Genomic DNA, 54,876 nt, shown 5'->3' with positions numbered 1-54,876 from the left:
GGTTGCCGTCAGCACCGGATTGCTGCAGAACATGAGCCGTGACGAAGCCGAAGCGGTTATTGCCCACGAAATCAGCCATATCGCCAACGGTGACATGGTGACCATGACCCTGATTCAGGGCGTGGTGAACACCTTCGTGATCTTCATCTCCCGTATTCTGGCGCAGATCGCGGCAGGCTTTATGGGCGGCAACCGTGACGAAGGTGAAGAGAGCAACGGCAACCCGCTGATCTACTTCGCCGTTTCGATGGTTCTGGAACTGGTATTCGGTATTCTGGCCAGCATCATCACCATGTGGTTCTCCCGCCACCGTGAATTCCACGCGGATGCCGGCTCGGCGAAGCTGGTTGGTCGTGAGAAGATGATTGCCGCGCTGCAGCGCCTGAAAACCAGCTACGAGCCGCAGGAAGCGAACAGCATGATGGCCTTCTGCATTAACGGTAAATCCAAATCGCTGAGCGAGCTGTTTATGTCTCACCCGCCGCTGGATAAACGTATCGAAGCGCTGCGCAGTGGGGAATACCTGAAGTAACGCTAAGAACCCTAATAAGCCGGGCAGGAGAACACACCGCCCGGCTTTTTTTATGCCTGAACTTTGGGCTGGGTCACCCGCAGGCCGCTGACGACCGCCGCGAGGGAAGCAAGGGCTCCCGCGGTGAGAAGCGCAACGTGGTTGCCGTTTTGTCCGACGAGGTTAAACATCAGGGCGACCAGCGCTGCGCCGCTGCTTTGTCCCAGAAGGCGCGCGGTCCCCAGCATGCCGCTGGCACCACCGCTGCGATGGCGCGGCGCGGAGGTGATAATGGTGTGATTGTTAGGGGACTGGAACAGGCCAAACCCTGCGCCGCACAGGATCATGCGCCAGATGATGTCCAGATCGGTTGGCGAGGACGGTAGCAGAGCCAGCGCGAAAAGGCCTGTCGCCATCACCGCAAGCCCCAATGCTCCCAGTAAACCGGCATGGACGCGTTCAATTAAGTAACCTGCCAGCGGAGCCATCACCATGGTCGCCAGCGGCCAGGGGGTTAACAGCAGGCCGGTCTCCACTTCTGAACGGCCGACCACGCTCTGCAGAAAGAAGGGCAGAGAAACCAGGGCCAGCATTTGGGCGCAGAACGAGCAGACTGACGTGCAAATAGAGAGGGAAAAGAGGGGAATACGCAGCAGATCGACCGGCAGCAAAGGCACGGGGAGAGTGAGCTGGCGGCGAACAAAGAAGAAGCCGATCGCCAGCAGGGCGATGAGCTCCGCGCCGGTAAGCATCAGGGACTGTCCCTGCGCAAAGCCGCTCAGCGCTGTAATCAGCAGGCCAAAGGTCAGGGCATTCATCACCGCACTCGCCACATCGAAGCGCGGCATGGTGCTTTTGGGACCGTTAGCGGGAAGAAAGCGCAGGGCAAAGAATATAGCGACAAGGCCCAGCGGCACGTTAATAGCAAACAGCCATTGCCATGACGCAACGGAAAGGATCGCCGCCGCTATGGTTGGCCCGGCGGCTGAAGAGACGGCCACGATGAACGAGTTAATCCCCATGCCGCGCCCCAGATGACGCTGAGGATAAATTAAGCGGATCAACGCCGTGTTTACGCTCATGAGCGCCGCGCCGCCAAAACCCTGCGCAATGCGGGCAAGCGTCAGGGTATGCAGTGAATCTGAAAGGGCGCATAGCAAGGACGTGAAGGTGAAAACCACCAGACCGCACTGATACACCCGACGGTAACCGAACATATCGCCCAGGAAAGAGAACGAGAGCAGGGAAACCACAATCGCAATCTGATAGGCGTTAACGATCCATATCGAACTGGCGGGAGAGGCGTGCAGGTCGCTGGCGATGGTTGGCAGGGCAACGTTCGCGATTGCGCCGTCAAGGACGGCTATTGAGATACCAATAATGATGGTCGCTATAGCGCCATACCGCTGGGGTAAAGGCAGGCCATCGGAAAGGGTCTTTTCCATTAGGATTAAAAAAGCTCAGCGTGAAATTATTCTCAGGGTAACTATTTTAGCATTGTTACAGCCGCGATATGTCGCAGATTTGTAACGAAGTAAACGCGGATTGATTGCAGGTGACATGACGGGAACTTATAATAAAAACCGGTTCTGATTTTTATAAAACACTCTCTATGAGGTGGTAAATGGCTATTGCGGATTTGGATAAACAGCCAGATTCTGTTTCTTCCGTGCTGAAGGTTTTTGGCATCTTACAGGCGCTGGGGGAAGAGCGTGAAATAGGTATTACAGAGTTGTCGCAGCGCGTGATGATGTCTAAAAGCACCGTATATCGCTTTTTGCAAACCATGAAGTCGCTGGGCTACGTAGCCCAGGAAGGTGAATCTGAAAAATACTCTCTGACGCTGAAGCTGTTTGAGCTGGGCGCCCGTGCGCTACAAAATGTTGACCTGATCCGCAGCGCTGATATCCAGATGCGTGAGATCTCTCGCCTGACCAAAGAGACCATCCATCTCGGCGCGCTGGATGAAGACAGCATTGTTTACATCCATAAAATCGACTCCATGTACAATCTGCGCATGTATTCGCGCATTGGTCGTCGCAACCCGCTCTACAGTACCGCGATTGGTAAGGTTCTGCTGGCGTGGCGCGATCGTGAAGAAGTGAAGCAGATCCTCGAAGGCGTGGAATACAAGCAAAGTACTTCCCGAACCATTACCAGCACGGACGCGCTGTTAACGGTGCTCGATCGCGTACGCGAACAGGGCTATGGCGAAGATAACGAAGAGCAGGAAGAGGGGCTTCGCTGCATCGGCGTTCCGGTATTTGACCGCTTTGGGGTTGTGATCGCGGGCTTGAGTATCTCCTTCCCGACCTTACGCTTCTCCGAAGAGCGCCTGCATGAATATGTGGCTATTCTGCACACTGCCGCACGTAAGATTTCTGAACAGATGGGTTACCACGACTACCCGTTTTAACCTCTGCTCGTATAAAAAAAACGCCGCTCTGTTGCGGCGTTTTTTTTGCCAGTCATTTCACCGGCCGATTAGCCATTATCAATCACGACGGATGTCTTACGCAGGACCGGACAGTGGGTCAAGCCAACGATCCCGCTGTCCGTATGAAGATACTGCGCAGTGCTCACGCCCTGTGCTGTTAAATATTTACATTGAATCCCTAACCCGGCTGCGTTCTCGGTGCTTCCCACGAGCACACCGTAACCTGTGAGCAGAAGGCCAATCCAGACGATGGCCAGCGCAATAATTGTTCGAATGATGAAGCGCATCATTAACCTCTTTTGTCGTTGTTATCATAAAGCTAGCGTAAACGGTTTACACGATGAAACAAGTGCAGGATTCTGAAAAAAAGCGCGATGGCGGTACAGTTAGTCCTTGTTTAAGATAAGCGTGATAACCTCGTTACATCAGGTTTTTAGACGGAGTGTGGAGTGAAAAAAATACGCTGGGTAATTCTGATTATCGTGCTGATAGCGTGCGTGGTGTTATGGACGCAGACGATCAATGTGATGTGCGATCAGGATGTACAGTTTTTTAGCGGCGTTTGCGCAATCAATAAGTTTATTCCGTGGTAATACGCATTTTTTCTCAAGGTGATTTCCTTCCTTCGCGCCAGTGGTAAAATAGACGTTTTTATTGAGGTGGTGAAATGGGTGAGTTACTGAATTCAGGGCTGCTGAATATGGCATCCCTGTTGATTTCTTTGGTTGTTCTGCTTGTGGGCCTGGTCATCTGGTTTTTCGTGAACCGCGCCAGTTCCCGTACTAACGAGCAGATTGAACTGCTGGAAGCGCTGCTCGATCAGCAAAAACGTCAGAATGCGCTGCTGCGCCGTCTGTGTGAGGCTAACGAACCGGAAGAGAAAGACGCGCCGAAAGACGCGGTCGCTGAAGATAACAAAGACGAAGACGACTTTATCCGCCTGGTGGCTGAGCGTTAATCTTTTGTCCGGGAGGTGGCTGTGGTCTGGAAAAATCCCTGGTATGACCCCTCCCTGAAACATCACACTCCGAACGGTTTTTGTAATACCGATCCTGTCGGACATCAACCCGGCGACCTTGACCGTTGGCGCAAAGCGCGTAAAGAGGCCGGTTTACCGAAGCCACCCGCGCTGGGTTATGAAGACTTTATCCAACAGTGGTGGCAACCGGTTGAGCTTACGCAACCTCATGAAGATGGGGTGTGGTGGCTGGGACACGCGAGCGTGATGCTGCAGCTGGACGGCTATATCATCCTTACCGATCCGGTTTTTTCACGGCGCGCTTCTCCACTCCCTTTCCTGGGACCACAGCGCAAAACGCCTCCCGCGCTGTCAGTCGATCAACTCCATCAGCTTGATGCGGTCGTCATCTCCCATAATCATTACGATCATCTTGATGACGCGACCATTCGCCGTATTCTCAAACGCTTCCCCGAGGTCAGTTTTTTTGTTCCGCTGGGCCTGGCCGGCTGGTTTCGCCGCCGGGGGGCAAAACGCGTGGTTGAGCTCGACTGGTGGCAGAGCTTCACCTGGCAGGGGATGACGCTAACCGCCGTACCGGCACAGCACTGGAGTATGCGCACGCCATGGAACCGCAATCGCTCATTATGGTGCGGCTGGGTTATGGAAGGTCGACATCATCGTTTCTGGTTCAGCGGAGATACGGGGTATTCGCCAGAGCTGCTGTTGATACCTGAACGTCTGGGCCATATAGATGCTGCCGCGTTACCGATTGGAGCCTATGCCCCACGCTGGTTCATGGCTGTCCATCATATGGATCCGCAATCTGCGGTGGCATTGTGGCAGCAGCTGGGCTGCCCTCTGGCGTTTCCCATTCACTGGGGCGTGTTTGAACTGGCAGATGAATCCCTGGATGAACCTGTGCGGGAGTTAACTGACGCGCTAGATAATTTAGCACCAGTTAATCATTCTTTCAGGATACTGAAAGTTGGTGAATATTTATCCTTATAAACGAAGCGATAACGTAGTGCATATATTCTGTCTGTAAACGCGTTCAGGAATGTTTTATTTTTATCGAAACGTTTTGCTTGCCTTGTTTTGATGCAGAGTCATAAAAATTTCATTATTTTGGTGCATAACACTGTTTATTAGTTGGTGCATTTTAATACAGGTCGGCGCGGGTTATTAACAGTGTTTTTTGTCTGAAACAATTTGGTCGCGTTACAATGATTTAAGCATAAGTTTTCACAAATTGTTCTAACTCAATCAGGACGTAAGATTTCTTTTCCCGGTTGCTGGACGCTTCGTAATGATTGAGCTATGTTAAAAAAGTCTTAGATTACAGCGCTTGTGAAAGCAACGCTGGGTCTTTGTTACGCAGCAGAGCTGTCTGTAAGTGATGCGCATAATTGTGCAAAACCTGACAGGCACTGTTCGAATTTGTGCGGCGGATCGAGACATGTTTAAAAATGGCTTGCCATATTAAACATAGTGTGTGATAACACGTTTTGGGTCAAACGAGGTACAGTTCTGTTTATGTGTGGCATTTTCAGTAAAGAAGTCCTGAGTAAACACGTTGTCGTTGAATACCGCTTCTCTGCCGAACCTTATATTAGTGCCTCATGCAGTAATGTCTCAGTTTTATCTCAGTTAATGCCTGCGGGCTAAGAAAACACTCTAAGGAATTTTGCAAAATGGCAAAGATTAAAGGTCAAGTTAAGTGGTTCAACGAGTCTAAAGGTTTTGGTTTCATTACTCCTGCTGACGGCAGCAAAGACGTGTTCGTACACTTCTCTGCAATCCAGGGTAACGGCTTCAAAACTCTGGCTGAAGGCCAGAACGTTGAGTTCGAAATTCAGGATGGCCAGAAAGGCCCAGCTGCAGTTAACGTAACTGCTATCTGATCGAACCGCTGCTGACTGAAGCGCTTAGCACTTCAATCTCAGACATAAAGCCTCGCATAATGCGGGGCTTTTTTATGTTCCTTATCTTTCAAAATATTACCATTCGCGGTCTTGTTAGTAACTTGTTGCAAAGCTGCGAGGTTAGTAGCACTGTTTTGCCACCTTAACCCCATCTTTTCCCGTTAAATCAGGGCGTTGTTTAACAGTCCTGGGGTTCAGGTGAAGAAGAAAATGATAACGACCGCTGGCAATTTCACGCCGGCGCGTTTTGTGCTGCTCTGTTTAGCTATTTTTTGTAGTCTGGCTTTTTTGCTGGGCCGCGTTGCCTGGCTGCAAATCATCAAGCCTGACAATCTGGTGAAGCAGGAAGATATGCGTTCCCTCCGCCAGCTGGCGATTGATGCGCCGCGGGGCATGATAATGGATCGCGAAGGTCGCCCCCTGGCGGTGAGCGTGCCCGTCCGGGCCGTCTGGGCCGACCCTAAAACGGTGCTGACAAAAGGGGGCGTTGGCGTTGATGAACGCTGGCAGGCGTTGGCAAATGCGCTGCATCTCTCCCTGGGCACACTCTCGGCGCGAATCAACGCCAACCCGCAGGGACGTTTTATTTATCTTGCCCGTCAGGTCGATCCTGCACAGGCGAAGTGGATCGATAAGCTGAATCTGCCCGGCATCAATTTACGCGACGAGTCACGCCGTTTTTATCCTGCCGGCCATGTGGCAGCGAACCTGATTGGCTTCACCAATATTGACGGGCAGGGCATTGAAGGCGTGGAAAAAAGCTTTAACGCTCAGCTGACCGGTAAGCCGGGTGTGCGGCAGGTAAGGGAAGACCGATACGGTCGCGTGGTTGAAAACCTGACGGAAGTGGCGCCTGCACCGGCGCATAACATCCAGTTAAGTATCGACGAGCGGCTGCAAACCATCACCGAAGATGCGCTCGATAATGCCGTGGCCTGGAACAAGGCCGAGTCTGGTGCATCGGTGCTAATTAATATCCCAACCGGGGAAATACTCGCCATGGCGAGCTATCCGGATTTCAACCCCAATAATCGGGAAGGCGCGACGATAAACGATTTCCGCAATCGCGCCATCAGCGATACGTTCGAGCCCGGTTCGACGGTCAAGCCGCTGGTGCTGATGACGGCCCTGCAGCAGGGCCTGGTCCAGCCAGACAGCGTGATTGACACTCACCCGTATACCCTTGACGGGCATCGTATCCGCGACGTGGGCTATTATCCTGAACTGACGATGACCGGGATCCTGCAAAAATCGAGCGACACCGGCGTGTCACGACTGTCCCTGGCAATGCCTGTCCAGCATCTTATTGATACCTATCGCAACTTTGGATTTGGCACGAATACGGGGCTTGGCTTAACGGGCGAGAGCGCGGGGCTGTTGCCAAATCGTAAATACTGGAGCCAGCTCGATCGTGCGACCTTTGCCTTCGGCTACGGGCTGATGGTGACGCCGCTCCAGCTGGCGCACGTCTACGCCACGATCGGCGGCTTCGGGCTTGAGCGACCTCTCTCGATTACGCGTATCGATCCACCCGTTATCGGGCACCGCGTCATGCCGGAAGAGATCGCGCACGAAGTGGAGCACATGATGGAGAGCGTTGCGCTGCCCGGCGGCGGGGGCGTTAAGGCCGCCGTTCGCGATTACCGGGTGGCGGTGAAAACCGGTACGGCGAAGAAAATTGACGACAGCGGGAAGTACGTCGATAAATACGTTGCGTATACGGCCGGCGTTGCGCCCGCCAGCGATCCGCGCTTTGCCCTGGTGGTGGTGATTAACGATCCGCAAAATGGTGCCTATTACGGCGGTGCCGTTTCCGCACCTGTCTTCAGCGAGATTATGGGCAACGTGCTGCGTCTGGAGAATGTGAAACCTGACGGGTTACCGGCGGGTTCCGATCACCTTATCGTTATGCGTTAACCAGGCGTTTATAACCAGGGCGAATAGCGGTACACTTCGCCCTTTGATTATGCTCCGGAGTCACCATGTCCTTCAGCTGTCCCCTTTGCCACGCCCCCCTGACGCATTCAGATAAAAGCTATACCTGTCCGCAGGGGCATCAGTTTGATATGGCAAAAGAAGGCTACGTGAATCTTCTGCCGGTGCAGCATAAGCGCTCCCGCGACCCAGGCGACAGTGCTGAGATGATGCAGGCGCGTCGTGCGTTTCTGGATGCCGGGCACTATCTGCCGCTGCGGGAGACTGTCGCGCAGATGCTGAATGACATCCTGCCGGGTTCAGCCACCGCCATGCTCGATATCGGCTGCGGGGAAGGGTACTACACCGCACGGTTTGCCGAGATCGCCCGTGAGAAGGGCGCGTTGACATTCGGTCTGGACGTGTCGAAAGTGGCCATTCGCGCGGCGGCAAAGCGTTACGCTGACGTGACGTTCTGCGTGGCATCCAGCCACCGGCTGCCGTTTGACGATGCCAGCATGGATGCGGTTATCCGCATTTACGCGCCCTGCAAGGCGGAAGAGCTGTCTCGCGTGGTGAAACCGGGCGGATGGGTAGTCACCGTAACGCCGGGCCCGCGTCATCTGATGGAGCTGAAAGGGCTGATCTACGACGAAGTGCGTCTGCATGCACCTCATTCTGAACAGCTGTCCGGTTTTACCCTTAAGCAGGAGCAAACCGTGGCGTATGAAATGACGCTGAAAGGCGAAGAGGCCACCGCGCTGCTGCAGATGACGCCGTTCGCATGGCGGGCAAAACCAGAAGTATGGGAAGCGTTAGCTGTACAATCAATATTTAACTGCCAGACGGATTTCAGTATCCACGTCTGGCAGCGCGAAGATTAACCGGCGAAGTGTGCCCAGAGGATCTGGGCACCAATGCCAATCAGCACAATTCCACCCAGGATCTCGGCGCGTTTACCCAGCAGCGGGCCGATAAACCGTCCAACCATCATGCCCAGCGTGGACATAATCAGCGTTGCGCAGCCGATGGCCAGCGCGGTGGCGATAATATTGACCTGCAGGAATGCCAGACCGACACCGACGGCCATCGCATCAAGGCTGGTGGCAATCGCCGTGGTGACCAGCAGCCAGAACCCGTGACGGTGCTGCGGCTCTTCGTCTTCATCATCACCGCCGCGAAAACCTTCAATCACCATTCGGCCACCGAGAAACACCAGCAGTACGAAGGCAATCCAGTGGTTCCACTCCAGCACGAACTGGCTGGCGAGCATGCCAAGACCCCAGCCGATAAGCGGCGTCAGCGTTTCGATAGCGCCAAAAATGAGGCCGGTACGCAGGGCTTCTGAGAACTTAGGTTTGTGGAGCGTGGCGCCTTTTCCGATGGAAGCCGCAAAAGCGTCCATGGACATGCCAAAAGCGAGGAGGATCGTAGCGGAGAAATTCATAACAGCGTCCAGACCGGGGATATCCATATGACACATCACTGCCCCCAGTGAACAGCAGTTGATGTATCTATGGTCTCGCCTGATCGCACCGCACATAAGATGTGCTGTCAGCGATCCGTACGCGCCACGTTTTTCAACGAGTATGTTGACACGTACATTTCCTGCAAGCAGGAAATCGGCTACTCCCCAACGACGGGCGCAACCTTAACATATTTTGAGAATATAAAACAACAATGGAGAAGCATTATTTAAAATGCTTGTTGATAACGATTTTCATTTGTCTTTAAGCGTGAAATTATCGTTAAAAAATAGAGAGAAAATTAACGAAAAGGATATAGCTTAGGCTATATTTCTTGCGCAAGATAAACACAGAATATAGCCATTGCTATATATGCAAATCATTGAGTTTTAAGAAGTAAGTTGTATATTTTTTCCAGGTCGTCAATATTCTTCACCCGAATAAGCAGGCGGCGTTGTTCTAATTGCATCACCAGCACACCGTCTTCGGATAAATTCATCTCTTTAATACGGTTATATTCTATCCACACATTGGCGAAGAAAAATCCGCGGGATTTAAAAATGATTTTCGGCGTGCGGATCCAGAACAGATAAACCGCCATTAATGCCAGCGCACATAATAACCATGTGGTTAATATTGCACCATGGCTAGTGACGTTATTGTAAATAAGAATAACGATGAGACCCGCGAAGATAAACGCATCCACGCGCCCGCGTCGCAGAAGGGGAAGGGAGAGCAGCGTCTCGCCGTGGCGGCGGGGCATGATGAACTCGTCATAGATCGCGTAAGCCAGAAGGGCAGCAATAAATAAAACCAGTACGATGTCCGTGACAGTCATTCATCCTCCAGATAAAAAAACCGGGGGCAAGCCCCCGGCCTATAGCATTGAAACTTACAGACCCAGCAGGCCGACTGCGTAGCCCGCGATACCGATGACGAAGAAGCCAACGATAATCCACAGCGGGTTCACTTTCTTACGCAGCAGCCACATGCAGGCGAAGGTCAACAGCAGCGGTACCAGGCCCGGCATCAGCTGGTCCAGAATCGTCTGCACGGTGGTGACGCGCGTCTGACCATCCTGACCGGTGATGGTCGATACCACCAGCGGGATGTTCACGTGCGTCCACTTGTTAACCAGCGCCCCCATGACAAACAGGCCGAGGATTGACGCCCCCTCAGTCAGTTTCTGCAGGAAGCCGCCGCCCATGTCCTTAACGATGTCCACCCCTTTACGGTAGCCGTAGGCCACACCGTAGTAACGGGTCAGCAGGCGCACGGCGTTGAACAGGATGAAGAACAGCAGCGGGCCAAGCAGGCTGCCGCTCATCGCGATACCGGCACCCAGCGCCGCGAAGACCGGACGCACGGTACCCCAGAAGATTGGGTCACCGACACCGGCCAGCGGACCCATCAGGCCGACTTTGATACCGTTGATAGCACCATCGTCAATCTCTGCGCCGTTCGCACGCTGTTCTTCCATCGCCAGCGTTACGCCCAGAACCGGAGCCGCTACGTAAGGATGGGTGTTAAAGAATTCCAGGTGACGCTTGATCGCCTGACGGCGCGCTTCGTTGTTTTCCGGGTACAGGCGCTTGATCGCCGGCACCATGGAGAAGCAGAAGCCCAGCGCCTGCATACGTTCGAAGTTCCATGAACCCTGAAACAGGTTAGAACGGATGAACACGCCACGAATATCACCCGGAGTGAGTTTTTTCTCGGTGGTAGTTTTTGTCATATCAACCATTTCGCTCACCTGCTAGTCCAGTTCGTTATCGAGATCGTTGTTACCAGCAGCCTGCGCTGGGGCACCCGCGACGCGGTTATATTTCGGGCTGAGCTGGATGTAGAGAATCGCCATTACCGCACCAATCACACCCAGTGCAACCAGGTTGAAGTTGGTGAAGGCAGCGGTCACGAAGCCGAGGTAGAAGAACGGCATCAGATAGCCTGCGCGCATCATGTTGATGACCATCGCATAACCGACGACCACGATCATGCCGCCCGCGATGTTCAGACCGCCGGTGACCACTTCTGGAATGGCGTTCAGCATGCTCTGCACTTCACTGGTACCAACAGAGATCGCCACGATAACCGCCGGGATCGCGATACGCATCGCCTGCAGGAACAGGGATGAAACGTGGATCCACGACAGTGCCGTGAGGTTGCCGTTTTCGGCCGCCTTATCCGCCGCGTGCTGGAAGGCAACGGTGATAGTACGAACGATGATGGTCAGAACCTGGCCTGCTGCAGCCAGCGGGATCGCCAGGGCGATACCGGCACCAATACTCTGGTGACCAGCAATAACCAGAACGGTCGAAATGATAGAGGCCAGCGCCGCATCGGGCGCAACCGCTGCGCCGATGTTCATCCAGCCCAGGGCGATCATTTCCAGGGTACCACCGATGATGATACCGGTTTTCATGTCACCCAGAACGGCCCCAATCAGCGTACAGGCCACCAGAGGGCGGTGGAACTGAAATTCATCAAGTACGGATTCCATACCCGCAATACATGCGACGACGAACACCAGCACAATCTGAAGAGTGGTAATCTCCATTGCACTTCTCCTATTACATAAACTTTATATGAGAACCGGCGCGGGCTTATTTCCCAACTTTGCCGATCAAATCCATCATTTTCAGTTTTTGATCCGTAGAAACCTTACGGGCTTCCAGTTCAATACCGCGCGCATTCAGCTTGTTGAATGCCTCGATATCTTTCGCATCGACTGAAATGGCGTTGTTGACCTGCGTTTTGCCCTGACGGAATGCCATACCACCGATATTCACGGAGGTGATTTTCACGCCGCCTTCAACAATGCGCTCAACGTCTGTCGGGTTAGTGAACAGGAGCATTACGCGTTCACCCGCGTATTTCGGGTTGTTGTAAACGCGGATCATCTTGGCGACATCCACGACGTGCGCGGTAACGCCAGGAGGAGCAACCTGAGTCAGAAGGGTTTTACGTACGGTATCGGCGGCCACTTCGTCGCTGACCACGATAATGCGTCGAACGTTGGTCTCTTTGGTCCAGCGCGTGGCGACCTGGCCGTGGATTAAGCGGTCATCAATACGCGCAAGGCCGATGACCATGTAATCGTTCGGGCCCATCGGTTTTGCCGGTGCTGCCGCTTTAGGTGCCGCTGCAGATGCAGGGGCAGGTTTTTCAACCGGCTGCGCTTTCAGGGCTTTTACCCCTTCGCGACCGGTTTCAACGGCCAGCGCCACCAGCTCATCGAACGCCGGATTGTCGTCGCGCGCCATGAAGGTTTCCACCAGCATGGGAATATTAACCCCGGCGACAACTTCATAGTGCTCTTTATCGACGACAATGCGGCTGGCGGCATTGAACGGGCTGCCGCCCCATGTATCAACGAGAAACAGCACGCCTTTGCTGGTATCCAGCTTCGCGAGTTGAGCGTTGTACTTCTCTATCAGCGTCTCGGCGTTTTCACCGGGAACGAAATCGATCCAGCCGACGTTTTCCTGCTCGCCCAACAGCATCTCTGCCGTTTTGAGTAGCTGCTCAGCAGCCCAACCATGTGTGCCTATGACAATAGCAATGGTCACTTGCTACCTCCTTTTATTATCATTAATACGCCTGCCAGGCAGCCGTACTGAGAATCGTATTGGCGAACCGAATCGATTCAGATAAGGGTTAGAGTTCAAAAAAACTAAGACTTCCGCGAATTATTTTAGATAGTGAAAAAATAATTTATGTGATGAAGATCCGTAATTTAGCCACGCGTTACAGATTTATCTGTAGCGTAAAGCCGCTGTGTTACAGAACTTTGCAAAGGAACGTAAATCTTTGCTAAAAACACAGTGTCTCTGATATGTTTAGCCTCCGTTTAATCGTTCAGGAGTATAGGGTTACAGCCCACTATATGGACCGTCACCGACGTCAGTCATCAACCAGGCCATTTCGCGCCTTATTCACCGGCGATCCTCGCCACGTATCAACTCTGTTTACCTCTGTTTTGCCCACGTTGAGTGGGGCACCGTTTCGTCATTCCTTTAGCAGGAGCTTGTCATGGAATTCTTAATGGACCCGTCAATCTGGGTGGGATTGCTCACGCTGGTGGTGCTGGAGATTGTTCTCGGCATTGATAACCTGGTGTTTATCGCCATCCTTGCGGACAAACTGCCGCCAAAACAGCGTGATAAAGCGCGTCTGATTGGTCTCTCACTGGCGCTGGTTATGCGACTGGGGCTGCTCTCCGTCATCTCCTGGATGGTCACGTTGACCAAACCGCTGTTCTCCGTCATGGATTACACCTTCTCCGGGCGTGATTTAATCATGCTGATCGGGGGGATATTCCTGCTTTTCAAAGCGACGACGGAGCTACACGAGCGGCTGGAAAACCGTCAACACGATGATGGGCACGGTAAAGGCTATGCCAGCTTCTGGGTGGTGGTGCTGCAGATTGTGGTGCTTGATGCGGTCTTCTCGCTGGATGCGGTGATCACGGCGGTCGGCATGGTGAATCATCTGCCGGTAATGATGGCGGCTGTCGTTATTGCGATGGCGGTCATGCTGCTGGCCTCGAAGCCGCTGACGCGCTTCGTCAACCAGCATCCGACGGTGGTCGTGCTGTGTCTGAGCTTCCTGCTGATGATTGGTCTGAGCCTGGTGGCGGAAGGTTTTGGCTTCCATATTCCGAAAGGCTACCTGTACGCCGCGATTGGCTTCTCGATTCTGATCGAGCTGTTCAACCAGATTGCGCGCCGTAACTTTATTAAGCAGCAGTCGAATCAGCCGCTGCGCGCCCGTACCGCAGACGCGATTCTGCGCCTGATGGGCGGTCGTCGTCAGGTGAACGTCCAGTCTGATTCCGAAAACCATAACCCGGTTCCGGTCCCGGAAGGGGCGTTTGTGGAACAAGAGCGCTACATGATTAACGGCGTGCTCTCCCTGGCCTCCCGTTCGCTGCGCGGCATCATGACGCCGCGCGGGGAGATCAGCTGGGTTGATGCAAACCTGAGCGTCGATGAAATTCGCCAGCAGCTGCTCTCTTCTCCGCACAGCCTGTTCCCGGTGTGTCGCGGAGAGCTGGATGAGATCATCGGCGTCGTGCGGGCAAAAGAGATGCTGGTGGCCCTGGAAGAGGGCGTGAACGTGGAAGCCGTTGCTGCCGCGTCGCCTGCGATTGTCGTGCCGGAAACGCTGGATCCTATCAACCTGCTCGGGGTGCTGCGCCGCGCTCGCGGTAGCTTTGTTATCGTCACCAACGAGTTTGGCGTGGTGCAGGGGCTGGTCACGCCGCTGGACGTGCTTGAAGCGATTGCCGGTGAATTCCCGGATGCCGACGAAACGCCTGAGATCGTTGCCGACGGTGAAGGCTGGCTGGTTAAAGGTACCACCGACCTGCACGCGCTCTCGCACACGCTGGGGCTGGAAAACGTGATCAACGATGAAGAAGACATCGCGACCGTTGCCGGCCTGGTGATTGCGGTTAACGGGCAAATCCCGCGCGTCGGCGATGTGATCGAGCTGGCGCCGCTGCACATTACGATCGTTGAAGCGAACGACTATCGCGTTGATATGGTTCGCATTGTTAAAGAACAATCAGCCCACGACGAAGATGAGTAAGCCGGCTTAGCGCAGCGGCATTAAGGGCACGATGTGCCCGTTATGATGCGCTGGCGGGGATGAACTTCCCGCCAGCCACTTCGGAAAATCCCGTAGCGGCATGGGCCGCGCATAGAAAAACCCCTGCAGGACAGGCACGCCATGGCGGCGCAAGTAGCGCGCCTGCTCCTCCGTCTCGACCCCTTCAGCAACCAGTTCGATATTCAGCCGCTGACCCAGCGCAATAATCATATCCGTCACCGTCGAGTTCACGGCGTCGGTACCGATGGCGGTGGTAAACGACTGGTCGATTTTCAGCACGTCCGGGTGCAGCTTTTCAAGCCAGGAGAGGGAGCTGTTCCCGGTACCAAAATCGTCGATGGCGAGCTTCACCCCTTTGCGATGCAGTTCGCGCACGATGCGATAATCCGCATCCAGCAGCGCATCCCGTTCCGTGAGTTCAATCACCAGCTGCTGGCGCGGACCGGCGCTGAACCAGAGGCGGTTCAGGTCCTGTATCAATGCCGCGTGACGAAAATGGCTGGCGGCGACGTTAATACCGATGTGAAAACCGGCGCTGGAAGGGAAGTAGCCTATCTGGCGCACCGTTTCGGCGATGACATAGCGGGTCAGGGGGACAATCTGGTTATGTTCTTCTGCCAGCGGGATAAACACCTCCGGGGTGATCCAACCCTGACGTGGGTTATTCCAGCGCAGCAGGATCTCCACGCCGGTGCACGCCCGGGTACGGGCATTCACCAGCGGCTGGCAGAAAAGCTCAAATTCCCGCGCCGCAATGCCCATATCGATCTCCCACGTAAAGCTCATCCGGTTTGCCGTTGCCAGCCAGGCGAGATAGCCCAGCAGCAGGCTGAGCATCAGCCCCAGCGGCAGCTGGGCTGGCAGGCTTTTTAAGGCTAATTCTCCAGGGCCTGGCCCGCTGACCGTAATGGTAAAAGGATTTCGGGTTGATGATTGCCGGAAAAGAGAGCCCTCCTCATCAAACGTCAGGCTGTCGCTGACGCGTTGTCCATAGCGTAGAAAGCGATCGCCTACGGTCAGCGCCACGTCATTGATGAGCGGGCGCTGGGGCTCGAGGATCATTTTGGCGATCAGATCGATATTGATGATTTCGATAACGCCAGCTTCACCGTCCTGTGAGACGGGATACCACTGGATCAATATCGGGCTACCCTTAAGCAGCCACTGATCGCTCGATAAAATCAGCTTCGCCGTGCTGGCTGGGAGTTCTTTCAGGAAGTCGCGAACGGGCACGTTGCGGCTCCCGAAAATACTTGAGCAATACAGGATACCCTCGTTAATCAGGGCGATGGAGCGTACCGTCTGCAAAATGGCGGCCTGCTTTCGCAGCGCCAGGTGCGCCTGCGGGCAGGGCTGCCCTACCAGGGGCTGCAGCACGCTGCGGCGGTTCTCTAAAGAAAGCAGGACGTTATCAAGGGCGCGAACGGTGTGGCTGGTAAAATCGAGGATCCGCTGTTGGTTAACATTGCGCTGTGAAATAAAGCGAATGCCTAACGTCAGGATGAGCGTGAGGAGCGCAACCGTCACACAGACGATAACGCGTTTTCGGCGATAGTTTTTAATGATCGTTTGTGCAGTTTGCATGAACGGTCGCCTGATAAGCCACCAGCCACAAAAGCCGGACGCAACAGTAAAAGTGTAGTGGGGAAAGCAGAAGGAGACGAGAAAGAAGAGGGAAATTCGCCCATCCGTTGCAGATGGGCGAAAGGCAGTATTAGTCGCACTGCACCTTAATGGCCAGGCCACCGCGGGACGTCTCGCGGTATTTCGCGTTCATGTCCTTGCCGGTTTCGTACATGGTTTCAATCACCTTATCCAGCGATACGCGAGGTTCGCTGGTACGGCGCATCGCCATACGTGAGGCGTTGATGGCTTTCACAGAGGCAATCGCGTTACGCTCGATGCACGGCACCTGCACCTGGCCCGCGACCGGGTCACAGGTCAGACCGAGGTTATGTTCCATACCGATTTCCGCCGCCACGCAGACCTGCTCAGGGCTTGCGCCCAGCAGCTCTGCCAGACCTGCCGCCGCCATGGAGCAGGCAACGCCCACTTCACCCTGACAGCCCACTTCCGCACCGGAGATGGAGGCGTTCATTTTGTACAGCGCACCGATGGCACCTGCCGCAAGGAAATAGCGGATGTAGATGTCCGGCGTCACGGGTTCAATAAAGTGATCGTAATACGCCAGCACTGCCGGAACGATACCGCACGCACCGTTGGTTGGCGCCGTCACGACGCGGCCACCGGCGGCGTTCTCTTCGTTAACCGCCAGGGCAAACATGTTTACCCAGTCGACCACGTTCATCGGGTCGTTGGAGAACTTGTCCGTGGTCACCAGCATACGGCGCAGGGCAGAGGCACGACGCGGTACGCGCAGTGGACCCGGCAGAACGCCTTCGGTGTTCATCCCGCGGTCGATACAGGCGCGCATGGTTTGCCAGACGTTCGCAAAATAGTCTTCAATCTCTTTTTTGCTGTGCAGGGCCAGTTCGTTCTGCATCACCATGCCGGACAGTGAAAGACCGGTCTCTTTGCAGTAGCCCAGCATTTCTGTAGCCGATTTGAACGGGTAAGGTACGCTGACGTCGCCGACGCTGTCTTTGCCAAAATGCTCTTCATCCACGATGAAGCCACCGCCGATGGAGTAGTACGTTTTGCTGTAAATCTCTTTTTCACTGCTGTAAGCGTGAATGGTCATGCCGTTTTCATGCAGCGGCAGGTTGTCGCTACGGAAACGCATGCCGTCATCCTGCGGGAAATCGACTTCCTGCTGACCGTTTGCCAGCAGCAGGCGGCCGCGTGTTTCCACGTCGCGGATGAATGCCGGGATGGCATCAATATCTACGGTATCCGGCATATTGCCTGCCAGACCCATAATAATGGCGATATCGGTGTGGTGGCCTTTACCCGTTAATGACAGCGAGCCGTAAACATCCACGGCGACACGGGTAACGCTTTCCAGTAATCCTTTTTCGACCAGATCATCGACGAACTGTTTACCGGCCTTCATCGGGCCAACAGTATGGGAAGACGAAGGGCCAATTCCCACTTTGAACATGTCGAATATACTAATCACTTTCACACTCCTGACAGGGTTACCGGGGTTCCAGTAACGATGTTATAACTGCGCATAGTGTAAGAGGGAACACCGACCTCGGCTTAACTATTCACATGAATTAAACTAATGGTTAACGATGGGTTTTGCTAATAGCGCGACGCGGATCGCAAACCTGCGAAAAAGGGTGGAATGTAAAGTATAGTCAAGGTTTCAGGCCGATTTGCAGCGCCAGTTCACGAATGATGCCCGCCGTCATGCCCCAGACAAAATAATGCTGATACCAGGACAACCAGACCCGATGGTCATGCCCCCGTCGATGGATATCGAGCGGATGATAGCGGCTGAGCCGGAGCGCCTCTTCGAGCGGCATTTCAAACACCGCTGAAACTTCATCGACGCTGGCATGATACTGCAGGCCAGGCGGGATAATGCCGACCACCGGCGTGACCTGAAAACCGGTAACGCTGTCGACTGGCGGCAGCACGCCGATAACCTCCACCGCCTCCGGCGGAATGGCCACCTCTTCCTGCGCTTCCCGCAGCGCGGCGGCAATCAGCGAGGCGTCGGAGCTGTCCACTGCGCCACCCGGAAAGGCGACCTGACCCGCGTGCTTACGTAAATGGGGAGAACGCTGGGTGAGCAGCAGGCCCGGCTGCGCGCGACGCACGACCGGGATCAGCACGGCCGCCTGACGCTGGTTCAGCGCTTCGCGGTTGACCTGCGGTCGTAATAGCTGAAAGCGAGATAAAAAAACGTCCAGCGTCAGGTTCTCTTTTTCCACCCGTGATTACTCCAGTTGTTTCAGGATACGGTTAACTTTATCAAAGGTTTCCTGATATTCCGCATCGACCTGGCTATCGGCAACAATGCCGCCCCCGGCCGAGCAGTAAAGGTTTCCGCCGCAGGCCGTCAGCGTGCGAATGGTAATGCTGGTATCCATGGTGCCGCACAGGCTGATATAGCCGATGCTGCCGCACCAGGCGTTGCGGCGGTGCGGCTCCAGCTCATCAATGATCTCCATCGCCCGTACCTTTGGCGCGCCGGTGATGGAGCCGCCCGGAAACGCGGCGCGGAGCAGATCGCAGGCGGTGCGAGAGGCGGGTAGACGCGCGGTAATGGTACTGACCAGATGATGCACCGCCGGGAAAGGCTCGACGACAAACAGTTCCGGCACGCGCACGCTGCCAGGTTCAGCGACGCGGCCAATATCGTTACGCATCAGGTCGACAATCATCAGGTTCTCGGCGCGGTCTTTCGGCGAGGCGGCGAGCTTTTCCGCCTGCTGGCGATCGGCATCGGGATCCGCAAGACGCGGTAACGTGCCTTTAATCGGACGGGTTTGAATCGTACCCTCGGCCAGATGAATAAAGCGCTCGGGTGACAGGCTGAGTATGGCCCCCTGTTCCAGACGGACAAACGCGCTGAACGGCGCCTTGTTGCTGGCATTAAGACGGGTAAACGCCTGCCACTCATCTCCCCGGTATGTCGACTGGAAGCGCTGGGCGAGGTTAACCTGGTAGCAGTCACCGCTTTGCAGATACGCCTGAACGCGCGCGAATTTTTCGGCATACTCCGCTGCGGTCATATTTGAGCGCCAGTCAGAGGTAAGGGTAAACGTCTCTGCCGGGGCAGGCCGTTGCGCCTCCAGCCACGCCAGACGCGCCTGCACGTCATGATGGCTCAGCAGTGAAACCGTTTTTTTCAGGTGATCAACTATTAATGCCCAGTCATACAGCCCCACGGCCATGTCTGGCAGGGAAATATCAGCCTGCGCATGCTCCGGCAGCGTTTCGAAACGGCGACCCAGATCGTACCCAAACAGGCCCAGCGCGCCTCCCTGGAAAGGGAGGTCCGGGTTTGGTGCGGCAGATAAGTCCAGCGCGTTAATGGCCTGCTGCAGCTGCTTCAGGGGATCGTCCGTTAACGACAGGTCATCGGTTGTTAGCGTCTTTAGCGGATCGGCCACCAGAATATCGAAGCGGCTATAGGGATGGTCCGCATGGCCAGAATGCAGCAGCATCGCAAACGGAAGATGGCTCAGGCGGGCAAACCAGAATTCAGCGGCGTCTGCACGCCAGGGCAAGGTAATAACAGTGGGGAAGCGCATGTTCATGTGTGGCATACTACCGGGCAGCGTGAAATAATTAGCGCGAATAATTTAGCAGGAGTTGACGATGTTTGCAGGTTTACCTTCTCTGAGCCATGAACAGCAGCAGAAAGCGGTTGAGCGAATTCAGGAACTGATGTCCCAGGGGATGAGCAGCGGACAGGCGATTACGGTTGTCGCCGAGGAGATTCGCGCCAGTCATTCCGGCGAACGGATCGTGGCGCGATTCGAAGATGAAGATGAAGATCCAGAAGAATAATCGGGCTTACACCGCCGCGATAATCTTAATCTCTACCTTATATTCCGGCTTCATCAGCGTGGCCTGTACGGTACAGCGTACAGGCGCGTGACCCGCCACCACCCATGCATCCCAGGCTTTGTTCATCGCCGCGAAATCATCTTTGTTTGCCAGGAAAATCGTCGCATCCAGAATGCGGGATTTGTCGCTGCCCTGTTTTTCCAGCACCGCGTCAATCTGTGCCAGGGTGTTAGCCGTCTGCTCGAACGCATCCGCATCCAGGTTAGCCGGTACGCCGGTGTAGTAGAGCGTCTGGTTATGGATCACCACATCAGACCAGCGGGCTTCGGCATCAATGCGCACAATTGTCATAAACGTTTCCTCGTTATTTTTCGTCGTCAGGCGGCAAGACTGCCATATTGTTCTCGTGTCGTCACTATTTGGGGTGGCACAGGAGAGGATGGGCTGACATAATCCCTGTGCAAAAATACAGTGAGAGAGCACCGTGGCAGACGATTTTTCCCCTGAAGGTCAATTAGCGCAGGCTATTCCCGGCTTCAAGCCCCGTGAGCCTCAGCGTCAGATGGCGCACGCCGTTGCACGCGCCATCGATAAGGCTCAGCCGCTGGTGGTCGAAGCCGGAACCGGCACGGGTAAAACGTATGCTTACCTTGCTCCGGCGCTGCGCGCGAAAAAGAAGGTGATTATTTCCACCGGTTCGAAGGCGCTGCAGGATCAGCTCTACAGCCGCGATTTGCCCACGGTGGCTAAGGCGCTGAAATACAAGGGGCGTCTGGCCCTGCTGAAGGGGCGCTCCAACTATCTCTGCCTGGAACGTCTTGAGCAGCAGGCGCTGGCGGGCGGCGACCTGCCGGTGCAAACCCTCAGCGACGTTATTATCCTTCGCGCCTGGGCGAACCAGACCGAAGAGGGGGATATCAGCACCTGCGCGAGCGTGCCGGAAGACTCGCCTGCCTGGCCGCTGGTGACCAGCACCAACGACAACTGCCTCGGCAGCGACTGCCCGCTGTATAAAGACTGCTTTGTGGTGAAAGCGCGCAAAACGGCGATGGACGCGGATGTGGTGGTGGTGAACCACCATCTGTTCCTCGCGGATATGGTCGTCAAGGACAGCGGTTTCGGCGAGCTGATCCCGGAGGCGGACGTGATGATCTTCGACGAAGCCCACCAGCTTCCGGACATCGCCAGCCAGTATTTCGGCCAGTCGCTTTCCAGCCGCCAGCTTCAGGATCTGGCGAAAGATTTCACCATCGCTTACCGGACCGAACTCAAAGATACCCAGCAGCTGCAGAAGTGCGCCGACCGTCTGGCCCAAAGCGCGCAGGATTTCCGCTTACAGCTTGGCGAGCCGGGCTATCGCGGTAACCTGCGCGAGCTGCTGGCGGACAAAAACATCCAGCGCGCGCTGCTGCTGCTCGATGATGCCCTCGAACTCTGCTACGACGTGGCAAAACTGTCGCTTGGCCGTTCCGCGCTGCTGGACGCGGCCTTCGAACGCGCCACGCTCTATCGCGGGCGGCTCAAACGGCTGAAAGAGATTAACCAGCCGGGGTTCAGCTACTGGTATGAGTGCACCTCGCGGCATTTCACCCTGGCGCTCACGCCGCTGACGGTAGCGGATAAGTTTAAAGAGGTGATGGCGCAAAAACCGGGAAGCTGGATCTTCACCTCGGCAACCCTGTCGGTGAATGACGATCTGCATCACTTCACGGAACGTCTTGGCATTGAGGATGCGGAATCGCTGCTCCTGCCCAGCCCGTTCGATTACGAAAAACAGGCGCTGCTCTGCGTGCCTCGTAATCTGCCGCTGCCGAACCAGCCGGGGGCGGCGCGCCACCTGGCCGCGATGTTAAAACCGATGATCGAGGCCAACAACGGCCGCTGCTTTATGCTCTGTACCTCTCACGCCATGATGCGTGACCTCGCCGAGCAGTTCCGCGCCACCATGACGCTGCCGGTGCTGCTGCAAGGTGAAACCAGTAAAGGCCAGCTGTTACAGCAGTTTGTCAGCGCCGGAAATGCCCTGCTGGTGGCAACCAGCAGCTTCTGGGAAGGGGTGGACGTGCGCGGCGATACGCTCTCACTGGTAATTATTGATAAGCTGCCGTTTACCTCTCCGGACGACCCGCTGCTGAAGGCGCGGATGGAAGACTGCCGTCTGCGCGGGGGCGATCCGTTTGACGAGGTACAGCTGCCGGATGCGGTGATTACGCTCAAGCAGGGGGTAGGGCGATTGATCCGCGACGTTACCGATCGCGGGGTGCTGGTCATTTGCGATAACCGGCTGGTGATGCGCCCTTACGGAGCGACCTTCCTTGCCAGCCTGCCGCCCGCACCGCGGACGCGGGACATAAAACGCGCGGTGCGTTTCCTGGCAAACCCAACGGCGGAGTAATTTACCCCGGAGTGTGCTAAGATGCGCGCCATTTTGTGACTGACCCTTGCGAGAGCGCGACGACTGATGCGAATTCTGGCTATTGATACCGCGACAGAGGCTTGCTCTGTCGCTCTGTTGAACGACGGTGCTGTTTCTGCTCATTTCGAAGAGTGCCCACGGGAACACACCCAACGCATTCTGCCCCTGGTAAAAGCCATTTTAACCCAGCGCAACACCTCCTTAACCGACCTCGATGCGCTGGCCTTTGGCCGTGGCCCCGGCAGCTTTACGGGCGTACGTATCGGGATTGGCATTGCGCAGGGGCTGGCGCTGGGCGCCGAACTGCCGATGATCGGCGTCTCTACGCTTGCCACCATGGCGCAGGGCGCATGGCGCATGACCGGGGCAACGCGCGTGCTGGCCGCGATTGATGCCCGCATGGGCGAAGTTTACTGGGCCGAATACACCCGCGACGAGCAGGGCGTGTGGCACGGCGAAGAGACGGAAGCCGTGCTCAAGCCGGAAGCGGTCACTGAGCGGCTGCAACAGCTCTCCGGTGAGTGGGCAACCGTTGGCACCGGCTGGCCGGCGTGGCCAGACATGGCAAACGACACCGGGGTGACGCTGGTGGACGGCAACATGCTGCTGCCGGCTGCGGAAGATATGCTTCCGATTGCCTGCCAGCTGCTCGCGGCAGGAAAAACCGTTGCCGTTGAACACGCGGAGCCGGTTTATTTGCGAAACACCGTTGCGTGGAAGAAACTTCCGGGCCGCGAGTGAATCTCAGTAACAGGAACTGAGAAAAAGGAGTCGCATCATGGCGGTTCAGACTAAAGTAGTACGCCTTATTATGGCAGGCGCGGTTGCCATAGCACTGAGCGGATGCGTTTCCGTTCCTGATGCGATTAAGGGCAGCAGCCCGACGCCACAGCAGGATCTGGTTCGGGTGATGAATGCGCCTGAGCTTTACGTCGGCCAGGAAGCGCGCTTTGGCGGTAAGGTCATCGACGTACAAAACCAGCAGGGGAAAACCCGCCTGGAGATCGCGACCGTTCCGCTGGACAGCGGCGCGCGGCCGGTACTGGGTGAGGCCTCTCGCGGACGTATCTATGCGGACGTCAGCGGTTTCCTCGATCCGGTCGATTTTCGCGGGCAGCTGGTGACCGTCGTCGGGCCGATTACCGGCGCCGTGCAGGGCAAAATCGGCAGCACGCCGTATAAATTTATGACCATGCAGGTCAACGGGTATAAACGCTGGCGGCTGGCACAGCAGGTGATCATGCCGCCTCAGCCGATGGATCCGTGGATGTGGGGTCCACATCCTTATCGTTACGGCTACCCGGGCTGGGGCTGGTATAACCCGGGTCCTGCACAGGTTCAGACGATCGTTACTGAGTAACTTACTGTTATTGTTAGAAAAGAGACAGCGGCTCAGCCGCTGTCTCTGTTTTTTTACGGATAAAACGAAAAAAAAGAGTGACGCGCTTCGCAACCTTAAATCTGAACAATTAATAAACTGGTACGCTGAGTTAATATAATGTTAACAAACTGTTTATTATCGGGGTTGTGATGACGACGAACACTCATTTCAGAGGTGATGCATTGAAGAAGGTTTGGCTTAACCGTTATCCCGCAGATGTTCCTGCTGAGATCAATCCTGACCGTTATCAATCCCTGGTGGAATTATTTGAACACTCGGTAAGGCGCTACGCGGACCAGCCCGCATTCGTGAATATGGGCGAGGTCATGACGTTCCGTAAGCTTGAGGAGCGTAGCCGCGCGTTTGCGGCGTATCTGCAGGAAGGGCTGGGGCTGCAAAAAGGGGACCGCGTCGCGCTGATGATGCCGAACCTGCTGCAATACCCGGTGGCGTTGTTCGGTATCCTGCGAGCCGGGATGATTGTCGTCAACGTTAACCCCTTGTATACCCCGCGCGAGCTGGAGCATCAGCTGAACGACAGCGGCGCGGCCGCGATTGTCATTGTGTCCAACTTCGCCCATACGCTGGAAAAAGTGGTCGACAAAACCCAGGTTAAACACGTCATCCTGACGCGCATGGGGGATCAACTCTCCACCGCCAAAGGCACGCTGGTTAACTTTGTCGTTAAATACGTCAAGCGCCTGGTGCCAAAATACCACCTGCCGGACGCCATCTCCTTCCGCCGCGCGCTGCATGCGGGCTACCGTATGCAGTATGTGAAACCCGAAGTGGTGGCGGAAGATCTTGCGTTTCTGCAATACACGGGCGGGACCACCGGCGTCGCCAAAGGGGCCATGCTTACCCACCGCAATATGCTGGCAAACCTTGAACAGGTGAACGCCACCTACGGGCCGCTTCTGCATCCGGGCAAAGAGGTGGTGATCACCGCGCTTCCGCTGTATCACATCTTTGCGCTGACCATGAACTGCCTGCTGTTTATTGAACTGGGTGGTCAGAACATCCTCATCACCAACCCGCGCGATATCCCGGGCCTGGTGAAAGAGCTGGCGAAATACCCGTTCACCGCCATGACGGGGGTGAACACCCTGTTTAACGCGCTGCTTAATAACAAAGAGTTCCAGCAGCTGGATTTCTCCACGCTGCATCTCTCTGCGGGCGGCGGCATGCCGGTTCAACAGGCGGTCGCCGAGCGCTGGGTGAAGCTCACCGGTCAGTATTTGCTGGAAGGCTATGGGCTGACGGAATGTGCTCCGCTGGTCAGCGTGAACCCACACGATATCGACTATCACAGTGGAAGCATTGGTCTGCCGGTTCCTTCCACCGAGGCCAAACTGGTCGATGATAACGATAACGAAGTCGCGCCGGGCGAGCCGGGTGAGCTTTGCGTCAGAGGTCCGCAGGTGATGCTGGGTTACTGGCAGCGTCCCGATGCGACCGACGAAATCATCAAAGACGGCTGGCTGCACACCGGTGATATTGCGGTAATGGATGACGAGGGCTTCCTGCGCATCGTCGATCGCAAGAAAGACATGATCCTGGTCTCCGGCTTCAACGTCTATCCGAATGAGATCGAAGACGTGGTTATGCAGCACAGCGGCGTACTCGAGGTGGCGGCGGTCGGCGTCCCTTCCGGCAGCAGCGGTGAAGCGGTTAAAATATTTGTGGTCAAGAAAGATCCTTCCCTGACGGAGGAGGCGCTGGTAACGTTTTGCCGTCGTCAGCTGACGGGCTACAAGGTGCCGAAGCTGGTTGAATTCCGCGATGAGCTGCCGAAATCCAACGTCGGAAAGATATTACGACGAGAATTACGTGACGAAGCCCGTGGCAAAGTAGACAATAAGGCCTGAGCTTCACGCTAATCGCCCAGACGCCGGTTAAGCCGGCGTTTTTTATGGGCGCAAACAAAAGAGAACCCGTTTTGAATTACCAGATGATCACGACCAACGACGAGCTGGCTTCGCTGTGCGAAGTGACGCGCGACTTTCCTGCCATTGCCCTGGATACCGAGTTTGTCCGTACCCGGACCTATTATCCGCAGCTGGGTTTGATTCAGATGTACGACGGTAAACACGTGTCGCTGATTGACCCTCTCGGCATTACCGACTGGACGCCGATGCGTAACCTGCTGCTCGATACCGCCGTGACGAAATACCTGCACGCAGGCAGTGAGGATCTGGAAGTCTTTCTGAACACCTTTGGCATCATGCCCCAGCCGCTGATTGACACGCAGATCCTCGCGGCATTCAGCAATCGTCCGCTCTCCTGGGGCTTTGCTGCCATGGTGGAGGAGTATACGGGCCTGACGCTGGATAAAAGCGAATCCCGTACCGACTGGCTGGCGCGCCCGCTTACAGAGCGTCAGCTGGAGTATGCGGCGGCAGACGTGTTTTACCTGCTGCCGATTGCGGGACAGCTGATGAAAGAGGCGGAAGCCTCCGGCTGGCTCGCTGCTGCGCTGGACGAATGCCGTATGACCCAGCAGCGTCGCCAGGAAGTGGTTGACCCGAAAGAGGCCTGGCGCGATATCAGCAACGCCTGGCAGCTGCGCACGCGTCAGCTGGCATGCCTGCAGCTGCTGGCAGACTGGCGCTTGCGTAAAGCGCGCGAGCGCGATCTGGCCGTTAACTTTGTGGTTCGCGAAGAGCATCTCTGGGCAGTCGCGCGCTATATGCCGGGCAGCCTGGGCGAGCTGGACAGCATTGGGCTTTCGGGCAGCGAGATCCGCTTCCACGGTAAAACCCTGCTGGCGCTGGTCGCCAAAGCGCAGGAACTGCCGGAAGATGCGCTGCCGGAACCGCTGCTGAACCTGATGGACATGCCGGGCTATCGCAAAGCGTTTAAGGATATAAAAGCGCTGGTGCAGGCGGTTGCAACGGAAAGCAAGCTGAGCGCGGAACTGCTCGCCTCACGTCGTCAGATTAACCAGCTGCTGAACTGGCACTGGAAGCTGAAGCCGCAGAATGGCGTGCCGGAGATGATGGCGGGATGGCGCGGGGAATTGATGGCCGATCGCCTGAATACGCTGCTGGACGGTTACCCGCGATAAAAAAAATATGCCGGGCGATATACCCGGCATATTTCCCCGGTGGCGCTGCGCTTACCGGGGCGGCGAAAACACAAACCTACGGACGCGACTCTTCCGCTTCCGGGAGCGTAACGTTCAGCTCCAGAATCGAAATATCCCCGTCTTTTTGTTCCAGCTGCACCGTGACCATCTCCGGGTCAATCTGCACATACTTACAGATCACTTCCAGGATGTCCTTGCGCAGCTGCGGCAGGTAGTGAGGCTCGGCGTCGCTACGACGACGCTCCGCAACGATAATTTGCAGACGTTCTTTTGCGATGTTGGCGGTGTTCTTTTTCCGCGAGAGAAAAAAGTCCAGTAATGCCATAACTTATCCTCCGAACAGGCGTTTGAGGAAACCTTTCTTCTCTTCTTCAATGAAGCGGAAAGGACGTTCTTCTCCCAGCAGACGGTCAACGGTATCGGCGTAAGCTTTACCTGCATCTGCCATTGTATCAAGGATCACTGGCTCGCCCTGGTTAGACGCGCGTAACACGGACTGATCTTCCGGGATAACGCCCACCAGCTTAATGCGCAGGATCTCCAGCACGTCTTCCATGCTCAGCATGTCACCTTTGTTCACGCGGCCCGGATTGTAGCGGGTGAGCAGCAGGTGTTCTTTAATCGGGTCTTCGCCATTTTCCGCACGACGGGATTTAGAAGCGAGGATGCCCAGAATGCGGTCTGAGTCACGCACGGATGAAACTTCAGGGTTGGTGGTGATGATCGCTTCATCAGCGAAGTAGAGCGCCATCAGGGCACCGGTTTCGATGCCCGCAGGGGAGTCGCAGACAATGAAGTCGAAATCCATTTTTTTCAGATCGTCGAGCACCTTTTCCACGCCTTCACGGGTCAGGGCGTCTTTGTCACGCGTCTGAGAAGCCGGGAGAATGTAGAGGTTCTCGGTGCGCTTGTCTTTGATCATCGCCTGGTTAAGCGTGGCATCGCCCTGAATGACGTTTACGAAGTCATACACGACGCGACGCTCACATCCCATGATGAGGTCGAGGTTACGCAGACCGATATCGAAGTCGATAACGATGGTTTTCTTTCCCTTCTGGGCCAAACCAGTAGCGATGGCCGCGCTGGAGGTGGTCTTGCCAACGCCTCCTTTACCCGAAGTAACAACAATAATGCGTGCCATAGAAATTCCTTGTTAAAAAGGGATCAATTCAACGGTTGAACGGTCAACGCGTCGTCTGCCAGAAGCAGGCGAGCCGCTTTGCCATAAAATTCGGCTGGGATCTTGTCGCTCAGCCAATATTCACCTGCGATGGACACCAGTTCCGCCGTCAGGTGAGTACAAAATATTTGCGCATCTCGATCGCCACTTGCACCTGCGAGCGCACGTCCACGCATCATACCGTATACGTGAATATTGCCATCTGCAATCAGCTCAGCGCCAGCACTGACGTGGCTTGTAACAATCAGATCACAGTTTGGTGCATAAATGCGCTGACCGGAACGAACCGGCACATCAATCATTCGCGTTTTTGTGACGGTAGTAACGTTTTGCACCGCAGGAGGGGGCGTTTGCACGGCAACGGGTGCCGCTCGCGAGGCTTTTTCTTTGCCCTCATTCAGAAGGGGCAGCCCCGCACGCTCAATTTCCGCTTTCAGCTCAGTATCTTTGCAGCCGCTGATGCCCACGATACGCAGTCCGGTCGAGGAGACGGCCTGCTGGAGAAGTTTCCAGTTAACCGGAGCCTCAAGACCGCTGACGTTGATAACAACAGGGGCGTGCTTCAGAAAGGCGGGAGCCTGGGCGATTTTGTCTTCTAACGCCTGACGAATAACCTCGGGTTTTGCATCATGCAAATGTACCACTGATAAGGTGAAGCTACTGCCTTTAAGCTCGATGGGCGTGTTTGACATCCTGGCCTTACTCAATTTGCTATTAACCGCAACCACTCGCTGCGATATTCCGAAGAGTATCAGGCATGTTATAGTCAGGAGTATATTGAGGCAAGCAACCACCCATTAATTCAGAGTAAAAACATGTTTTGTGTGATCTACAGAAGTACAAGCCGTGACCAGACCTATCTTTATGTCGAAAAGAAAGACGATTTTTCACGCGTGCCTGAAGAATTAATGAAAAACTTTGGCCGACCACAGCTGGCGATGCTGCTGCCGCTCGATGGTCGTAAGAAACTGATTAATGCCGATCTGGATAAAGTGAAAACGGCCTTAGCCGAGCAAGGCTATTATTTACAGCTTCCACCGCCACCCGAGAATTTATTAAAACAGCATCTTGAGGCGAACGGTAAAAAATAGTCTCAACTGTTTTTGGGCACAACACATCAACCGTTTAGGGGTCGACCATGTATCAACATCATAACTGGCAAGGTGCATTACTGGATTATCCCGTCAGCAAAGTGGTTTGCGTGGGCAGCAACTACGCAAAACATATTCAGGAGATGGGCAGCGCGACGCCAGAAGAGCCGGTCCTGTTTATTAAGCCTGAAACGGCGCTGTGCGATATCCGACAGCCGCTGGCGCTGCCGCAGGGGCTGGGCTCGGTGCATCACGAAGTTGAACTTGCCGTGCTGATCGGCGCGACGCTGCGCCAGGCCTCAGAAGAACATGTTAAAAAAGCGATTGCCGGATACGGCGTGGCGCTGGATCTGACCCTGCGTGACGTTCAAGGCAAAATGAAGAAAGCAGGGCAGCCGTGGGAAAAAGCCAAAGGGTTTGATAATTCCTGCCCGATTTCGGCGTTTGTGCCGGTAAGCGAATTTACCGGCGATCCGCAGGACACGCCGCTCAGCCTCAAGGTTAACGGCGAGGTCCGCCAGCAGGGCACCACGGCAGACATGATCCATAAGATTGTGCCGCTGATTGCTTACATGAGTCGCTTCTTTACCCTGAAGCCGGGCGATGTGATCCTGACCGGAACCCCAGAAGGCGTTGGCCCGCTACTCAGCGGTGACGAGCTTGAGGTCGGTTTCAACGGCCTGTCGCTGAAAACCCGCGTGCTGTAACCCCATCTTGCCGCCTGAAGAGGGCGGCAAAACTTGCAACAACGTGCCAGACTCGTTATAAGGTGCGCTTTCTTTTGACGTGTGGACATCCTGATGAACGACATCCCTTTCTGGCAAAGCAAAACTCTCGACGACATGACTGACGCGGAATGGGAATCATTGTGCGACGGCTGCGGGCAGTGCTGCCTGCACAAGCTGATGGATGAAGATACGGACGAAATCTACTTCACCAACGTTGCCTGCAAGCAGTTAAACATTAAAACCTGCCAGTGCCGCAACTATGAGCGCCGGTTTGAATTTGAGCCTGACTGCATCAAGTTAACCCGGGATAATCTGCCGACGTTTGAATGGCTGCCGCATACCTGCGCGTATCGCCTGCTGGCGGAAGGGAAAGGTCTGCCTGACTGGCATCCGCTGTTAACCGGTTCAAAAGCGGCGATGCACGGTGAACGTATTTCTGTGCGCCACATTGCGGTGAAAGAGTCCGAGGTGCAGGACTGGGAAGATCACATCATGAACCACCCGACCCGTTGAGATTAAAAAAACCGCCGAGGCGGGTTTTTTTGTGCTTGTGCGGCCTGATGCCCTCACCCCAACCCTCTCCCGTGGGAGAGGGCGCAAACGCTAAAAACGGCAACCTTGGTTGCCGTTTTGCGTTTACCTTCCGAACAAATCGCGTTTCTTCGGTTTGAACGGCTGGGCAATCAGCACCAGCAGCGCCACGACGAAGTAGGCGGCAAAAATGCCCACCAGCCACTGCGGCATCTCCAGCGTCAGGAATTCCCACTGGCGAACGGAGCAGTCACCGGATGCGACAAACACCTGCGGCAGCCATTTGTCCAGCGGCAGCCAGCTCGGGAAGCGGGCGGCAAAATCACAGGTCATAAACGGTGACGGATGCAATTGCATCATGGTGTGCTGCCAGGAGAGTTCAATTCCTTTCCAGGCGCTGTAGATCCAGATGGCAATACCGGCATAGCGAAGCGGCGATTTTGGGGCAATCGCACCCACCAGGCCCGCACCCATAATGCCGAACAGCGCGCTGCGTTCGTAAATACACAGTACGCAAGGTTTCAGTCCCATTACATGCTGGAACCACAGCGCGACCATTTCCAGCGCAAAGGCGGTCAGGGCCATTAACAACCACGCTCCGCGACCGCGGGAGCACTGGTTTAAAAATCTCAACATAATCATTTCCCTGGAACATGCTTAGAAAGCGCAGTGTAAACGAATTCGTTTTTCGCGCCACCTGTACCTGGCGAAATAAAACGTAATTGGATGTTTATCGTGCGAAAAGGCAAACGGGCAGCGAACAGCCCGAGATGCATAGTTTACTGCGCCGCAAGTATACCCGCTTGTACCAGCCATTGCGTACAGGGAATGAGGGTAATTTTGACGCAAAGCAATCCGACGATCGTGAGCACCAGCGTATAGGGCAGCGCCATCCAAACCATCCGGCCATAAGAAAGACGTATGAGCGGCGCGAGGGCGGAGGTCAGCAGGAACAGGAAGGCGGCCTGGCCATTTGGCGTCGCTACCGACGGCAGGTTGGTGCCGGTGTTGATCGCCACGGCCAGCAGCTCAAACTGTCCGGCGCTGATAACGCCTTGCTCCATAGCGGCTTTGGCCTCGTTTATGTAGACCGTCCCGACGAAGACGTTATCTGAGATCGACGAGAGCAGGCCGTTAAACAGGTAAAACAGCGAGAGCTGAGCATCCGGTGATGCCTGTAATACAAAGGAAATAATCGGCGCGAACAGGTGCTGGTCGATAATCACCGCCACGACGGCAAAGAACACCGCCAGCAGTGCGGTAAACGGCAGGGCTTCGGTAAACGCCTTGCCGATGGCATGTTCGTCCGTCACGCCGGTAAAGGTGGTGGCGAGAATAATGACTGACAGGCCAATCAGCCCCACTTCGGCAAGATGGAACGCCAGCGCCGCGATAAGCCAGACGCCGATGATCCCCTGAGCAATCAGTCGTAGCGTCTCCTGGCGCGTCCGCTGGCTTCGGCTCTGCACATCGAATTTATGCAGCTCCTGACGAACCGGCTCCGGGAGCTGCGCCCCGTAGCCGAAGAGGCGAAACTTCTCCACCAGCAGACAGGTCGCCAGCCCGCAGATCAGCACCGGTACGCTCACCGGGGCCATTCTCAGGAAGAAATCACCGAAGTGCCAGCCCGCCGCTTTGGCAATGATCAGGTTTTGCGGCTCGCCCACCATGGTCATCACGCCGCCCAGGGCGGTACCCACGCCGGCATGCATCATCAGGCTGCGCAGAAACGCGCGAAACTGTTCCAGCACGTCACGGTTATGCGCCTCGACGTGGCTGTCATCCTGCAGGTCCTCATTTGGGCGAGAGGAGGCCACGCGGTGATAAATTCCGTAAAACCCAACCGCAACGCTGATTACCACCGCGACGACCGTCAGCGCATCCAGGAACGCCGACAGGAAGGCGGCGGCGAGGCAAAACGCCAGCGAGAGGAACATTTTCGACGGAATGCTGAGCAGCAGGCGCGTGAAGATGAACAGCAGCAGCTGTTTCATAAAGTAGATACCCGCCACCATAAAGATCAGCAGCAGAAGCACTTCGAGATTAGACGCCAGCTCTGCTTTGACATGCCCGGCGCTGGTCATACCGACGACGACGGCTTCAAACGCCAGCAATCCGCCCGGCAGAAGGGGATAACATTTCAGCGCCATGGCCAGGGTGAAGATAAACTCCGCCACCAGCAGCCAGCCGGCGATAAAGGGATTCGCGCTAAAAATGATGGGATTAACGACCAGGAAAACCAACAATATCAGTTTATACCAGTCAGGAGACTGACCTAAAAAATTGCGCCATAGCGCGCGCCCAAAAGAAATTTCCACAACAGACGTCCTTCCCGTCAAGTAAGACAAAACATCAGTATACGCAAAAATCGCGGCCTGGAGGCGGGTAAGGCTGCATTGTAAATTTCACAAAAATGAAACGGCGATCCCTCTTTTCTCTCTTTGCCGCGCTACCTGCCACTGCGTGCCTCTGGTATGATGAGTCCAATTTGCTAAAGCTGTGTAATGGAAATCTCACTATGGTCATTAAGGCGCAGAGCCCGGCGGGTTTCGCGGAAGAGTACATCATTGAAAGCATCTGGAATAATCGTTTCCCTGCGGGGTCCATTCTTCCGGCTGAACGCGAACTCTCTGAACTGATTGGCGTCACTCGCACCACGCTGCGTGAAGTGCTTCAGCGGCTGGCGCGCGATGGCTGGTTGACGATCCAGCACGGTAAGCCTACGAAAGTGAACAACTTCTGGGAAACGTCCGGGCTGAACATTCTTGAAACGCTGGCGCGTCTCGACCATGAAAGCGTGCCGCAGCTCATTGATAATCTGCTCTCCGTTCGCACCAACATCGCCACGATCTTTATTCGTACCGCTTTCCGTCAGCATCCGGAAGACGCCCTTGCGGTGCTGGCCAGCGCGAACGAGGTGGAAGATCACGCCGATGCTTTTGCCACTCTCGATTACAACGTGTTCCGCGGCCTGGCGTTTGCCTCCGGCAACCCGGTGTATGGCCTGATCCTCAACGGTATGAAAGGGCTTTACACCCGCATTGGCCGCCACTACTTTGCCAATCCGGAAGCGCGTAGCCTGGCGCTGGGCTTCTACCATAAGCTGAGCAAGCTCTGTACCGAAGGTCTGCACGATCAGGTTTATGAGACGGTGCGCCGCTACGGTCACGATTCCGGTGAAATCTGGCACCGTATGCAGAAAACGCTGCCGGGTGATTTAGCGATTCAGACTCGCTAAAAGAAAAAACCTCTCGTATGAGAGGTTTTTTTTCGTCGGGTGGCGGCTACGCCTTACCCGACCTACGGGTTTTATAGGCCCGGTAAGCGTAGCGCCACCGGGCAAAAGCGTCACTACAGCGTATTCAACCGCGCCGGGCAACGTTCCAGCAGCTCGACGCTCCCGTCTTCATTCTGCTGCTCCAGCTGCACGTCAAAGCCCCACAGACGATGCACGTGCTTCAGCACTTCTTTACGCCCTTTATCCAGCGGCGCGCGATTGTGCGGGATATAGCGCAGCGTCAGGGAGCGGTCACCGCGCAAATCGACGTTCCATACCTGAATATTCGGCTCAAGGTTGCTCAGGTTGTACTGGGAAGAGAGGCGAGAGCGGATCTCACGGTATCCCTCTTCGTTGTGGATTGCGGAGATCTCCAGATAGTTGTTGCGGTCATCGTCCAGCACGGTGAAGAAGCGGAAATCACGCATGATCTTCGGCGACATAAACTGGCTGATGAAGCTCTCGTCCTTAAAGTCGCGCATCGCAAAGTGCAGCGTTTCCAGCCAGTCAGAACCGGCGATATCCGGGAACCAGTACTTGTCTTCTTCCGTCGGCGACTGGCAGATGCGCTTAATGTCCTGGAACATGGCGAAGCCAAGCGCATACGGGTTAATCCCACTGTACCACGGGCTGTTGTAGGGCGGCTGGAACACCACGTTGGTATGGCTGTGGAGGAATTCCATCATGAACCGCTCGGTCACTTTTCCCTCGTCGTACAGATGGTTAAGAATGGTGTAGTGCCAGAAGGTCGCCCAGCCTTCGTTCATCACCTGCGTCTGCTTTTGCGGATAAAAATACTGGCTCACCTTGCGCACGATGCGCAGGATCTCACGCTGCCACGGCTCCAGCAGCGGGGCGTTCTTCTCCATAAAATAGAGCAGGTTTTCCTGCGGCTCGGACGGATAGCGACGCGCTTCGGCGATCGTTTTTTCCTCCTCACGCTTCGGCAGGGTTCGCCACAGCATGTTCACCTGGCTTTGCAGGTACTCTTCGCGGCTCTTCTGCCGGGCTTTCTCCTCCTGCAGGGAGATTTTCTGCGGACGTTTGTAGCGGTCCACGCCGTAGTTCATCAGCGCGTGGCAGGAGTCGAGCAGTTTTTCCACTTCGTCCACGCCGTAGCGCTCTTCGCAGTCGGTAATGTATTTACGGGCGAAGATCAGGTAATCGACGATGGAGCTGGCGTCCGTCCAGCTGCGGAACAGGTAGTTATTCTTGAAAAATGAGTTGTGCCCGTAGCAGGCGTGCGCCATCACCAGCGCCTGCATGGTAATGGTGTTCTCTTCCATTAAATAGGCAATACACGGATTGGAGTTAATCACAATCTCATACGCCAGCCCCTGCTGGCCGTGCTTATACAGTCGTTCCGTTTCAATAAATTTTTTGCCAAACGACCAGTGCGGATAGTTAATCGGCATCCCGACGCTGGAGTAGGCGTCCATCATCTGTTCGGACGTAATGACTTCAATCTGATGGGGATAGGTATCCAGACGATACAGCTTTGCGACCCGGTCGATTTCGGCGAGGTAAACATCCAACAGCTCGAAGGTCCAGTCGGGTCCATCGCTCAGACGTGTGTTGTCCTTGTTCAGGGAATCAATAGTAGCCATTAGCGCGCCCTCGTTGTGGGTGCTCTCTCTGTCTGGAGAGCCTCCTTTCAAGCATAGATCAACGTGTTAAAAAGCGTGCTGGGGCAGAAATTTTTTCTTTGCGATTTCGCGTTTTTGATACGGCAAAAAAACGGCATGTCTCAGCATATTATGCTGGTTAAAAATAACGCGCAGCAGGAGATCCCAAATTAGCACTATCCCCTGATGCTGGGGGATGTGTGAGGTAAGTCACCATAAAAAAGTCGTATGTTGAATAATATTTTCAACTAGGTTATCAATCTGTAATTAGAAGATTGTTCTTTTGCACATAATGGAGTGGCTATGCGTGTTGTCATACTGGGAAGTGGTGTCGTTGGGGTAACCAGCGCCTGGTATTTAAGTCAGGCGGGACATGACGTAACCGTCATCGATCGTGAATCCGGTCCCGCGCTTGAAACCAGCGCGGCGAACGCCGGGCAAATCTCTCCGGGGTATGCGGCGCCGTGGGCTGCGCCGGGCGTTCCGCTGAAAGCGATTAAATGGATGTTCCAGCGCCATGCGCCGCTGGCCATTAGCCTTGACGGCACGCAGTTCCAGCTGAAGTGGATGTGGCAGATGCTGCGCAACTGCGACACCCGCCACTACATGGAGAACAAAGGGCGTATGGTGCGCCTGGCGGAATACAGCCGCGACTGTCTGAAAGCGCTGCGCGCGTCGACGGGGATTGAGTACGAAGGCCGCCAGGGCGGGACGCTGCAGCTGTTCCGCACCGAGCAACAGTACGAGAATGCCACCCGCGATATCGCCGTGCTGGAAGATGCCGGCGTACCGTACCAGCTGCTGGAAGCCAGCCAGCTTGGTCAGGTTGAACCGGCGCTGGCGGAAGTGGCGCATAAGCTGACCGGCGGCCTGCGCCTGCCGAATGACGAAACCGGCGACTGCCAGCTCTTTACGCAACGTCTGGCGCAAATGTGCGAGCAGGCGGGGGTGAAGTTCCGCTTCAACACCTCCGTCGACAAGCTGCTGTCGGAAGGGGAAAAAATTTACGGCGTGAAGTGCGGCGACGAGGTGATCAAAGCCGATGCCTACGTGATGGCGTTTGGTTCGTACTCCACCGCCATGCTGAAAGGCATTCTCGACATTCCGGTTTATCCGCTGAAGGGCTACTCGCTGACCATCCCGGTGAAAGAAGAGAGCGGCGCCCCGGTGTCGACCATTCTGGACGAAACCTACAAAATCGCCATTACCCGCTTCGACAACCGCATTCGCGTAGGCGGCATGGCGGAGATTGTCGGCTTCAACACCGAACTGCTGCAGCCGCGTCGTGAAACGCTGGAGATGGTCGTGGGCGATCTCTTCCCGCGCGGAGGTTTTGTTGAGCAGGCGACGTTCTGGACCGGCCTGCGTCCGATGACCCCGGACGGCACGCCGATCGTAGGCCGCACGCCGTTTAAAAACCTGTGGACCAATACCGGACACGGCACGCTCGGCTGGACAATGGCCTGCGGATCGGGCCAGCTGCTGAGCGACCTGATTTCCGGGCGCACGCCGGCAATTCCGTTTGACGATTTAAGCGCCGCGCGCTATCAATCGGGGTTTACGCCTTCGCGTCCACAGCACCTGCACGGCGCGCATAGCTAAGGAGTTGTCATGTCCCGTCCTGTTCTGGCCCAGCTGAACCTGCAGGCCCTGAAGGATAATCTGCAAATTGTTCGTCGGGCGGCTCCGGGGTCGCGCGTCTGGTCGGTGGTGAAAGCGAATGCCTACGGCCACGGTATCGACCGTATCTGGAGCGCGCTGAGCGCGACCGACGGTTTTGCGCTCCTGAATCTGGAAGAGGCCATTCTGCTGCGCGAGCGCGGCTGGAAAGGGCCGATTCTACTGCTGGAAGGCTTCTTCCATGCGGACGATCTGCCGCTGCTGGATAAGTACCGGCTGACCACCAGCGTGCACAGCAACTGGCAGATTAAGGCGATCCAGGATGCGAAGCTCCATGCTCCGCTGGATATCTATCTCAAGGTGAACAGCGGCATGAACCGCCTGGGCTTCCAGCCTGAGCGGGTGCATACGGTCTGGCAGCAGCTGCGCGCCATGAAAAACGTGGGCGAAATGACGCTGATGGCGCATTTTGCCGACGCGGAAAAACCTGACGGTATTGCCGATGCCATGGTCCGCATTGAGCAGGCGGCTGAAGGGCTGGATTGCCCGCGCTCGCTGTCGAACTCGGCGGCCACGCTGTGGCATCCCGAGGCGCACTATAACTGGGTGCGTCCGGGGATCGTTCTGTACGGTGCGTCTCCCTCTGGCGAGTGGCAGGATATCGCCAACAGCGGCCTGAAGCCGGTCATGACCCTGCGCAGTGAAATCATTGGCGTGCAGACGCTGAAGGCCGGGGACACGGTGGGCTACGGCAGCCGCTACCGGGCAAAGGGCGAGCAGCGGATTGGCATCGTGGCGGGCGGTTATGCCGACGGCTACCCGCGCATCGCGCCGACCGGCACGCCGGTCTGGGTCGATGGGGTCCGCACGGGAACAGTGGGCACCGTATCTATGGATATGCTGGCCGTTGACCTGACGCCATGCCCGCAGGCGGGCATTGGCTCACCCGTCGAGCTGTGGGGTAACGAAATCAAAATTGATGACGTGGCTGCCGCGGCGGGCACGGTGGGGTATGAATTGATGTGCGCGCTGGCACCAAGAGTACCGGTTGTGACGGTGTAACTTATGTTCGCCGGGTGGCGGTTTCGCCTTACCCGGCCTACAAAACCCTCGAACGCAGGCCGGGTAAGCGTTAGCGCCACCCGGCAAAAAAACTACTCCGCTTCCTCTTCCATCGGCCTTAAACCGACTTTCCGCACCGCGTTATCTTCTTTTTCGGCAACGGTCCAGATCATCCCGGCAAACTCTACCTGATCCCCCACGACCGGGGCAGCGCCAAGCCGCTGCTGGATGATTTCGCCCAGCGTTTGCGGGTTATCACCGTCTTCAGCACCTTCATCCAGACCGTAAATCAGCGCCACATCCGCAAATTTAGCGCTGGCTTCCAGAATAAAATCGCCGAAGAAGCGCTGGTCCAGGGCCACCGGAGGCGACTGGCTGAACAGCTTGCCCAGCGCGGGCAGGTCGCGCTCACGACCTATAACGCAGAGAATATCCCCCTCGCGCAGGCGGGTGCTGCCGGTAGGGTGCAGCAGGACATTATCGCGGAACAGGGCGGCAATGCGCGTTTCGGTCGGCATGTGCAAATCGCGCAGCGAGGCCCCCACGCACCATTTGTCGGCGCTTAGCTGATAGACGAACTGTTCCCACGGGTTCTCCGGATGAATATCGAGCCCCACGCGGGAGACCGGCCAGCCCACGGGCGGGACCACCACTTTGGCTTTTTTCGCCGCCCACCCGAGCGAGGTTCCCTGGAACAGCAGGGAAATCAGCACCACGAAGAACGCCACGTTAAAGAACAGCCGCGCGTTATCCAGACCGGCCATCATCGGGAACACCGCAAGGATAATCGGCACCGCGCCGCGCAGCCCCACCCAGCTGATAAAGACCCGCTCGCGCAGGTTGAAGCCGCGAAACGGCAGCAGGCCTGCAAATACCGACAGCGGACGGGCGAAGAAGATCATCCACGCGGAAAGCAGCAGCGCCGGAACGGCGATCGGCAGCAGGTCCGATGGCGTAACCAGCAGGCCCAGCACCAGGAACATGCCGATTTGCGCCAGCCACGCCAGGCCGTCAAAGTTCTGCAAAATGGCATGGCGGTTGCGAATAGGGCGGTTGCCCATCAGGAACCCGCAGAGATAGACCGCGAGAATGCCGCTGCCGTCCACTGCCGTGGTGACGGCAAAAATAAGAATGCCGCCGCTCAGCGCCAGCAGGGGGTAAAGCCCCGCGGGCAGCGAGATGCGGTTGATCGTCTGCTGTAAGAGGTATCCCCCCGCCAGGCCGATGACAATCCCCAGACCGAACTGCTGCAGGATATGTAACGCAAACATCCAGCTCAGCCCGCTTTCATGCTGCTGAATCATCTCGATAAGCGTAATGGTGAGAAATACCGCCATCGGATCGTTACTGCCGGATTCAATCTCAAGCGTGGAGCCAACGCGTTCGTTTAGCCCTTTTCCCCCGAGCAGGGAAAACACCGCTGCCGCATCGGTTGAGCCCACGATGGCGCCAATCAGCAAACCTTCCATGATATTGAGATGGAAAAGCCACGCGGCCATCATCCCGGTGAGGCCAGAGGTAATCAACACGCCGACCGTGGCGAGCGACAGCGCAGGCCCTAAGGCCACGCGGAAGGAGCTCGCCTGGGTACGCATCCCGCCGTCCAGCAGGATCACAGCCAGCGCAAGGTTACTCACCATATAGGCGAAGGGGTAGTTATCGAATGGGATACCGCCAATGCCATCAATGCCGGCCAGCATGCCGATGGCGAGGAAAATGACAAGAATAGGTATGCCGAGACGCGATGAAAATGAACTTAATAAAATACTGCTGGTTACAAGGACGGAACCCAAAATGAAAAGGCTTATTATCGCTGCGGCATCCAATGTTCTCTTACTCCCACCTCAATGTTAACGCTGTTACTAAAACCCTAACATATTAACAACGGCAACAGCGTTTTATTAAGGGGGTATAACGGCTTTTTTATGCCTTTATGACAGGATGGCCGCTGATGGTCAGCCGAGTGCCGGAATCGTTGTGGATCAGGGAGGCATGCGCCCCCAGCGCCAGGGTCACGGTTTGCTGCTCATGGCCGAAATCCAGACCGGTGATGACCGGAATATCCAGCCGCGAGCGAGCGAAGTCGACCATGGTCTCCAGGGAGTAACCCGCGTCATAGTCATTCGGAGCAGAGCCGCTGAAGCTGCCCAGCACAACCGCGGACTGGCGTTCAAGAATACCGGCATGATAAAGCTGCAATAGCATGCGCTCGACGCGGAACGGATGTTCGTTGATATCTTCCAGCACCAGAATGCCGTCCTCGATTTGCGGCATCCACGGCGTGCCGATGAGCGAGACCAGCATCGCCAGATTGCCGCCCCAGAGCTGGCCTTCACATTCCCAGTGCGGCCCATTGCCTTGCCACTCCACGCTGTAGGTAGAATTGCGCAGCGCGCGCCAGAAATGTTCCACGGTAAACGCATCCAGCTCCGGTGCGCCGAAGTTACCGGCCAGCATCGGACCGCTGAAGGTGATGACGTTATGCAGGGCCAGCAGCCCAAGCTGGATGACGGTGAAATCGCTGTGGCCGCAGATCAGCAGCGGATCCTGCTGCTGGCGCAGCGCCAGCCCCTGCCAGTCAATGCTCTCCAGCAGACGGCTCGCGCCATATCCGCCGCGCACCGCAAGCACAACCCGGTTTTCGCCCGTCAGGTTCACCAGACTATTGATATCATTCAGCCTCTGCGCTTCGGTACCGGCAAAACGCTGCTGGCGGCGGGGGATAATCGTCTGATTTTCTACCTGATGGCCAGATTCCAGCAAACGCTGAACGCCCCGCTGCGCCGCGTCCTGGTTAATGCAGTAGCCCGACGGCGCGATGAGATGAAACTGAGACATGGCAATTCCTTGCTGAATGAGAAACTAATTGTCTATATCATGCCGCTTATACGCTGCCTGCTTCAAGAGGCGGCGCACCGCGATGACCGGCTATAAGGATAGATGACGTGAAATTGAGATGGTTTGCTTTTTTGATTGTGTTGCTCGCTGGCTGTAGTTCAAAACATGATTATCAAAATCCGCCCTGGAACCCGGAAGTTCCGGTGAAACGGGCCATGCAGTGGATGCCGATCAGTGAGCAAGCCGGGAAGGCCTGGGGCGTCAGCCCGCGTCTCATCACGGCGATCATTGCGGTGGAGTCCGGCGGTAATCCCACGCTTGTCAGCAAGTCCAACGCGGTGGGGCTGATGCAGCTTAAAGCGTCAACGGCGGGGAGAGAGGTTTACCGCTACATGGGCTGGAACGGCCAGCCGTCGACCAGCGAGCTGAAAAACCCGGAACGCAACATTTCAATGGGCACGGCCTACCTGAGCATCATGGAGCATGGCGTGCTGAAGGGGATTAAGGATCCAGAGGTGATGCAGTACGCGCTGGTGGTGTCTTACGTTAACGGTGCCGGCGCGTTGCTCAGAACCTTCTCCTCTGACCGCAAAGAGGCGATAGAAGAGATTAACGACATGGACAAAGACGAATTCTTTGAACATGTGGCGAAAAATCACCCGGCACCACAGGCGCCTCGTTATATCTGGAAAGTACAGAAAGCGATGGATGCCATGTAATGCCGCAGACGGGCGGCGGTCACGCTGCCCGATTTATTCACAGAACCTTATTTGCGCGTTCCCGCGCCTCTCGCTCCAGGGAGTAGATAATACGCTGAAGCTCACGCTCCGCGCCAGGCCCGACGTTGAGGAAACGAAAGCTCAGACGCGGCGTGGTGATAGTTTCATTTTTGCTGTCCACGACGGTGCGGTCGCTGATGGCAATCAGCTGTGCATCGAAATAAAAGCGACCCCAGCCCCCCATATCCAGTTCGATTTGCGTAAACCGCATGCCCTCTACCAGCCCGTCCGGTTTCGGCGTATCCATCAGCGCGCCCATGCCGCCCAGCGACAGATCGAAGAGGCGGAAGCGGATCTCTTTTTTGTCCGGCATTTTGGCCTTACAAAAATAGGCGGGATGGAGCGGGGCGCTGATGCGGAAATATTCACGACGCTGAACAAACCAGAGATTGGTCGGAAGCGGGGTAACAAAAGCCGGCAGTCCCTGGTATTCGCTCAGTTCCAGCCGCGACAGGACAAACTCCACTTTGGCGCCCTGCGTTTCGGCCATCACCGCGATATTCTCCGCTTTCAGCGCCGCGCGGTTTTCATACTCCTGACTGCCTAAATCAATCACCAGCCGATCCTGCGAGGCGTCAAGGATCTTGCTGATGAACTGATTATTCGACCAGCTGATGCGCAGCGGCACTTCACCTTTTTGCAGGTCGCGTAATACCCCTAATACAGCCAGCGGATTTTGCTTGAGGAACTGCTCACTGTAATGACTCACGCCGGATGGCTCCTTGATTGATGACAGACTGTCTTAGCGTTATCGGCAATCTGCAATGAAACTTAATACAAACCGGTGAGTTTTTTTTGCCTGTTTAACCAAAGATAAGTCGGTGAGATGAAAATGGTTTTCCGGCGATGACCTATACTTAAGTTAGCTGTGCAGAAGGTTTTCTGCGCACGCGTTAAACCTGCAAGAGGGCATCGCTATGGGTATCATCGCCTGGATTATCTTTGGTCTTATTGCTGGCGCTATCGCTAAACTGATCATGCCGGGAAACGATGGCGGCGGCTTTATTTTGACCTGTGTACTCGGGGTCGTTGGTGCGGTTGTGGGCGGCTGGCTGGCGACGATGTTTGGCTTTGGAGGCAACATAAGTGGTTTCGACCTGCACAGTTTTCTGGTCGCTGTCGTGGGTGCCATTGTGGTGCTGGGCATATTCAGGTTACTGCGACGAGCATAAATTGACGTAAACGGCTCTCTGCGGAGGGCCGTTTTTTTTGCCTGAGTATTGATTTGTTAATCTAAATGATAATAATTGTCGTTCCGTATTGCATCTAACAACAAGACGACATTATGAATACCTCACGTTTTACGCTTTGCGCTCTGGCAGGGGCCGTCACGCTGGCATTGCAGGTCCCGGCGTTCGCCGAAGAATCCACCATCGTCGTCACAGGTTCAGAGCAGGGCAGCGCGCTGCCGGCCTGGACGAACAGCGCCACGAAATCGGCCGTTGCCGAAAGTAAAACGCCGCAGGTCATCACGACCCTCACTGCGCCGGAAATTGAAAAGCGTCACGCGAATTCGGTAAATGAAATCCTGCGCTATGCCCCGGGCGTCTCAACCGAGGTGCGGGGGAATACCTCCTACATGAGCGAATATAAAATTCGTGGCTTTACCGTTGACCAGGAGTTCTACAACGGGCTGCAGCTGCCCTATAACGTCACCGGCAATACCAAAGCGCGCATCGATCCGCTGCTGATCGACAGCGTTGATATCCTGAAAGGCCCCTCATCGGTACTTTACGGCGGCGGTTCGCCGGGCGGGCTGGTGAATATTCAAAGTAAAAAACCGCAGCGGGAAGCCCGAACCGAAATCGGCGTTAACACCGGAAACCGTAATCTGAAAGAGGGCTATCTCGATTCAACCGGGCAGATTGCCGACAGCGACTGGAACTACCGTCTGCTGGGCAAAGCCACGGAAAACGACGATCAGCCGCACACTACCCGGTATGAAAACTACCTGGTTGCGCCGTCCGTCACCTGGCAGCCCGACAGCAAAACCCGCCTCACCCTGGACGCGCTGGCGCAAAACACCCCGAGCCTGACGCCGTCTAACCCGCTGCCGCTCGCCTATCTGCGCTCGAAATATGCGGGCAAGCGCGATTACGCCGGAGATGAGTGGAGCGGGTTTAAGCAGCGTCAGTGGATGCTGGGCTACAGCTTTGAACATGAATTCGACAGCGGCTGGGGCTTTAATCAGAAAGCGCGCTATTTCGACGTCGATACCCACCAGCGCAGCGTCTACGCGACAGGCACGGGAAGCGAGGCGTATCAGATCAACCGCTTTGCCTACACCACCGATGAAGACCTTAAGAGCTTCAACATCGACAACCAGGTGACCAAAACCGTTGCCCTTGGCGACTGGAAACACCACCTGCTGGCCGGGTTTGACTATCAGAAGCTGAACTCCCATTTCCATTATCGCTACGCGTCGGCCACGCCGGGCATCGATATGCGTCATCCAGACTATTCGCAGATCCAGGAACGCGCGCTGGGGCTCTATACCGCCCAGAAAAACCGTCTCAGCTATCAGCAGAACGGCTATTACTTACAGGATCAGGTAGAGTTTGGCGGCCTCAACCTGCTGGGCAGCCTGCGCTACGACGATTACCGCTCCGTTACCACCAACTACCTGCAAAACGGTGATAAAGCCTGGGTATCGCAGGATCGCGTCACCAAACGCCTGGGCGCGCTTTACGCCTTCGATAACGGGATTTCGCCGTTTATCAGCTATTCAGAAGGTTTTGCGCCGGTGTCGCCGCAGGGTACGCTCGTGGCGAAAGACGTCAAGCCGACCACCAGCAAACAGGTGGAAGGCGGGGTGAAATATCTGCTGGCCGACTACGCCACCACCTTTACCGCCTCGGTGTTTAACATCCGGCAGAAAAATGTCGTCACCTCCGATCCGGGCTTCCTGAACTATCGTCAGACCGGGGAAGTGGAATCCAAAGGGGCAGAGCTCTCCGCCATCAGCCGTCCGACGGACAACCTGACGCTGATTGCCAACTATGCGTACACCCACGCGATCAACCGGGAAGATGACAAATACAAAGGCAAACGTCCAACGCAGGTACCGGAGAATGCCTTCAACCTCTGGGGGGATTACACCTTTGACAACACGCCGCTGAAAGGACTAATGCTGGGAGCGGGCGCACGCTACACCGGGCCGATGGAAATCTCTCCGGCAAACGATGCGGGTAAACTGGGCGGCACTACGCAGTACGATCTGGCGGCTTCCTACCGGATGGGCGAAATCCTGCCCTCTCTGGCAGGGCTAACGCTTAAAGCCAGCGCGCAGAATATCACTAATAAAGAGACGCTGACCTGCTACGACGCGACCAACTGCTGGATTGGGCGTGACAGGACGTATCAGCTAGGGGCGAGTTATAGTTTCTAAGGAACCAGGGGGACCCCGTCAAAAATGCGCAATCGGACTGCCCCCTCTCCCTTGAGGGAGAGGGCTGGGGTGAGGGGGAACATACGGCTGTGGTGGTCATTCCGTTCACTTCATGTTCCTTGCTACTCTGTAACGATGTGACCGGTGAACGTGCCAGGGTGGCTCAGTCGCCGCCACCCTGGCAACCCGGGCTCCCGGCGGTAAATCGCCGCTTCGCGGTGCCCTCGGCGTATTCCTTCCGGCTTATCGGGGACGGGCGGAGGTAACATCCCTGTAAAGCCCGCCCTCTCGGCGCATCCATGCGCCTCGCCCCGGCCGGAAGGCCAACGCCTCAGCGATTTACAGCCGGACCATGGCATCGCTGAAAGCGTTCAGGCGTTCTGAAACAACGTTATTGCTTCTGCTCAAAACTTACTGGCTAACCTTCTCCCGGAGGGAGAGGGCTAGCACGCGCAGGCCGGGTAAGGCGCAGCCGCCACCCGGCAATACCCTTACTGCGCCGCAGCTTTCACCGGCGCAGCCTCCTCATTCGCCGCAGGCTGATTCTCCGGCACGCTGTCGCACGGTTTTGCTTTCGGACAGACCCGATCCAGCATTTTCAGCGTCACGCCGTTGCTCCAGCCGAAGCCGTCCTGCAGCGGATACTCGCCGCCGCCGCCGCCCGTACCGGTTGTCGACACGTCATACTTCTCGACCAGTTTCTTTTCCCGATCGTAAGTATGCTGAACGTTCTTCAGGAAGCGCCAGGTCACGTCCATCGAGACCTTCTCCTGTCCGTAATTCTGCAGCCCTTCCGCGGCCACCCACTGCAGCGGGGCCCAGCCGTTTGGCGCATCCCACTGCTGGCCGCTATTGACGGTGGTGGTCGCAATACCGCCCGGCTTCAACAGGCGCGACGAGGTTGCCGCGGCGACTTTATCGGCCCGGTCCTGCGCCGCCGCCTTCACGTAAAGCGGGAACAGGGCTGCCGCCGTGAGCTGATTGCGTACCTTCTTGCTTTTCAGATCGTAATCCGCGTACCAGCCCTCTTTATCATTCCACAGGTGGCTCTCGATGGCTTTCTGACGCGCCGTTGCCAGCGCCTCGTATTTACTTGCGCTGGCGGCGTCGCCACTCTCCTGGCTTGCCCGCGCCAGCAGTTTTTCCATCTTGAACATCAGGGCGTTCAGGTCCACGGGGACAATGCTGGTGGTTCGGATGGTGCCGAGCTTTTGCGGATCGTCCATCCAGCGCGAGCTAAAGTCCCAGCCCGAGGCCGCAGCGGAACGCAAATCACGGTAGATCTCGGTCGCAGGCCGGTTAGGGTTACTTTTGGCGGTATTCACGTCGTCAAGCCAGGACTCCGGGCGCGGGGTATCGCGGTCGTCCCAGTAGCGGTTGAGGATAGCGCCGTCGTCCAGCTTCACCACGCGTTTGTTAGCCTGCCCCGGCTGAAGGGCGTCGACGCCGTCCATCCAGTAGGCATACTCTTTCTCCATCTGCGGACGGTACTTCTTCAGCGCATCGCTGTCGTGGGTCGCCAGCAGTTCAACCATCATTGAGAAAAACGGCGGCTGGGAGCGGCTCAGGTAATAGCTGCGGTTGCCGTTGGGAATGTGGCCGAAGGTGTCAATCTCATACGCAAAGTTATCCACCATGTCGCTGATTTTGTCCCAGTGTTCGCTCTCCGCCAGGCCCAGCATGGTGAAATAGCTGTCCCAGTAGTAGACCTCGCGGAAACGGCCGCCGGGCACAACGTAAGGTTTGGGTAACGGCAGAAGGGAATCCCATTTGTTGCTGGCTTTATCCGTGGTGCGCGTCAGTACGGGCCAGAGATCGTCGATGTGCTCACGTAAACTTTGTCCAGCAGGCGGAACATATTTTTCCCCTTCCGCAGGGAGCGTAAAGTTCATCTCGACAAAGTGGCGTAAGTCAAAGCTGGACTGCGCGTGCTGCATCCGGTAATCCGCCAGAATCATCAGCGGGTCGCTTTTGGGGACGGCATCCGCGAAGGTTTTCTGATCGGGAAACAGTTTGGCGCTTTGCACATCGTTAAACAGCGGGCCCAGCAAAATATCGGGTGAGGTTGTCTGGGCTGCGGGGCTATCGTCGGCATAACCGCAAGTCGTTACGCCGAGCAGCGCGCCTCCTAACGCAAGGGGCAAGAACGCGGGGCGTAGTGTACGAGGTCTTATCATCAGTTTGTCTCCTGTCTTCACTAAACAGCGTGACCGCTGTTGTCAATCACCTGAAAACCTTAGACGAATATTGCCCGCTTCGCGTTAATAATTGCCTGCCCGTCAGACCTCTTCCGGCGTCTGGCTGGCTTCCCGCAGCGTGCCCGGCGCATGTCCAATGATGCGCTTAAACGCCCGGCTAAATGCCGCCAGAGAGCCGTACCCCAGCCGCAGCGCGACGGTTTCAATCGGCTGATTTTCGTGGCGAATGTACTGGATGGCCAGCCGCATTCTCAGCTCGCTGAGATATTTTGCCGGGGTGGTTCCCGTCGCGGCCAGAAACCGTTCGGCGAACACGGAACGGGACGTGCCCGCTTCTTTTGCCAGATCCGCCACGCTCCAGTTCAGGCCGGGCTGCTGGTGCATGGCGTAAATGGCACGGCTCAGGCGCGGGTCGCGCAGAACCTGCACCCAGCCGGTGGCTTTACCACACCCGCCTTCAACCCAGCCGCGCACGATTAACGCCGCCACCACGTCGGCCAGACGCGCAAGGATCCCGGCGTACCCGGCCTGACGCGCCACGGACTCCCGCTCCATCGCCGCCAGCAGCGGGTGGATCTCCGGCCAGGTGGACATCAGCCGGCTGACCATCATCACTTCCGGCATCGCCTTGATCAGCGGCTGCATCCCGCCCAGCTCAAAATCCATGCACCCGCTAAAGATGATGGTGTTCTCGCTTTCCGGGCAGGGCTCGCAGGTGATGGCACACACCGAGCTGCAGATGGGCTCGCTGGGAAAGGCATTGATGGGCGTAATGGTTGCCCGCTCGTCAGAGAGCAGGGCATGGGAATCACCGCAAGGAATAAAGAGGGCATCGCCGCTGCTCAGTTCGAACGTCGCACCGCTTTCCATTCGCAGCAGGGCGCTACCGTGGCTCACAAAATGAAACTGCGCCCTACCGGGCGCCTGATGGAACGCGAAGCCAAACGGCGCGCTGGCCTGGATCCGCCGGTATTTCACACCTGAAAGACGCATGCCGCGTAAAAGTTCGCTGATCAGATCGGGTGACTGTACGGTCATGGCGCAACTCCGGACGAATAATCAATAAGTGGAGATTATATGTCATAGATCGTCCAGGGTGAACCTTCTATGCTTTTGCGACAGTTGTCACATTTTTATAACGGGAGAAAAACAGATGAATTCATGTGTCGCGGCGAGCGAGGCGGTAGCGCCTGCAAAACCCGCCTGGCGGGCCGTCTATTCACTGGGGCTGGGGGTGTTTGGTTTGATTACGGCAGAATTTCTGCCCGCCAGTTTGTTAACGCCGATGGCCGCGAGCCTGGGCGTGAGTGAAGGAATGGCCGGACAGGCCGTCACCGCCACCGCGCTGGTGGCGCTGGTGACCGGACTGCTGATTACGCCGGCGACCAAAAGCATCGACCGCCGCTGGGTGCTGATGTTTTTCTCGGTCCTGCAAATTATCTCCAGCCTGCTGGTGGCCTTTGCGCCCAACCTGCACGTCCTGCTGATGGGGCGTTTGCTGCTCGGGATAGCCATCGGCGGATTCTGGGCGATGTCGACGGCGACCACGATGCGCTTGGTTCCGGCGGATAAAGTGCCGAAGGCGCTGGCGGTGATCTTCTCCAGCGTATCGATAGCCACGGTGGTCGCGGCGCCGCTCGGCAGCTATCTGGGCAGCCTGATCGGCTGGCGCAACGTCTTTGTTCTCTGCATTCTACCGAGCATGCTGGCGCTGCTGTGGCAGCTCTGGGTCCTGCCGTCCATGAAGCCGGAGAGCAGTGGCAGCCTGAGTACGCTGTTCCGCGTGCTGCGTCGTCCGGGGATGATCGGCGGCATGCTGGCGACCATCCTGATTTTCAGCGGCCATTTCGCCTTCTTTACCTACCTGCGCCCGTTCCTGGAAACGGTGGGGCAGGCGAGCGTGGAGACCATTTCGCTGATCCTGCTGGGCTTTGGGCTGGCCAACTTTGTCGGCACCTCCGTTGCCGGGCATCTGCTGGCGCGTAATCTGCGCCTGACGCTGGCGCTGGTGCCGTTCGCGATGGGCGTTCTCGCGCTCACCATGGTGGCGTTTGGTCATCTGGCGATGCTGGACGGGTTCCTGGTCGCGCTGTGGGGCTTTGCATTTGGTCTGGTTCCGGTGGGCTGGTCAACCTGGCTTGCTACCACCGTTCCGGATGAAGCCGAAAGTGCAGGCGGGCTGCTGGTGGCCTCAATTCAGCTGGCGATAAGTGCCGGTGCGGCCGGGGGCGGCGCGGTATTTGACCTCAACGGCGCCAGCGGCGTATTCGCCGGAAGCGGGCTTCTGCTGGTAACGGCGATGGTGATTGTGTTTATGGGCGTAAAAGTGAAAGCAGAGTGAGCCTTTTCCCTCTCCTTTGGGAGAGGGACTTAACGGTTGTTCATTGTTCTATGCTGTTGCTCTTTCATTCCAGGTGTCTTTAAACATGATATTCCCGTCGCAATATTTCCATTCAATCGATTCATAGCGGAGTTCGACTTCTTCCATATGCGCACTTGCGATACCGAGCGGGTGCAATACTGGCGAGATCCTGGTTATTTTGACGTTTTCCAGAGTGATATTGAAGTATTCGCGCTCAATACCGGCGTCATCAATTTTATACATTTTGATTAATGCAGATTTGAATGTTTTGCCTGTACATACGGCACGAAAAAAATGGGGTGTGATGCGATCTATTTCTTTTTCAAAGGTGATTGGAACATGAAGGCGTGTCCCGGTTAGTTTTCCCGTGTTGGAACTGGTGGGGATCCAGACGGAGTGATTAAACGATTTGAGTTCGGTAGAGCCCAATCTTGTAGGCATTAAACACTCGCCTAATACGGGAGCATTATTTTCGTCAGTAAACCATATATGTGCTGGTGTAGACATTTATTGATCCTTTGTTTTGTAACGAAATGCAATGAAGTACACAACTAATATAATAATCCCAACGATTCGTAGTGCAATTTTTTCGTTTTCTATAAAACTCACCACGATAGCACCGAGAATGATGGCGAATATTCCAGTGCCATACCAAAAAAAATCATCCATAATGTCTTGTAAGAAACTTTTTAAAAATTGTTTCAAAAATGCTTTTATCGATTGCCACATTATCGCATCATTCTATTCAGCGCATCAGCAATTTCGCTATCGGATGCAGTGTTTAAGTTAAGATAACCGGCTTTCATTATCACCGGTTCAATAAGGAAATACATCATTTCCAGCTTTTCAACATATAGCGCATGGTAAAATAACGGCTGAAATTTTTTAAGTGTATTTGCGCTGTCTGCCGCATGCTGAACTATAGCGTAAAGGTTTAATACGGTAATTACACCTCCTGTGCTCAAACCAACCTTTCTCATAAATGCACTTTTTACGGCCGCGTTCATTTTATTACCATAACAGATGTATGACGTGGCGGCATAAATCAAACCGCTCTTAGATACTTGCTTTACTGAATAGTTTGTTGTAAATGGTATTAATTTTTCGAGAATAATTTTTCTTTGAATAATGGATCTGTTCTGAAGCATCGTTTCAATATAAATCCTTACCATTCTAAAAATTACATCTCTATGCTTAACAAGTTCAGCGACTCCTGCTAAAAACCTCAAATCTTCCGAACCCAATTTTTTACAGACATCCTGATAATTATCAGTGAAGCAAGAGGTATAATAAAGCAATCGCGTGGTCGCATCGCCAAGATTATTTAAATATTCTATGGCACCGTCCTTTACCCCCGCGACGGCGCGATCGAGCCTTAATGCAAGATCTTTATCGGATCCAATTCTTTCTATAATTTCCTTGCTGTAATACATAATATGTCCCTGTTGTGTGCAGGGTGTATCATGGTCTACGTTATCGACTAAGGACAGTGATCGGACTCGCACTTTTAAACGTAAAATAAAGAATAAATATTAACCTATTTTCTAAGTTAATTGGTGCGTTTTTATAATTGATGCGATGAATTAGAAAGAGTTAAATAATCTTGAGATTATTAAGAATTATATATTCAGCGAGGAAGGGGGAGATATTACTGAATGATGACATAATTTGTAGGCCGGGTAAGCGCATGCGCCACCCGGCATCACGGTAAGACTTACAGCCCTTTCTTATCCATCCACACCGCCAGATCCACCAGACGGTTTGAGAAGCCCCACTCGTTGTCATACCACGCCAGGATCTTCACCATGTTCCCGCCAATCACCAGCGTGGAAAGCCCGTCGATAATTGAGGAGCGTGGGTCGCCCTGGTAATCGCTGGAGACCAGCGGTTCATCGCTATAGCCCAGTATGCCTTTCAGAGGCCCGCTGGCGGCCGCGTTGCGGAACGCGTCATTCACCTCTTCGGCGGTTACGTTACGGCTCAGCGTTACCGTTAAATCCACAATCGACACCACCGGCACCGGCACGCGCAGGGAGTACCCGGTCAGTTTGCCGTCCAGAGAGGGGATCACTTTCCCCAGCGCTTTTGCCGCGCCGCTGGAGTAAGGCACAATCGACAGCGCCGCCGCGCGCGCGCCGCGCAGATCTTTCTCCGGCTGATCGTGCAGCGCCTGGCTGTTGGTGTAGGCATGCGTGGTATTCATCAGGCCATGCTCAATCCCGAACTGCTGATGCAGAACCTGAGCGGCCGGCGCCAGGCCGTTCGTGGTGCAGCTCCCGTTACTCACCACCGCGTGACGGGCGGGATCGTACTGCTCGTGATTAACCCCCATCACAATCGTCAGGTCGTCGTTCTTCCCGGGGGCGGAAATGATGACGCGCTTGACGCCGCCGTGAGTGATATGCACCGCCGCTTTTTCCCGCTCGGTAAAGAAGCCGGTGGCCTCAATCACCACGTCAACGCTGACGTCACGCCACGGGATATTCGCCGGATCGCGTTCGCTAAATACGGCGATCCGCTGCCCGTCTACCTGCAGCGCGCCGTCTGCCGCTTCAACCGGGGCGGGAAGCTTGCCCAGAAGGGAATCATGTTTCAGCAGGTGGGCGAGGGTTTTACTGTCCGTCAGATCGTTAATGGCCACAATCTGCAGATCCGGGTTACCCAGCGCCGCGCGCAGGAAATTACGTCCGATACGGCCGAAACCGTTAATACCGACCTTAAACATGGTGCACTCCTTATCTCTGTTGTCTGGAGTCACTGTAGGCGTCGGGCCGGTTGGCGTAAACGACAAAAAAGGATCAGATTACGCCATTTTGCGACAGTGGAAGCGCTGGCGGTACTCGCCGGGCGTGAGGTGAAGCTGTTTCTCAAAGATGCGGCGCAGGTTAATGCTGGTGCCGAACCCGCTTTGCTCGGCAACGCGCTCAAGGGAGTCATGGGTCTGCTCAAGCAGCTGGCGGGCCGCGGCCAGACGCGCTTCGGTAACGTAGCGGGCCGGAGAAACTCCCGCGTCGCGGGTAAACACGCGGGTGAAATTACGCGGGCTCATCGCCGCTTTCTCGGCCAGATTTTCCACGCACAGGTCGGCGGTGAGGTTCTGCAGGATCCAGGTTTGCAGTTCGCCTATCGGGCCCGATGTGCCGGGCTGCTGCAGGCTGTAACGGCTGAACTGCAGCTGGCCGCCGGGACGGCGCAGATACATCACCATATCCTGCGCCACGTCGCGGGCTAGGGTAAATCCGTAGTCGCCTTCCACCAGCGCCAGGGTCAGATCGAACCCGGAACTCACGCCGCCGGAGGTCCAGATGGGGCCATCCTGAATATACAGCGGACCGCCTTCGACGTGGATAGCCGGATACTGGGTTTGCATCGTCTCCAGCAGCCGCCAGTGGGTGGTCGCGCGACGACCGTCCAGCAGGCCGGTCTGGGCCAGCAGCATCGCGCCGCCGCAGATAGAGGCTACCCGCCGGGCGTGCGGCGCAGCGAGGTGCAGCCAGTCCACCACCGCCGTGCTCTCCTGCTCGTTCATGCCGCGTCCGGTGATGATAATGGTATCCAGCGGTTCACGCGGGTCCAGCTCCGGCAGGCGATAGTCCGCCAGCAGATTCAGGCCGGACTGGCCGTGGATCACCTGGTGAGGCTGCGTGGTGGCGATGATAATCCGGTAGCGGGGCTGCGCAAGACCTTCCGGATGCAGCCGGTTGGCCTGCATCAGAATGTCGGCGATACCGGCGGCTTCAAACAGCATGCCGCCGTCGGGAACAATAATCAGGATCTTCTTCATGTCCTGAAAAGTACCTTTATCACAGAATAAGTCAAGCGACGCGTGCGCCCCACGTTTCTGGCAAAGCAAAGCGATTTAAGTTGTTTGTTATTTCAGGCGTTATCCCCGATCGTCAAAGAATTATCTCTGGCGAAACGGCGTCTGAAGGAATGAGTCAACGAAGCTCCCTCTATTTACATCCGCAACAACGCGAACAAATCCGCCATCTTGCATCGGGTTTTTTATGGCGCAGCGAACTGCCCACGTGGCTGTTGATTATCACGATTTATGCAGGCTGGTTTGCCACGCTGGCGTTCTGGCAAACGCTCGGCCTGCTGCCCGCCACGTTGCTACTGATCGGGTTTACCGCCTGGTACATGTCCCTGCAGCATGAGCTGATCCACGGGCACCCCACGCGTTTTGCCTGGCTCAACCAGCTGTTCGGCACGCTCCCGCTGGCGGTCTGGTATCCGTATGGCCTGTACCGGGACTCCCATCTCGCCCATCATCGGCACCATAGCCTGACCCATCCGGTGGATGATCCGGAGTCGTACTATTTTACCGACGAGAGCTGGGCGCGCTTTTCCCCCTGGCAGAAACGTATGATTCGGGCGCGGAATACCTTCGCCGGGCGGCTGATGCTGGCCCCGCTGCTGGATATCCTTCAGACGCTGGGCAGCGCTGCGGCGGCGTTTCGTCACCTTCAGCCGCGGGCAATGTCAATGTGGCTGGTTCACGTTTTGCTGCTGGTGGCGCTCTTCGCCTGGATGACGCGTACCGGTTTTTCACCCGTCTGGTTTGTGCTGGCCGTCAGCTATCCGGCGCTGGCGCTGACCAAGGTCCGATCGTTTTTCGAACATCGCGCGGCGGACGACCCGCTGGCGCGCTCCGTCATTAACGAGGCCGGGTTATTCTGGCGGGTACTGTTTTTGAATCTCAACTACCATTCAGTGCATCACGATCTGCCGGGCGTTCCCTGGTACGGGCTGAAGGCCATCTACCAGCAAAACCGGGAGGCGTACCAGCAGCGAAACCACGGTTTTCTCGTCAGGGGCTATGGTGAATGGCTGCGTCAGTTCTGGGTGAGACCCGTCGACGTCACCGTTCATCCCGCAAAACAACAGGGGGAAGGGTATGAGTAACCTGCTGGCGTTTCCCATGTATGCCGTGGATCGCGCCGATATCCGCGCGCTCTGGCTGGCGGTAAAGGGGCTGTTGGCCGCGCGCGGTGTGTCCGTCGATCGTGACCCCGGCTGGCCGGAATCCGATCTGCTGAGGCACTGGCAACAGCCTGCGCT

Annotated in this window: 56 protein-coding genes and 1 pseudogene (1 of these 57 only partly in view); 29 read left to right on the top strand and 28 right to left on the bottom strand. The window is 55.9% G+C overall.

Annotation, left to right across the window (positions count from 1 at the left end):
* On the top strand, positions 1–532 hold a 532-nt coding region (htpX, locus tag ACWKXN_RS10825; RefSeq protein WP_454543777.1), incomplete at its 5' end, for a protease HtpX.
* Positions 533–582: 50 nt separating this feature from the next.
* Here htpX and ACWKXN_RS10820 read toward each other — a convergent pair.
* Positions 583–1,956, bottom strand: a complete 1,374-nt coding sequence (locus ACWKXN_RS10820; RefSeq protein WP_454543776.1) for an MFS transporter — start codon at positions 1,954–1,956, stop codon at positions 583–585.
* 179 nt (positions 1,957–2,135) lie between these two features.
* On the opposite strand from ACWKXN_RS10820, the gene kdgR reads away from it, so the two are divergent.
* Positions 2,136–2,927, top strand: a complete 792-nt coding sequence (kdgR, locus tag ACWKXN_RS10815) for a DNA-binding transcriptional regulator KdgR (RefSeq protein ID WP_023312208.1) — start codon at positions 2,136–2,138, stop codon at positions 2,925–2,927.
* Positions 2,928–2,995: 68 nt separating this feature from the next.
* Here the strand turns inward: kdgR and ACWKXN_RS10810 are convergent, their stop codons facing one another.
* A complete protein-coding gene (locus tag ACWKXN_RS10810) occupies positions 2,996–3,235 on the bottom strand; it encodes a YobH family protein (protein ID WP_033145832.1) in 240 nt (79 codons plus the stop codon).
* Positions 3,236–3,397: 162 nt separating this feature from the next.
* On the opposite strand from ACWKXN_RS10810, the gene mgrB reads away from it, so the two are divergent.
* The 7 genes and pseudogenes from mgrB to rlmA all read left to right on the top strand — a co-directional run bounded on the left by mgrB (position 3,398) and on the right by rlmA (position 8,629).
* A complete protein-coding gene (gene mgrB, locus ACWKXN_RS10805) occupies positions 3,398–3,541 on the top strand; it encodes a PhoP/PhoQ regulator MgrB (protein WP_006175995.1) in 144 nt (47 codons plus the stop codon).
* A 74-nt stretch (positions 3,542–3,615) separates the two neighbouring features.
* Entirely contained in the window at positions 3,616–3,906 is a 291-nt protein-coding gene (locus ACWKXN_RS10800) for a YebO family protein (protein WP_048979899.1), read from the top strand.
* Between the two features lie 21 nt (positions 3,907–3,927).
* Positions 3,928–4,917 (top strand): MBL fold metallo-hydrolase, encoded by a 990-nt coding sequence (locus tag ACWKXN_RS10795; RefSeq protein WP_182930835.1) that lies wholly within the window; start codon positions 3,928–3,930, stop codon positions 4,915–4,917.
* Positions 4,918–5,442: 525 nt separating this feature from the next.
* Positions 5,443–5,587, top strand: a pseudogene (locus ACWKXN_RS10790) (DUF2627 domain-containing protein).
* A 13-nt stretch (positions 5,588–5,600) separates the two neighbouring features.
* On the top strand, positions 5,601–5,810 hold the full coding sequence (cspE, locus tag ACWKXN_RS10785) for a transcription antiterminator/RNA stability regulator CspE (RefSeq protein ID WP_001062678.1): 210 nt from the start codon (positions 5,601–5,603) through the stop codon (positions 5,808–5,810).
* A gap of 231 nt (positions 5,811–6,041) precedes the next feature.
* Positions 6,042–7,748, top strand: coding sequence for a peptidoglycan glycosyltransferase FtsI (gene ftsI / locus ACWKXN_RS10780; RefSeq protein ID WP_182930834.1), 1,707 nt, complete (start codon positions 6,042–6,044; stop codon positions 7,746–7,748).
* A 65-nt stretch (positions 7,749–7,813) separates the two neighbouring features.
* Positions 7,814–8,629: a 23S rRNA (guanine(745)-N(1))-methyltransferase gene (gene rlmA / locus ACWKXN_RS10775; protein ID WP_454543775.1), complete on the top strand. Its 816-nt coding sequence runs from the start codon at positions 7,814–7,816 to the stop codon at positions 8,627–8,629.
* Here rlmA and mntP read toward each other — a convergent pair.
* From mntP to manX, 5 genes are all read right to left on the bottom strand, one after another.
* Positions 8,626–9,192 (bottom strand): manganese efflux pump MntP, encoded by a 567-nt coding sequence (gene mntP / locus ACWKXN_RS10770; RefSeq protein WP_454543774.1) that lies wholly within the window; start codon positions 9,190–9,192, stop codon positions 8,626–8,628. The genes rlmA and mntP overlap by 4 nt on opposite strands.
* A 398-nt stretch (positions 9,193–9,590) precedes the next feature.
* Positions 9,591–10,049: a DUF986 family protein gene (locus ACWKXN_RS10765; protein WP_111964794.1), complete on the bottom strand. Its 459-nt coding sequence runs from the start codon at positions 10,047–10,049 to the stop codon at positions 9,591–9,593.
* 54 nt (positions 10,050–10,103) lie between these two features.
* Positions 10,104–10,955: a PTS mannose transporter subunit IID gene (locus tag ACWKXN_RS10760; RefSeq protein WP_006810994.1), complete on the bottom strand. Its 852-nt coding sequence runs from the start codon at positions 10,953–10,955 to the stop codon at positions 10,104–10,106.
* Positions 10,956–10,967: 12 nt separating this feature from the next.
* Positions 10,968–11,768 carry a PTS mannose transporter subunit IIC gene (manY, locus tag ACWKXN_RS10755; RefSeq protein ID WP_008500490.1) on the bottom strand — a complete coding sequence of 267 codons (801 nt, stop codon included), beginning with the start codon at positions 11,766–11,768 and terminating at the stop codon, positions 10,968–10,970.
* A 46-nt stretch (positions 11,769–11,814) separates the two neighbouring features.
* Positions 11,815–12,780 (bottom strand): PTS mannose transporter subunit IIAB, encoded by a 966-nt coding sequence (gene manX / locus ACWKXN_RS10750; protein WP_039263635.1) that lies wholly within the window; start codon positions 12,778–12,780, stop codon positions 11,815–11,817.
* Between the two features lie 266 nt (positions 12,781–13,046).
* Between manX and ACWKXN_RS10745 the strand changes: the two genes are divergently transcribed.
* Complete coding sequence (locus ACWKXN_RS10745) at positions 13,047–13,256, top strand: protein YoaL (protein ID WP_372584218.1); 210 nt, start codon at positions 13,047–13,049, stop codon at positions 13,254–13,256.
* Positions 13,244–14,803: a CNNM family cation transport protein YoaE gene (yoaE, locus tag ACWKXN_RS10740; RefSeq protein WP_033145827.1), complete on the top strand. Its 1,560-nt coding sequence runs from the start codon at positions 13,244–13,246 to the stop codon at positions 14,801–14,803. Before ACWKXN_RS10745 ends, yoaE begins: the two co-directional genes overlap by 13 nt.
* A gap of 6 nt (positions 14,804–14,809) precedes the next feature.
* Here the strand turns inward: yoaE and ACWKXN_RS10735 are convergent, their stop codons facing one another.
* The 4 genes from ACWKXN_RS10735 to pabB all read right to left on the bottom strand — a co-directional run bounded on the left by ACWKXN_RS10735 (position 14,810) and on the right by pabB (position 19,998).
* Positions 14,810–16,408: an EAL domain-containing protein gene (locus tag ACWKXN_RS10735; RefSeq protein WP_143346842.1), complete on the bottom strand. Its 1,599-nt coding sequence runs from the start codon at positions 16,406–16,408 to the stop codon at positions 14,810–14,812.
* Between the two features lie 130 nt (positions 16,409–16,538).
* Positions 16,539–17,903, bottom strand: a complete 1,365-nt coding sequence (sdaA, locus tag ACWKXN_RS10730) for an L-serine ammonia-lyase (protein ID WP_039263633.1) — start codon at positions 17,901–17,903, stop codon at positions 16,539–16,541.
* 184 nt (positions 17,904–18,087) lie between these two features.
* Complete coding sequence (locus ACWKXN_RS10725) at positions 18,088–18,666, bottom strand: CoA pyrophosphatase (RefSeq protein ID WP_454543773.1); 579 nt, start codon at positions 18,664–18,666, stop codon at positions 18,088–18,090.
* A 6-nt stretch (positions 18,667–18,672) separates the two neighbouring features.
* Positions 18,673–19,998, bottom strand: a complete 1,326-nt coding sequence (gene pabB, locus ACWKXN_RS10720; RefSeq protein ID WP_454543772.1) for an aminodeoxychorismate synthase component 1 — start codon at positions 19,996–19,998, stop codon at positions 18,673–18,675.
* Between the two features lie 61 nt (positions 19,999–20,059).
* On the opposite strand from pabB, the gene ACWKXN_RS10715 reads away from it, so the two are divergent.
* Entirely contained in the window at positions 20,060–20,251 is a 192-nt protein-coding gene (locus tag ACWKXN_RS10715) for a YoaH family protein (RefSeq protein WP_033145823.1), read from the top strand.
* A 6-nt stretch (positions 20,252–20,257) separates the two neighbouring features.
* Here ACWKXN_RS10715 and ACWKXN_RS10710 read toward each other — a convergent pair whose 3' ends face one another.
* A complete protein-coding gene (locus ACWKXN_RS10710) occupies positions 20,258–20,602 on the bottom strand; it encodes a RidA family protein (protein WP_008500498.1) in 345 nt (114 codons plus the stop codon).
* A gap of 133 nt (positions 20,603–20,735) precedes the next feature.
* Here ACWKXN_RS10710 and ACWKXN_RS10705 point away from each other — a divergent pair, with 133 nt between their 5' ends.
* From ACWKXN_RS10705 to rnd, 5 genes are all read left to right on the top strand, one after another.
* Positions 20,736–22,646 (top strand): ATP-dependent DNA helicase, encoded by a 1,911-nt coding sequence (locus ACWKXN_RS10705; RefSeq protein ID WP_039263631.1) that lies wholly within the window; start codon positions 20,736–20,738, stop codon positions 22,644–22,646.
* A gap of 66 nt (positions 22,647–22,712) precedes the next feature.
* Positions 22,713–23,408 (top strand): tRNA (adenosine(37)-N6)-threonylcarbamoyltransferase complex dimerization subunit type 1 TsaB, encoded by a 696-nt coding sequence (tsaB, locus tag ACWKXN_RS10700; RefSeq protein ID WP_454543771.1) that lies wholly within the window; start codon positions 22,713–22,715, stop codon positions 23,406–23,408.
* A gap of 37 nt (positions 23,409–23,445) precedes the next feature.
* A complete protein-coding gene (locus tag ACWKXN_RS10695; RefSeq protein ID WP_032658483.1) occupies positions 23,446–24,027 on the top strand; it encodes a Slp family lipoprotein in 582 nt (193 codons plus the stop codon).
* A 203-nt stretch (positions 24,028–24,230) separates the two neighbouring features.
* On the top strand, positions 24,231–25,916 hold the full coding sequence (gene fadD / locus ACWKXN_RS10690; RefSeq protein WP_023312189.1) for a long-chain-fatty-acid--CoA ligase FadD: 1,686 nt from the start codon (positions 24,231–24,233) through the stop codon (positions 25,914–25,916).
* A gap of 71 nt (positions 25,917–25,987) precedes the next feature.
* Entirely contained in the window at positions 25,988–27,115 is a 1,128-nt protein-coding gene (rnd, locus tag ACWKXN_RS10685) for a ribonuclease D (protein WP_087822872.1), read from the top strand.
* Positions 27,116–27,191: 76 nt separating this feature from the next.
* Here rnd and minE read toward each other — a convergent pair whose 3' ends face one another.
* The 3 genes from minE to minC are packed head-to-tail and all read right to left on the bottom strand — an operon-like array spanning position 27,192 to position 29,008.
* Positions 27,192–27,461, bottom strand: a complete 270-nt coding sequence (gene minE / locus ACWKXN_RS10680; RefSeq protein ID WP_008500504.1) for a cell division topological specificity factor MinE — start codon at positions 27,459–27,461, stop codon at positions 27,192–27,194.
* 3 nt (positions 27,462–27,464) lie between these two features.
* Entirely contained in the window at positions 27,465–28,277 is an 813-nt protein-coding gene (gene minD, locus ACWKXN_RS10675) for a septum site-determining protein MinD (protein WP_023312187.1), read from the bottom strand.
* A 23-nt stretch (positions 28,278–28,300) separates the two neighbouring features.
* Positions 28,301–29,008, bottom strand: a complete 708-nt coding sequence (gene minC, locus ACWKXN_RS10670; RefSeq protein ID WP_023312186.1) for a septum site-determining protein MinC — start codon at positions 29,006–29,008, stop codon at positions 28,301–28,303.
* A gap of 123 nt (positions 29,009–29,131) precedes the next feature.
* Here minC and ACWKXN_RS10665 point away from each other — a divergent pair, with 123 nt between their 5' ends.
* The 3 genes from ACWKXN_RS10665 to ACWKXN_RS10655 all read left to right on the top strand — a co-directional run bounded on the left by ACWKXN_RS10665 (position 29,132) and on the right by ACWKXN_RS10655 (position 30,648).
* On the top strand, positions 29,132–29,407 hold the full coding sequence (locus ACWKXN_RS10665) for a YcgL domain-containing protein (protein ID WP_029742143.1): 276 nt from the start codon (positions 29,132–29,134) through the stop codon (positions 29,405–29,407).
* Between the two features lie 47 nt (positions 29,408–29,454).
* Positions 29,455–30,114, top strand: coding sequence for a fumarylacetoacetate hydrolase family protein (locus tag ACWKXN_RS10660; protein WP_039263627.1), 660 nt, complete (start codon positions 29,455–29,457; stop codon positions 30,112–30,114).
* A 93-nt stretch (positions 30,115–30,207) separates the two neighbouring features.
* A complete protein-coding gene (locus ACWKXN_RS10655; protein WP_033145818.1) occupies positions 30,208–30,648 on the top strand; it encodes a YcgN family cysteine cluster protein in 441 nt (146 codons plus the stop codon).
* Positions 30,649–30,771: 123 nt separating this feature from the next.
* Here ACWKXN_RS10655 and dsbB read toward each other — a convergent pair whose 3' ends face one another.
* Positions 30,772–31,302, bottom strand: a complete 531-nt coding sequence (gene dsbB / locus ACWKXN_RS10650) for a disulfide bond formation protein DsbB (protein WP_023312182.1) — start codon at positions 31,300–31,302, stop codon at positions 30,772–30,774.
* Positions 31,303–31,445: 143 nt separating this feature from the next.
* Positions 31,446–32,984: a Na(+)/H(+) antiporter NhaB gene (gene nhaB, locus ACWKXN_RS10645; protein WP_454543770.1), complete on the bottom strand. Its 1,539-nt coding sequence runs from the start codon at positions 32,982–32,984 to the stop codon at positions 31,446–31,448.
* A 200-nt stretch (positions 32,985–33,184) separates the two neighbouring features.
* On the opposite strand from nhaB, the gene fadR reads away from it, so the two are divergent.
* Positions 33,185–33,904 (top strand): fatty acid metabolism transcriptional regulator FadR, encoded by a 720-nt coding sequence (gene fadR / locus ACWKXN_RS10640; RefSeq protein WP_023336056.1) that lies wholly within the window; start codon positions 33,185–33,187, stop codon positions 33,902–33,904.
* A 113-nt stretch (positions 33,905–34,017) separates the two neighbouring features.
* On the opposite strand, the gene ACWKXN_RS10635 is transcribed toward fadR, so the two are convergent.
* Entirely contained in the window at positions 34,018–35,550 is a 1,533-nt protein-coding gene (locus ACWKXN_RS10635; protein ID WP_023293929.1) for a SpoVR family protein, read from the bottom strand.
* Between the two features lie 321 nt (positions 35,551–35,871).
* Between ACWKXN_RS10635 and ACWKXN_RS10630 the strand changes: the two genes are divergently transcribed.
* Both ACWKXN_RS10630 and dadX read left to right on the top strand, forming a co-directional pair.
* Positions 35,872–37,170, top strand: a complete 1,299-nt coding sequence (locus tag ACWKXN_RS10630; RefSeq protein ID WP_032658462.1) for a D-amino acid dehydrogenase — start codon at positions 35,872–35,874, stop codon at positions 37,168–37,170.
* A gap of 9 nt (positions 37,171–37,179) precedes the next feature.
* Positions 37,180–38,250 carry a catabolic alanine racemase DadX gene (dadX, locus tag ACWKXN_RS10625; protein WP_048979608.1) on the top strand — a complete coding sequence of 357 codons (1,071 nt, stop codon included), beginning with the start codon at positions 37,180–37,182 and terminating at the stop codon, positions 38,248–38,250.
* Positions 38,251–38,342: 92 nt separating this feature from the next.
* On the opposite strand, the gene ACWKXN_RS10620 is transcribed toward dadX, so the two are convergent.
* Positions 38,343–40,076: a potassium/proton antiporter gene (locus ACWKXN_RS10620; protein WP_023312177.1), complete on the bottom strand. Its 1,734-nt coding sequence runs from the start codon at positions 40,074–40,076 to the stop codon at positions 38,343–38,345.
* Between the two features lie 97 nt (positions 40,077–40,173).
* The gene (gene ldcA, locus ACWKXN_RS10615) at positions 40,174–41,088 is read right to left on the bottom strand and encodes a muramoyltetrapeptide carboxypeptidase (RefSeq protein WP_454543769.1); all 915 of its coding nucleotides are present in this window, start codon (positions 41,086–41,088) and stop codon (positions 40,174–40,176) included.
* A gap of 107 nt (positions 41,089–41,195) precedes the next feature.
* On the opposite strand from ldcA, the gene emtA reads away from it, so the two are divergent.
* Positions 41,196–41,807, top strand: a complete 612-nt coding sequence (gene emtA, locus ACWKXN_RS10610) for a membrane-bound lytic murein transglycosylase EmtA (protein ID WP_064672703.1) — start codon at positions 41,196–41,198, stop codon at positions 41,805–41,807.
* Positions 41,808–41,844: 37 nt separating this feature from the next.
* On the opposite strand, the gene ycgR is transcribed toward emtA, so the two are convergent.
* Positions 41,845–42,576, bottom strand: coding sequence for a flagellar brake protein YcgR (gene ycgR / locus ACWKXN_RS10605; protein WP_023312174.1), 732 nt, complete (start codon positions 42,574–42,576; stop codon positions 41,845–41,847).
* A gap of 208 nt (positions 42,577–42,784) precedes the next feature.
* Here ycgR and ACWKXN_RS10600 point away from each other — a divergent pair, with 208 nt between their 5' ends.
* Both ACWKXN_RS10600 and ACWKXN_RS10595 read left to right on the top strand, forming a co-directional pair.
* Positions 42,785–43,039 (top strand): GlsB/YeaQ/YmgE family stress response membrane protein, encoded by a 255-nt coding sequence (locus tag ACWKXN_RS10600; RefSeq protein ID WP_008502662.1) that lies wholly within the window; start codon positions 42,785–42,787, stop codon positions 43,037–43,039.
* A gap of 113 nt (positions 43,040–43,152) precedes the next feature.
* Positions 43,153–45,255: a TonB-dependent siderophore receptor gene (locus ACWKXN_RS10595; protein ID WP_454543768.1), complete on the top strand. Its 2,103-nt coding sequence runs from the start codon at positions 43,153–43,155 to the stop codon at positions 45,253–45,255.
* A gap of 491 nt (positions 45,256–45,746) precedes the next feature.
* On the opposite strand, the gene ACWKXN_RS10590 is transcribed toward ACWKXN_RS10595, so the two are convergent.
* Both ACWKXN_RS10590 and ACWKXN_RS10585 read right to left on the bottom strand, forming a co-directional pair.
* A complete protein-coding gene (locus ACWKXN_RS10590) occupies positions 45,747–47,432 on the bottom strand; it encodes an alpha,alpha-trehalase (protein WP_058841376.1) in 1,686 nt (561 codons plus the stop codon).
* 102 nt (positions 47,433–47,534) lie between these two features.
* Positions 47,535–48,491 (bottom strand): AraC family transcriptional regulator, encoded by a 957-nt coding sequence (locus ACWKXN_RS10585; RefSeq protein WP_454543767.1) that lies wholly within the window; start codon positions 48,489–48,491, stop codon positions 47,535–47,537.
* Positions 48,492–48,606: 115 nt separating this feature from the next.
* Between ACWKXN_RS10585 and ACWKXN_RS10580 the strand changes: the two genes are divergently transcribed.
* Entirely contained in the window at positions 48,607–49,794 is a 1,188-nt protein-coding gene (locus ACWKXN_RS10580) for an MFS transporter (RefSeq protein ID WP_033145809.1), read from the top strand.
* A gap of 48 nt (positions 49,795–49,842) precedes the next feature.
* On the opposite strand, the gene ACWKXN_RS10575 is transcribed toward ACWKXN_RS10580, so the two are convergent.
* From ACWKXN_RS10575 to ACWKXN_RS10555, 5 genes are all read right to left on the bottom strand, one after another.
* Complete coding sequence (locus ACWKXN_RS10575) at positions 49,843–50,322, bottom strand: Hcp family type VI secretion system effector (protein ID WP_454543766.1); 480 nt, start codon at positions 50,320–50,322, stop codon at positions 49,843–49,845.
* Entirely contained in the window at positions 50,323–50,544 is a 222-nt protein-coding gene (locus ACWKXN_RS10570; RefSeq protein WP_182073047.1) for a hypothetical protein, read from the bottom strand.
* Positions 50,544–51,248: a hypothetical protein gene (locus ACWKXN_RS10565; protein ID WP_221702192.1), complete on the bottom strand. Its 705-nt coding sequence runs from the start codon at positions 51,246–51,248 to the stop codon at positions 50,544–50,546. The genes ACWKXN_RS10570 and ACWKXN_RS10565 overlap by 1 nt, the downstream gene beginning before the upstream one ends.
* Before the next feature lie 281 nt (positions 51,249–51,529).
* Positions 51,530–52,540: a type I glyceraldehyde-3-phosphate dehydrogenase gene (gene gap, locus ACWKXN_RS10560; protein WP_454543765.1), complete on the bottom strand. Its 1,011-nt coding sequence runs from the start codon at positions 52,538–52,540 to the stop codon at positions 51,530–51,532.
* Between the two features lie 78 nt (positions 52,541–52,618).
* Complete coding sequence (locus tag ACWKXN_RS10555; protein ID WP_454543764.1) at positions 52,619–53,599, bottom strand: GlxA family transcriptional regulator; 981 nt, start codon at positions 53,597–53,599, stop codon at positions 52,619–52,621.
* Between the two features lie 149 nt (positions 53,600–53,748).
* On the opposite strand from ACWKXN_RS10555, the gene ACWKXN_RS10550 reads away from it, so the two are divergent.
* Positions 53,749–54,720, top strand: coding sequence for a fatty acid desaturase (locus ACWKXN_RS10550; protein WP_454543763.1), 972 nt, complete (start codon positions 53,749–53,751; stop codon positions 54,718–54,720).
* Positions 54,713–54,876, top strand: the 5' portion of a protein-coding gene (locus tag ACWKXN_RS10545) for a phosphate/phosphite/phosphonate ABC transporter substrate-binding protein (RefSeq protein ID WP_454543762.1). The gene runs 595 nt beyond the window's last position; 164 of the gene's 759 nt are visible here — the first part of the coding sequence; the start codon lies at positions 54,713–54,715; the stop codon falls past the right edge of the window. The genes ACWKXN_RS10550 and ACWKXN_RS10545 overlap by 8 nt, the downstream gene beginning before the upstream one ends.

The organism is Enterobacter sp. UPMP2060, assembly GCF_053709655.1.
The sequence above is the reverse complement of the archived record's forward strand: the minus strand, read 5'-3'. Positions and strand labels throughout refer to the sequence as shown.

What these genes read in the sequence shown, in the direction of transcription:
- ACWKXN_RS10565 (WP_221702192.1), bottom strand. Translation starts at nt 51,248, where the DNA reads ATGTATTACAGCAAGGAAATTATAGAAAGAATTGGATCCGATAAAGAT.
- ACWKXN_RS10550 (WP_454543763.1), top strand. Translation starts at nt 53,749, where the DNA reads ATGAGTCAACGAAGCTCCCTCTATTTACATCCGCAACAACGCGAACAA.
- tsaB (WP_454543771.1), top strand. Translation starts at nt 22,713, where the DNA reads ATGCGAATTCTGGCTATTGATACCGCGACAGAGGCTTGCTCTGTCGCT.
- ACWKXN_RS10695 (WP_032658483.1), top strand. Translation starts at nt 23,446, where the DNA reads ATGGCGGTTCAGACTAAAGTAGTACGCCTTATTATGGCAGGCGCGGTT.
- cspE (WP_001062678.1), top strand. Translation starts at nt 5,601, where the DNA reads ATGGCAAAGATTAAAGGTCAAGTTAAGTGGTTCAACGAGTCTAAAGGT.
- kdgR (WP_023312208.1), top strand. Translation starts at nt 2,136, where the DNA reads ATGGCTATTGCGGATTTGGATAAACAGCCAGATTCTGTTTCTTCCGTG.
- dsbB (WP_023312182.1), bottom strand. Translation starts at nt 31,302, where the DNA reads ATGTTGAGATTTTTAAACCAGTGCTCCCGCGGTCGCGGAGCGTGGTTG.
- pabB (WP_454543772.1), bottom strand. Translation starts at nt 19,998, where the DNA reads ATGAACATGCGCTTCCCCACTGTTATTACCTTGCCCTGGCGTGCAGAC.
- minD (WP_023312187.1), bottom strand. Translation starts at nt 28,277, where the DNA reads ATGGCACGCATTATTGTTGTTACTTCGGGTAAAGGAGGCGTTGGCAAG.
- ftsI (WP_182930834.1), top strand. Translation starts at nt 6,042, where the DNA reads ATGATAACGACCGCTGGCAATTTCACGCCGGCGCGTTTTGTGCTGCTC.
- ACWKXN_RS10715 (WP_033145823.1), top strand. Translation starts at nt 20,060, where the DNA reads ATGTTTGCAGGTTTACCTTCTCTGAGCCATGAACAGCAGCAGAAAGCG.
- ACWKXN_RS10810 (WP_033145832.1), bottom strand. Translation starts at nt 3,235, where the DNA reads ATGCGCTTCATCATTCGAACAATTATTGCGCTGGCCATCGTCTGGATT.
- ACWKXN_RS10570 (WP_182073047.1), bottom strand. Translation starts at nt 50,544, where the DNA reads ATGTGGCAATCGATAAAAGCATTTTTGAAACAATTTTTAAAAAGTTTC.
- rlmA (WP_454543775.1), top strand. Translation starts at nt 7,814, where the DNA reads ATGTCCTTCAGCTGTCCCCTTTGCCACGCCCCCCTGACGCATTCAGAT.
- manY (WP_008500490.1), bottom strand. Translation starts at nt 11,768, where the DNA reads ATGGAGATTACCACTCTTCAGATTGTGCTGGTGTTCGTCGTCGCATGT.
- ACWKXN_RS10630 (WP_032658462.1), top strand. Translation starts at nt 35,872, where the DNA reads ATGCGTGTTGTCATACTGGGAAGTGGTGTCGTTGGGGTAACCAGCGCC.
- ACWKXN_RS10745 (WP_372584218.1), top strand. Translation starts at nt 13,047, where the DNA reads ATGTTTAGCCTCCGTTTAATCGTTCAGGAGTATAGGGTTACAGCCCAC.
- yoaE (WP_033145827.1), top strand. Translation starts at nt 13,244, where the DNA reads ATGGAATTCTTAATGGACCCGTCAATCTGGGTGGGATTGCTCACGCTG.
- ACWKXN_RS10765 (WP_111964794.1), bottom strand. Translation starts at nt 10,049, where the DNA reads ATGACTGTCACGGACATCGTACTGGTTTTATTTATTGCTGCCCTTCTG.
- ACWKXN_RS10595 (WP_454543768.1), top strand. Translation starts at nt 43,153, where the DNA reads ATGAATACCTCACGTTTTACGCTTTGCGCTCTGGCAGGGGCCGTCACG.
- gap (WP_454543765.1), bottom strand. Translation starts at nt 52,540, where the DNA reads ATGTTTAAGGTCGGTATTAACGGTTTCGGCCGTATCGGACGTAATTTC.
- ACWKXN_RS10800 (WP_048979899.1), top strand. Translation starts at nt 3,616, where the DNA reads ATGGGTGAGTTACTGAATTCAGGGCTGCTGAATATGGCATCCCTGTTG.
- minE (WP_008500504.1), bottom strand. Translation starts at nt 27,461, where the DNA reads ATGGCATTACTGGACTTTTTTCTCTCGCGGAAAAAGAACACCGCCAAC.
- minC (WP_023312186.1), bottom strand. Translation starts at nt 29,008, where the DNA reads ATGTCAAACACGCCCATCGAGCTTAAAGGCAGTAGCTTCACCTTATCA.
- ACWKXN_RS10600 (WP_008502662.1), top strand. Translation starts at nt 42,785, where the DNA reads ATGGGTATCATCGCCTGGATTATCTTTGGTCTTATTGCTGGCGCTATC.
- ldcA (WP_454543769.1), bottom strand. Translation starts at nt 41,088, where the DNA reads ATGTCTCAGTTTCATCTCATCGCGCCGTCGGGCTACTGCATTAACCAG.
- ACWKXN_RS10585 (WP_454543767.1), bottom strand. Translation starts at nt 48,491, where the DNA reads ATGACCGTACAGTCACCCGATCTGATCAGCGAACTTTTACGCGGCATG.
- ACWKXN_RS10575 (WP_454543766.1), bottom strand. Translation starts at nt 50,322, where the DNA reads ATGTCTACACCAGCACATATATGGTTTACTGACGAAAATAATGCTCCC.
- mntP (WP_454543774.1), bottom strand. Translation starts at nt 9,192, where the DNA reads ATGAATTTCTCCGCTACGATCCTCCTCGCTTTTGGCATGTCCATGGAC.
- ACWKXN_RS10580 (WP_033145809.1), top strand. Translation starts at nt 48,607, where the DNA reads ATGAATTCATGTGTCGCGGCGAGCGAGGCGGTAGCGCCTGCAAAACCC.
- ACWKXN_RS10665 (WP_029742143.1), top strand. Translation starts at nt 29,132, where the DNA reads ATGTTTTGTGTGATCTACAGAAGTACAAGCCGTGACCAGACCTATCTT.
- ACWKXN_RS10735 (WP_143346842.1), bottom strand. Translation starts at nt 16,408, where the DNA reads ATGCAAACTGCACAAACGATCATTAAAAACTATCGCCGAAAACGCGTT.
- fadR (WP_023336056.1), top strand. Translation starts at nt 33,185, where the DNA reads ATGGTCATTAAGGCGCAGAGCCCGGCGGGTTTCGCGGAAGAGTACATC.
- ACWKXN_RS10555 (WP_454543764.1), bottom strand. Translation starts at nt 53,599, where the DNA reads ATGAAGAAGATCCTGATTATTGTTCCCGACGGCGGCATGCTGTTTGAA.
- ACWKXN_RS10590 (WP_058841376.1), bottom strand. Translation starts at nt 47,432, where the DNA reads ATGATAAGACCTCGTACACTACGCCCCGCGTTCTTGCCCCTTGCGTTA.
- ACWKXN_RS10760 (WP_006810994.1), bottom strand. Translation starts at nt 10,955, where the DNA reads ATGGTTGATATGACAAAAACTACCACCGAGAAAAAACTCACTCCGGGT.
- ACWKXN_RS10710 (WP_008500498.1), bottom strand. Translation starts at nt 20,602, where the DNA reads ATGACAATTGTGCGCATTGATGCCGAAGCCCGCTGGTCTGATGTGGTG.
- ACWKXN_RS10635 (WP_023293929.1), bottom strand. Translation starts at nt 35,550, where the DNA reads ATGGCTACTATTGATTCCCTGAACAAGGACAACACACGTCTGAGCGAT.
- ACWKXN_RS10660 (WP_039263627.1), top strand. Translation starts at nt 29,455, where the DNA reads ATGTATCAACATCATAACTGGCAAGGTGCATTACTGGATTATCCCGTC.
- ACWKXN_RS10820 (WP_454543776.1), bottom strand. Translation starts at nt 1,956, where the DNA reads ATGGAAAAGACCCTTTCCGATGGCCTGCCTTTACCCCAGCGGTATGGC.
- ACWKXN_RS10655 (WP_033145818.1), top strand. Translation starts at nt 30,208, where the DNA reads ATGAACGACATCCCTTTCTGGCAAAGCAAAACTCTCGACGACATGACT.
- dadX (WP_048979608.1), top strand. Translation starts at nt 37,180, where the DNA reads ATGTCCCGTCCTGTTCTGGCCCAGCTGAACCTGCAGGCCCTGAAGGAT.